This window comes from Diaphorobacter sp. J5-51 (genome assembly GCF_001023515.1).
Classification (GTDB): Bacteria; Pseudomonadota; Gammaproteobacteria; order Burkholderiales; family Burkholderiaceae_C; genus Diaphorobacter; species Diaphorobacter nitroreducens.
In genome coordinates, this window is the sequence record NZ_JSYI01000134.1 from 1 (window position 1) to 57,218 (window position 57,218).

Genomic DNA, 57,218 nt, shown 5'->3' on the forward strand with positions numbered 1-57,218 from the left:
GTGACGGATTCAACAGCCTCACACACAGAAATCCTGACACTCCCGCCCTGGCCGCCCTGCAGCCCGGCACCGTGGTGATCGACTGCTCCACGGCCATTCCCTCGTCCACCGAATCCGTCGCCCGCGCCGTGGCGGCGGCCGGAGGGCGGTTCCTGGATGCGCCGATGACCCGCACCCCCAAGGAGGCCGCCGAGGGCCGGCTGAACCTGCTGGTGGGCGGCGAGGCCGCACTGCTCGACGAAGTGCGCCCGGTGCTGCAGTGCTTTGCCGAGAACATCACGCATACCGGTGCCGTGGGCAGTGGCCACCGCATGAAGCTGCTGCACAACTATGTGTCGCTGGGCAGCGTGGCGCTGATCGCGGAGGCTGCCGCGTGCGCGCTGGCGGCCGACGTGGCGCCGCAGGTGTTCCTGGATGTTCTCGCCAAGGGCGGCGGCGGCGGCGTGGCGCTGGAGCGCCTGCGGCCCTACCTGCTGCAGCAGGACCCCTCTGGGCTGCGCTTCTTCATGTCCAACGCGCTCAAGGACATGGGCTACTACACCGCCATGGCGCACGACGGCGGCGCGGCCGATGGCATTGCCCAGGCCGTGCACGACACCTTTGCCGCCGCCGTTGCCGAGGGTGGGCCGCAGGCGCTGGTGCCGGAGCTGGTAGCGCTGCTGCGCGCCAAGGGGGCGGGTTGATGAAGGTTGGACTTCTGGCGGGATTCCCTTTTCCCGCCTCCAGTCCTCCCGCCTCCCGCCTGTTGATACGTGGCGGGGACACCCGCGCGGCCCGCTAGTCTGCCGCGAGCACCCGCGTGATGAAGGTCCACTCCTGGGACTGCAGCGGCGTGATCGACAACCGGTTGCCTCGCTGCAGTACGCGCATAGACGCCAACTCGGGATGGGCGCGCAGTTCCGCCAGGCCAATGAGCCGTGTCTTGCGCACGGCTTGCACGTCCCGCAGCAGCCACCGGGGTTTCTCAAGGGGTGACTTGGGGTCGTAGTAAGGGGATTCAGGGTCGAACTGTGTGGGATCGGGGCGTACGCCCGAGGCTATGCGTGCAATGCCGGCGATACCGGGTGCAGGGCAGCTTGAGTGGTAGAAGAGCACGCCATCCCCCACCTGCATCTCGTCGCGCATGAAGTTGCGCGCCTGGTAATTGCGCACGCCGGTCCAGGGCACGGTGGCGCCCGGAGCGCCCAATGCATCGTCAATGGAGCACTCGTCGGGCTCCGATTTCATGAGCCAAAAGCGCGTAGTGGGTGTGGTCATGGCTGGAAGGACTCAGGACACCTGTGTGGCTTGCACACCGTCACCCCATGTGCAGGCACTGAAAACGCTGGCCCGGTGCGTAGCTACTTACCGCAATTACTACAGCAGTGCCGGACAGGGTGCCGGCCCCGGTCTCAGTTGGCGGCCGGAGCGCGCGCGGAAATGGCCATGGCGGCAGTGTCTTCGTCCGTGGTCACACGCCGTGCACCGTTGAAGCGCCGCTGCCAGTAGGAAGCGCCCATGTCTTCCACGCGCACCTGCGCACCGGAGCGCGGGGCATGGATGAACTTGCCGTCGCCCACGTAGATGCCTACGTGGCTGAACGCGCGGCGCATGGTGTTGAAGAACACCAGGTCGCCGGGCTGCAGGTCTTTTTTGTCGATGACTTCGGTGGCGGCGGCCTGCTCGTTGGCGCGGCGTGGAAGCACCATGCCCTTGGCCTGCTCATAGATGGCGCGCACGAAGCCGCTGCAGTCAAAACCCGTCTCGGCACTGCTGCCACCCCGGCGGTAGGGCACGCCGATGAAGCCCATGGCGGTGGAAATCAGGGAGGAGGTGCGGTCTGCCACGTTGTGCTGAACGTCCTGTAACTGGACGAGCAGGCTGCGGTCAATGCTGGCTGCAGGGGTGGCGGCTGCCCGCTCTACCTCGGGGGAGGGAGCGGCGTAGGCATTCGAGCAAAGCAGCAGCAGCAGGCACAACCGACGAAACATGGGGCGCGAGGGTACCACGGCATGACGGGAAATCTGCCGACAAGTGATAGTAAATAGTTGATTTACATGGATTTTCATGGACGTGCCCGCGGCGATAGGCAATGTCTTGCTGGGTTTTGCCCGGTGATGGGGTGAAGTGCATTTCGCATGCCGGCCTCTCACCATCTCGGGAAATTGCTTCTACTTTGATAGCGGTTCATGTTTGGTGGACAGGGCCCAACATCGTTTTGACGGATATGACCAGCGCATCAGTCCGCAAACGGGCCCCAATGGCACACTTTGGCCTTCTTTTCTGAGCCCGCCATGGGCGATTTCATGACGCGTGGACCTGTTTCCCCCACTTCGCGCCAGCCGCTGCTGTGGCTGGTCGCCCTGGGCTTCTTCATGCAGACGCTGGACGCCACCATCGTCAACACGGCCTTGCCGGCCATGGCGCGCGACCTGGGCGAAAGCCCGCTGCAGATGCACTCGGTGATCGTGGCGTATTCGCTGGCCATGGCGGTGCTGATTCCGGCGTCGGGCTGGCTGGCGGACCGTTTCGGCACGCGGCGGGTGTTCATGTCGGCGATCGCGTTGTTCGTGCTCGGCTCGGTGTTGTGCGCGCTGTCGTCCACGCTGCCGCTGCTGGTGGGCGCGCGCGTGGTCCAGGGGCTGGGCGGTGCGCTGCTGCTGCCCGTGGGGCGGCTGGCGGTGCTGCGGGCGTTTCCGCGCGACGAGTTCATCCGCGCCATGAGCTTCGTGGCGATTCCCGGGTTGGTGGGGCCGCTGATCGGGCCGACCCTGGGCGGCTGGATGGTGGAGTACGCCTCCTGGCATTGGATCTTCTGGGTCAATGTGCCCGTGGGGCTGGTGGGCTTGATGGCCGCGCGGCGCTTCATGGCGGCGGGAGAGGTGCTGGCCGTGCGTGGATTCGACGCCGTGGGTTATGGCCTGCTGGCCTTTGGCATGGCGGCCGTGTCGCTGGCGGTGGAGGGCATGGCCGGCGGTGGTGCGCGCAGCGCGTCGTCGCTGGTGATGATGATCTTTGGCCTGGCCAGTCTGGCGGCCTACTGGCTGCATGCGCTGCGCAGCGATGCGCCGCTGTTTGTGCCGGGGTTGTTTGCGGTGCGCACGCTGCGTGTGGGGCTGCTGGGCAACCTGTTTTCGCGGCTGGGCAGCTCGTGCATGCCCTTCATGATCCCGCTGGTGCTGCAGGTCAGCCTGGGCTACGCACCCATGCAGGCGGGCATGATGATGCTGCCCACGGTGCTGGGCAGCATGGCCGTGAAACCTGCGGTCACCTTCATGGTGCGGCGCTGGGGCTATCGCGAGGTGCTGGTGGTCAATACCTGCGCGCTGGCGTTGCTCATCGCCAGCTTTTGCCTGATCACGCCCGGCCAGCCCCCGTGGCTGCTGATGGTGCAGCTGGCGGCGTTTGGCGGCGTGAACTCCATGCAGTTCTCGGCCATGAACACGGTCACGCTCAAGGACCTGGACACGGGTCATGCCAGCAGCGGCAACAGCCTGCTGTCCATGGTGCAGATGTTGGCCATGGGCATGGGGGTGGCGGCTGCCGGGGCGGTGCTGGCGAGCTTCCAGGGCTACTTTGGCGCCGCAGATGCGCAGGACACGCTCCACGCGTTTCGCGCCACGTTTGCCTGCATGGGGGTGCTGACGCTGGCGGCCACGGCGCTGTTCCTGCAGTTGCCGCCGCACGAGCCGCCGCGCCCCCATCCCCTGGGCCCCGAGGAGCAGAGCTGAACCGGGACTCTTCAGTCTCTTGTGCTATTGTTATAAGAGCTGTTGGCGCTTGTCAGTATTGCCTTGGAGGCCTATTTCTGTCTTGATTGCCATGATCGTGCGCGGCCGATCCTGTATCAGGCCTCGTCCGGGTCCTGTCCCATGAAGCCGCCGCTCTGGTGCGTCCACAGCCGCGCATAGACACCCCCTTGCGCCAGCAGCTGTGCGTGCGTGCCTTCCTCGACGATGCGGCCGGCGTCCAGCACGATGAGCCGGTCCATGGCGGCGATGGTGGACAGGCGGTGCGCGATGGCGATCACCGTCTTGCCCCGCATCAGTCCGTCCAGGCTCTGCTGGATGGCGGCCTCCACCTCGGAGTCCAGCGCGCTGGTGGCCTCGTCCAGCAGCAGGATCGGGGCGTCCTTGAGCATCACGCGCGCGATCGCCACGCGCTGGCGCTGCCCGCCCGAGAGCTTGACGCCGCGCTCGCCCACCTGGGCGTCGTAGCCGCGGCGGCCCTGCAGGTCGGTCAGCTCGTCGATGAATTGCGCGGCCTCGGCGCGTTCGGCAGCCAGGCGCATGTCTTCCTCGGAGGCATCGGGGCGGCCGTACAGGATGTTGTCGCGCATCGATCGGTGCAGCAGCGAAGTGTCCTGCGTGACCATGCCGATCGCTTGGCGCAGGCTGTCCTGCGTGACGTGGGCGATGTCCTGCCCGTCCACCAGAATGCGTCCGCCCTGCACGTCATGAAAGCGCAGCAGCAGGTTGACCAGCGTGGATTTGCCCGCGCCCGAGCGGCCGATCAGCCCGATGCGCTCGCCTGGGCGGATGGTGAGGTTCAGCCCGTCGATCACTGCCGCGCCGTCGCGGTAGCCGAAGCGCACGTTCTCAAACTGCACCTCGCCACGCGTGACCTGCAGCGGGCGGGCATCGGGCGCATCCACCACCGTGCGCGGGCGGGTGAGGGTGTTGATGCCGTCTTGGATGGTGCCCACGCTCTCGAACAGCGTGGTCATCTCCCACATCACCCAGTGGGCGTGGCCCGAAACGCGCAGTGCCATGGCGGTCACCGCGGCCACCGCGCCGGCGCCTACCTCGCCCCGCGACCACAGCCATAGCGCCGTGCCGCAGGCGCCGAGGATCATGCCCACCACCAGGGCGTGGTTCACGATCTCGAAGCGGCTGACCAGCCGCATCTGTGCGTAGCCCGTGGTCTTGAACGCGTCCATCGCCGCGCGGGCAAACTCGGCCTCGCGCCGCGTGTGCGAGAACAGCTTCACCGTGGCGATGTTGGTGTAAGCGTCCGTCACGCGGCCGGTCATGACGGAGCGCGCGTCGGCCTGGGCCTTGCTCACCTGGCCCAGGCGTGGCACGAAGTACCAGCACGCGGCCGCGTAGCACAGCGCCCACGCAAGAAAGGGCAGCAGCAGCCGCCATTCAAAGCCGCCCGCCAGTGCCAGGATGGTGACCAGGTAGACGCCCATGCCGATCACCACGTCGCAGGTGGTAAAGATCATGTCGCGCACGGCCAGCGCGGTCTGCATGATCTTGGTGGTGATGCGGCCCGCGAACTCGTCCGCATAGAACGCCATGCTTTGGCCCAGCATCAGCCGGTGGAAGTTCCAGCGCAGGCGCAGCGGGAAGTTGATGGCCAGCACCTGGTGGCGCACGGTGGTCTGCAGCGCCACTATGCCAATGCTGGCGACCAGCACCGCAGCCACCCCGGCGAGCAGCGTGCCGCGCTCGGCCCAGAAGCGCTCGGGCGCAGTGGCGGCGATCCAGTCCACCACCCGTCCCAGCACGGCAAACAGCAGCGCCTCGTAGATGGCCACCACGGCAGACAGGGCGGCCATGGCCCCGACATAGCCGCGCAGGCCGCGCGTGCTGGCCCACACAAAGGCGAGGAACCCGGCGGGCGGCACGGTCGGCTCGGCCGCAGGGTACGGGGGGACACGATTTTCGAACAACCGAAACAACACGATGGCGGGCACTCCTGATGCGGCCATGGTACGGGCCGGCGGCTGGCGACGCCGGCGTGGGGAATTGCGCAGGCGCCGCAGCCGCGCGGTCGCAGCAGACGTTGGCGGTGTCTGTTGCCCCCGCACGGGTAAATGCCGCTATGCTCTGCGGCGCGGCGGCTGCCTATCAGCCGTTGTCCTCCTTGTCCATCTGCCCCGCATGCCGACATCCCACGCACAGCGCTCGTTCCCCTGGCACTGGCTCCCCGGAGCGGCCGTGGCGCTGGCCGGTTGCGCGGCAAGCTACGCGCTGTACCACCAGCAGCAGTCCTCCATGCAGGCCATCGCGCGGGTGCGTTTCGAGCAGGAGGCCCGGCTGTTTGCCGAGACGCTGCAGCGGCGCATGGAGTCCCACGCGGTTTTGCTGCAGGGCATGCGCGGCCTGCTGACGGTGAATCCGCAGCTGCGGCGCGCCGACTTCGAGCGCGTGGCGCGTGAGCTGGATCTGCAGCATTACCACCCCGGCGTGAAGAACATCAACTTTACGCGGTACGTGCCCGGCCCCCGGCGGGCGGCCTTCGAAGAGCAGGCGCGCTCCGACCCGCATCTGGACGGCGACCTGCCGCGGGATTTCGCCATCCATCCGCAGGCCGTATTGCCCGACTATTTCGTGGTGGACTGCCTCTGGCCCCAGGGGGGCAACAGCGGCTTGCAAGGGTTGGAGATCCATTCCCAGCCAGCGAACCTCGAAGCCATGCGCCGTGCGCGCGACACCGGCGGGCTGGTCGCCTCCGCGCCGTTCGAGCTGCACCAGGAAACCGAGCACCGCACGGGCGTCATCATCCGCATGCCGGTGTTTGCCGAGCCGGCGGCCGGACAGGCGGGGCCGGCGCGCTTTCTGGGGGCGGTGGGTGTGAGCCTGCGCATCTACGACATCGTGCATGCCGTGCGCACCGCGGGCAACATGCAGGGCTTGGCGCTGCGCATGGCGGACGTGGGCCCCTTCAACAGCGAGGAGCCTGCTCCTCCGCAATCCCTCTTTGAATCGGAGACGCGCGTCGGCACCTCTGCCATGGAATATGAGCAAAGCGTGCGCGTAGGCGGAAGGCGCTGGAGCCTGCAGTTCCAGCCCGTCGTGCCGTTCCTCTCGCCGCAGGAGTCGCGCCTGCCCTGGCTGCTGGGCTCCGGCGGCCTGTTGGTGACCGCACTGCTCACCGCGCTGGTATCGATGCAGGTGCTGCGGAGGTCGCAGGCACTGGACCATGCCAAGGAGACCGATACGGCCTTGCGCGAAAGCGAGGCGCGCCTGCGCGCCGTGTTCAACCAGGCCGCGGTGGGCATCGCCCAGACCGACTCGCGCACCGGCCGCCTGGTGCGCATGAACCAGAAGTTCTGCGGCCTGTTGGGCTACAGCGCGCAGGAACTGCAGCAGATGCGCTTTCAGGACTTCAGCGAGCCCAGCGACCTGGCCGCGGACCTGGAGCAATTGCAGCGGATGCTGGCCGGTGAGCTGAGCGAATACCGCATGGAAAAGCGCTACCGCCGCAAGGACGGCAGCGAGGTGTGGGTGGACCTCATGGTCTCGCCGCTGCGCCTGGAAGGCCAGCCCGAACACCACCTTGCGGTGGTGCAGGACATCAGCAAGCGCAAGCACATGGAGCAGGTGCTGCGTCAGAGTGAGGAGCACCTGCGCAACATCCTGAACCACATGCCCGTGGGCGTGAACCAGGTGCAGGACGGCAAGATCGTGTTCCGCAACGACCGGCACGTCCAGATCTGCGGCTACGACATACGCGAGGCGCCCGACGTGGACACCTGGTGGCGCCTGGTAATGCCCGACGCACACCAACGCGAACATGCGCGCGAGGCATGGCTCGCTGCGTGCACGGCGGCGCTGAAGAACCCCGACGGTGCCATCCGTACCGTGGAATGCGTGATCACCGCCAAGTCGGGCGTGCGCCGCGCGGTCGAGCTGTCCGGCATGATCCTGGGCGATTCGCACATCGTCACCATGGTGGACCAGAGCCAGCGCAAGGCGGCCGAGGAAGAGGTGCGCTACCTGGCCTACAACGATCCGCTCACCGGCCTGCCCAACCGCCGCCTGCTGCTGGACCGCCTGGAGCAGGCGCTGGCCATGAGCGCCCGCCACCAGCTGTGCGGCGCGGTGATGATGCTGGATCTGGACAACTTCAAGACCATCAACGAGACGCAAGGCCCCGATATGGGTGACCGCCTGCTGCGCGAGGTGGCCCGGCGGTTGCGCGACTGCGTGCCCGAGGACGAAACCCTGGCGCGCCACGGCGGCGACGAGTTCGTCGTGGTGCTCAAGGACCTGGGCGCCGACCCGCAGGAGGCAGCCAACCGCGCCGAGGAGATGGGCCAGACGATCCTGGCGGCCATTCGCGCGCCCTTCGACATCGACGGTCAGCAGCACCACACGGCGCTCAGCGTGGGCATCGCCATCTTCCGCGGGGTGCGCGAATCGGCGGACGAGCTGCTCAAGCGCAGCGACCTTGCCATGTACGAGGCCAAGGCCGCCGGGCGCGATACGCTGCGCTTTTTCGATCCACAGATGCAGGCTGCGGTGTCCGAACGCGCGGCGCTGGAGGCGGACCTGCGCGCCGGACTGGATGCGGGACAGTTAGAACTGTTCTACCAGCCCAAGGTGGACCAGGGCCGCATCACGGGCGCCGAGGCGCTGGTACGCTGGCGCCACCCGGACAGGGGCTTCATCTCGCCAGCGGAATTCATTCCCTTGGCGGAAGAAAGCGGACTGATCCTGCGCGTGGGCGAGTGGGTGATGCGCAGCGCCTGCGCACAGCTGGCGCAGTGGAGCGCGCACCCCGTGCTCGGTGAGCTCACCGTCGCGGTGAACGTGAGCCCGCGCCAGTTCCACGAGGGTAGCTTCGTGCCCCAGGTGCTGGAGGCGCTGGCCGCCTCGGGCGCCGACGCGCGCCGCCTGCGGCTGGAACTGACCGAGGGTATGCTGCTGCAGGACGTGGAGGACACCATCGCCAAGATGGTGCAGTTGCGTGGCTACGGCGTGGGCTTCTCGCTGGACGACTTCGGCACGGGCTACTCGTCGCTGGCCTACCTCAAGCGCCTGCCCCTGCACGAGCTGAAGATCGACAAGAGCTTCGTGCGCGACGTGCTCACCGACCCCAACGATGCCGTGATCGCACGCACGATCGTCGCCCTGGGCACCAGCCTGGGCCTGCGGGTGGTGGCCGAGGGCGTTGAGACCGAGGCGCAGCGCGCCTTTTTGGAGCGCAACGGCTGCCACGCCTGGCAGGGCTATCTGCTCAGCCCACCGCTGCAGGCCGCGGCGTTCGAGGCCTTGGTGCTGAAGCGGGCCGGAGTCTGATCGCTGCGGCCTTCTTTTCCATCACGCATTCACGCATGCTGCCCTTCAAGACCCTGGCCCTGTTCCTGCTCACTGCCGTGGCGGAAATCGTCGGTTGCTATCTGCCCTGGTTGTGGTTGCGCCAGGGGCGCAGCGCCTGGCTGCTGGTGCCGGCGGCCGCCAGCCTGGCGCTGTTTGCCTGGCTGCTCACGCTGCATCCGGCGGCCACAGGGCGTGTGTACGCGGCCTACGGCGGCGTGTATGTGGCCGTGGCGCTGGTCTGGCTGTGGACGGTGGACGGCGTGCGCCCCGGCCCATGGGACTGGCTGGGCGTGGCCGTCACGCTGTGCGGCATGGCCATCATTGCCTTTGCCCCGCGTGGGGGCTGAGCTGCCGTAGGATGCTCTCGTAAGAATAGCTGCTGGCGCTTGCTGGGTAAGCGCTAGAGGCCTTTTTTGCTTGCAATCGAAGGATGCCCGGCTGGGCATGGGGCCGACACGAGCGCCACGGTATGATTCCGGTCTTTCCTGCATCTGCGAACCGCCCTGTCCAACGCCTGACCCGTGCGTCTTAACTCGATCAAACTCGCCGGCTTCAAGTCGTTTGCCGAGCCCACCAACTTCATGCTGCCGGGGCAACTCGTGGGCGTGGTGGGCCCCAACGGTTGCGGCAAGTCCAACATCATGGATGCCGTGCGCTGGGTGCTGGGCGAGAGCAAGGCCAGCGAGCTGCGCGGCGAGAGCATGCAGGACGTGATCTTCAACGGCACCACCAGCCGCAAGCCGGCCAGCCGTTCCAGCGTGGAGCTGACGTTCGACAACAGCGACCACCGCGCGGGCGGGCAGTGGAACCAGTTCACCGAGATTGCCGTCAAGCGCGTACTCACGCGCGACGGCACCAGCAGCTACTTCATCAACAACCAGCCGGTGCGTCGCCGCGACGTGCAGGACGTGTTCCTGGGCACGGGCCTGGGCCCGCGCGCCTACGCCATCATCGGCCAAGGCACGATCAGCCGCATCATCGAAAGTCGCCCCGAGGAACTGCGCCTGTTCCTTGAAGAAGCCGCGGGCGTGTCCAAGTACAAGGAGCGCCGGCGCGAGACCGAGAACCGCCTGTCCGACACGCGGGAGAACCTCACGCGGGTGGAGGACATCCTGCGCGAACTCAATGCCAACCTCGACAAGCTGGAAAAGCAGGCCGAGGTGGCAGCCAAGTACAAGGCGCTGCAGCAGGAGGCCACGCTCAAGCAGCACCAGCTGTGGTTCCTGAAGCGCGCCGATGCAGAGGCCGAGCAGGCGCGCGTGCGCGCCGAGGGCCTGCAGGCCGTGAACGACCTGGAGTCGCGCATGGCCGACCTGCGCCGCGTCGAGGCCGATCTTGAAACCATCCGCCAGGCGCACTACGAGGCGGGCGACAAGGTCAATCAGGCACAGGGGCGCCTCTATGAGGCCACGGCCGAGGTCGGCAAGCTGGAAGCCGAGATCCGCTACGTGGTCGAGGGCCGTCAGCGCGTGGAGCAACGCCTGGTGCAACTGGCCGAGCAGATCGCCCAGTGGTCCGCGCGCAAGGAAGAGGCTGAAGCCGAAGTCGAAGGCATCGAAGGCGCCGGCATGAATGCCGAGGAGCAGGCCGAGGTTCTGGCCGCACAGGTCGAGGAGCAGGCGACACGCCTGCCCGAGCTGGAAGACGCCCTGCGCCAGAGCCAGCAGCGCAGCGACGAGCAGCGCGCCGCCGTGGCGCAGGTGCAGCAGCAGATCCAGGTGCTGGCGGCCGAGCAGCGCAGCCTGGACGAGCAAAGCCGCCAGTTGGAGGCGCGCCTGGAGCGCCTGCGCACCGACCGCAATGCCCTGGCTGCGCCCGACGAGGCGCGCCTGGCCAACCTGCGCCAGCAGTTGCAGCAGGCCGAGGAGGGCGCCGAGATGGCCGAGGCGCGCCTGGCCGAGCTGCAGGACAGCGTGCCCCAGCTCGACGAGGACCGCCGCGCGCGCCAGCAGGTCGTGAACCAGGAAACGGCCCGGCAGGCCGACCTGTCCGCGCGGCTGGAGGCACTCAAGGCCTTGCAGGAGAAGGTCAAGGTGGACGGCAAGCTCCAGCCCTGGCTGGCCAAGCACGGGTTGGAAGGGCTGCAGGGACTGTGGAGCCGCATCCACATCGAACCCGGCTGGGAGAACGCGCTGGAGGCCGCGCTGCGCGAGCGCCTGGCCGCGCTGCCCGTGGGCCGGCTGGACCGCGTGCGTGGCTTTCTCGGCGCGGGCGGACAGGACGCGCCGCCCGCGCGCCTGGCGTTCTACAGCACCTCTGCCGCTCCCGCACCCGAAGGGGCCACGAGCCTGCCGCGCCTGTCGGATCTGCTGCGCGTGCACGATGCGGGCCTGCGTGCCGTGCTCGTGGGCTGGCTACACGGCTGCCATACCGCCCAGTCGCTCGATGACGCGCTCGCGCGCCGGGCGCAGCTGCAGCCGGGCGAGGTGATCTACGTGGCCCAGGGTCACGCCGTCGACGCGCACAGCGTGAGCTTTTTTGCGCAGGACTCCGAACAGGCGGGCCTGCTCGCACGGGCGCAAGAAATCGAACACCTGGAAAAGGAGCTGCGTGCCCAGGCGCTGATTGCTGAAGAGGCGCGCACTGCGCTGGTCCGTGCCGAGGCGGCTTATGCCGACGCCTCGCAGCGCCTCGTTGCCGCGCGACGCGAGGCGAGCGAGGCCCAAGGCCGTGCGCATGAACTGCAGGTCGAGACCCTGCGTCTGTCGCAGCTGGCCGATCAGGCGCGGGCGCGCAGCGCGCAGATCGACGCCGATCTGGCCGAGGTCGAGGCGCAGCTGTCCGACCTGCGTGAGCGCCGCGTCACCGCGGAGGCGCGTTTTGAAGAACTGGACATGCAACTGGCCGACAGCCAGGAGCGCCATGCCCAGCTGGGCGACCGCGTGATCGAGGCCGAGCGCCGCCTGTCCGAATGCCGCGAGCAGCAGCGCGCGCTGGAGCGCCAGGCGCAGGAGGCGCAGTTCTCCCAGCGTAGCCTGCAGGCGCGCCGAGCCGAGCTCGCACGCACGATCGACACGGCCGCGAGCCAGCTCCGCTCACTGCAGGACGAGCGCCAGCGCGCGCAGGACGAGCTTGGCCGTCTCAGCGACGCCGCCGCGCAGGGCGGGCTGCAGCAGGCGCTGGACCTGAAGATGGAGCGCGAACGCGTACTCGCCGCCCAGCGCAGTCTGTATGACGACCTGACCGCCAAGCTGCGCGCCAGCGACGAGCTGCGCATGCAGCACGAGCGCGCGCTCGACCCGCTGCGCCAGCGCATCACGGAATTCCAGCTTAAGGAACAGGCCGCACGCCTGGGCCTGGAGCAGTACGGCACGCTGCTGCAAGATGCACAGGCCGACCTGGAGGCCGTGGCCCGCTCCATCGAGGAAGGCGGCGTGCGCGTGCAGGGGCTGCAGGGCGAAATCGACCGGCTGAACCGTGAGATCGCCGCTCTGGGCGCCGTCAACCTCGCCGCGCTGGACGAACTCACGCTCGCGCGCGAGCGCAAGACCTTCCTCGACGCGCAGACCGAAGACCTGACGCTGGCCATGACCACGCTGGAGGACGCCATCCGCAAGATCGACGGCGAAACGCGCACCCTGCTGTCGGGCACCTTCGAGACCGTCAACGGGCACTTCGGCCGCATGTTCCCCGAGCTGTTCGGCGGCGGCCAGGCCAAGCTCATCATGACGGGTGACGAGATCCTCGACTCCGGCGTGCAGGTCATGGCCCAGCCGCCGGGCAAGAAGAACCAGACCATCCACCTGCTGTCGGGCGGCGAGAAAGCACTCACCGCGATCGCGCTGGTGTTCGCCATCTTCCAGCTCAACCCCGCGCCGTTCTGCCTGCTGGACGAAGTGGATGCGCCGCTGGATGATGCCAACACCGAGCGGTATGCCAAGCTGGTGTCCAGCATGTCCAAGGGAACGCAGTTCCTCTTCATCAGCCACAACAAGATCGCCATGGAGATGGCCGAGCAACTGATCGGCGTCACCATGCAGGAGCAGGGCGTGTCGCGCATCGTGGCCGTGGACATGGAGTCCGCGCTGTCCATGGCCGAGGCCTGACCCCGTATTCACCATGAGCAACTTCCAACTTGGTCTCATCATCGCCGGCGCGCTCGTGCTGATCGTCGTTGTCGCCTACAACGCCTGGACAACCCACCGCAACGCGCCCAAGCGCCCGCGACCGGCCGAGGCCGATCCCGCGCAGGAGCCGGTGGCGCGCCATGAGCCCGCCTTTGATGGCGCGGTGCTTACCGGCGCGGGGCTCACCGGCGCGGGGCTTGCCGGGAGCGGCGCCGAAGGCGAGGCCGAGCCCGGCTTTGACGGCCATGCCGTGGATCTGCGTGATGCGCTGGACCTGCCCGTGCCCACGGCCGAGCGCCGCGGCGGGCTGGATCCACTGATCGACGCCATCGCCCCCATCGTTGCCGAGCAGCAGGTTTCGGGCGATGCGGCCCTGGCCGCGCTGCCGCCCACGCGCCGCGCGGGCAGCAAGCCGTTCGCGGTGGAGGGCTTCAACGACGCCGCGCAGCAGTGGGAAACCCCCCAGCCCGGCCAGCGTTACCTGCAGTTCCAGGCGGGCGTGCAACTGGCCAACCGCCTGGGTGCGCTCAACGAGATCGAGTTCTCCGAATTCGTCATGAAGGCCCAGGGCTTCGCCGACGCGATCAATGCCGCGCCCGACTTTCCCGACATGCTGCACGAGGTGGCCCGCGCGCGCGAGCTGGACCAGTTCGCCAGCGAGCACGACGCGCAGCTCACCTTCGTACTGCGCGCGCGCCACGCGGCCTGGAGCCCCGGCTACGTGCAGCAGAACGCCGCACGCCTGGGTCTCGTCGCCGGCGCCATTCCGGGCCGGCTGGTGCTGCCGGCGCAGGGGCCGGGCCTGCCGCCCGTGCTCACGCTGACCTATGACGCGCAGGCCGCCATGTCCGACGACCCCGAGCAGTCCGCCGTGCGCGACATCGTGCTGAGCCTGGACGTGGCCCAGGTCCACCGCTCGCAGCAGCCCTTTGCGCGCCTGCGCGAGGTGGCGGCCGCGCTCGGTGAGGCCATGGACGGCGTGCTGTGCGACCAGAACGGCACGCCGCTGCCTGCCATGACCATGGAGCCCATCGCCGCCGATCTTGAGCAGCTGTACGACAAGCTGGACAGCCGCGAACTCTCGGCCGGCTCCGCGCTGGCGCGGCGCCTGTTCAGCTAGGAACGGGCATGATCGACCTGCGCGCCCATGATGTGCGCTCTTTCCTCCCGGCCCAGGACTTCGCGCTGTCCAAGGCGTTCTACGCGGCCCTGGGCTGCACCCTGGAATGGTCGGACGAAGACTTGGCCCTGTTCCATCTGGGCGGGGTGGGGTTCTACCTGCAGCGCTACTACGTGAAGGAATGGGCGGACAACTGCATGCTGCACATTTCCGTGCAAGACGCGGCCCAGTGTTTTGCAGACGTTTCGCAGCTCATCGGCACGGGCCGCTTTCCTGGGGCCCGCGTGTCCGCGCCGAAGCAGGAACCGTACGGCGCGTGCGTGACCTACGTCTGGGACCCGTCGGGCGTGCTGCTGCACCTCGCCCAATGGGACCGGGCCTGACCCTTCCTGGCATGACTGAACAATCCGACCTTTTTCCGGCTTCTGGGCCCAAGGGGTCTGCGCTGGTAGCTACAAAAATCAAAGCACTGCGCGAGCAACTGAACCGCTGGGCGCACGAGTACTACGTCCAGGACACGCCGAGCGTGCCCGATGCAGAATATGACCGCGCGTTCCAGCAGCTGCAGGCGCTGGAGGGCGCTTACCCAGACCTGGTGACGCCCGACTCCCCCACGCAGCGCGTGCTGGGCGCGGTGCTGGACGGGCTGACACCGGTGCGCCACCGCGTGCCCATGCTCAGCATCCGCACCGAAACCGACACCGAGGCCAGCGGCGCCCAAGCCTTCGACGCGCGCGTGCGCCGTGAACTGAAGCTGCCGCCCGATGCGCCGCCGGTGGAATACGTGGCCGAACCCAAGTTCGACGGCCTGGCGATGAGCCTGCGCTACGAGGGCGGGCGCCTGGTGCAGGCCGCCACGCGCGGTGACGGCGAGGTGGGCGAGGATGTGACGCACAACGTGCGCACCATCCGCCAGATCCCCCTGAGCCTGCCCGCCGGCGTGCCGCCGGTGCTGGAGGTGCGCGGGGAGGTCTACATGCGCCGCGCGGACTTCGACGCACTCAACGAGCGCCAGCGCGAGAAGGGCGACAAGACCTTCGTCAACCCGCGCAACGCCGCCGCCGGCGCGGTGCGCCAGTTGGACTCAGGCATCACCGCGCAGCGGCCGCTGTCCTTCTTCGCCTACGGCCTGGGCGAGGTCACGCCGGCCGCCGAGGGCGGGCCCGACTTCGGCACGCACTTCGGCATGCTGCAGCAGCTCAAGGAATGGGGCTTTCCGGTTGCAGCCCAGGTGCAGATTGCGCAAGGCGCTTCTGAACTCATAGCGTTCCATGAGCGTGTGGGGGCCGAACGGGACGCGCTGCCCTACGACATCGACGGCGTGGTCTACAAGGTCAACAGCCTGGCACTGCAGCGCCAGCTGGGCTTTGTGACGCGCGAGCCGCGCTGGGCCGTGGCCCACAAGTACCCGGCCCAGGAGATGGTCACGCGCGTGGAAGGTATCGACGTGCAGGTGGGCCGCACGGGCAAGCTGACGCCCGTGGCGCGACTCGCGCCGGTGTTCGTGGGCGGCGTCACGGTGACCAATGCCACGCTGCACAACCTGTTCGAGCTGCGCCGCAAGAAAGTGCGCGTGGGCGACCAGGTGATCGTGCGCCGCGCGGGCGACGTGATTCCCGAGGTGGTGGGCGTGGTGCCGGCGGGCGCAGGCCTGGCAGTGCTGGCGGGCTCCGACGCGCTGGTGGACGCCGCCAGCAGCGCGGACGGCACCGCACCCGCGCAGCCGCTGGCGGGGCCGCGCCAGCCCTACGTGCCCAACTTCCGCATGCCGCGCCAGTGCCCCATCTGCGGCAGCGCCGTGGTGCGCGAGCCGGGCGAGGTCAACCACCGCTGCTCCGGCGGGCTGTTCTGCCCCGCGCAGCGCAAACAGGCGGTGCTGCACTTCGCCCAGCGCCGCGCCATGGACATCGAGGGCCTGGGCGAGAAGCTGGTGGACCAGCTCGTCGAGGGCCACGTGATCCGCACGCTGCCCGACCTGTACCGGCTCGGGCTGTCCAGCCTTGCGCAGCTCGACCGCATGGCCGAGAAGTCCGCGCAGAACGTGCTGGATGCGCTCGACAAATCCAAGCGCACCACGCTGGCGCGCTTTCTCTTCGGCCTGGGCATCCGCCATGTGGGCGAGGCCACGGCCAAGGACCTGGCGCGCCACTTCGGCCGGCTCGACGCCATCATGGATGCGGGCGTGGAGCAGTTGCTGCAGGTGAACGACGTGGGGCCCGTGGTGGCCGAGGCCATCCACACCTTCTTCGCGCAACCCCACAACCGCGAGGTGGTCGAGCAGCTGCGGGCCTGCGGCGTCACCTGGGACGAGAGCGAGCCCGCTGCCGCCGCCACGCTGCCCCTGGCGGGCATGACCGTGGTGCTGACCGGCACGCTGCCCACCCTGGGCCGCGACGCGGCCAAGGACCTGCTGGAGTCCGCCGGTGCCAAGGTGGCGGGCTCGGTCAGCAAGAAGACGCACTACGTGGTCGCCGGCGCCGACGCGGGCAGCAAGCTCGCCAAGGCGCAGGAGCTGGGCATCCCCGTGCTGGACGAGGATGGGTTGCATGCGTTGCTGCGGGGCACACCGCCCAACGCAGGTGGGGCCTAGGGCCTGTTCACACTATTTTTGCCAGATGCGTTGCGATCAAAAAGGGCCAGGCGCAAGGCGCCAAACGAAGCTGGGGTGCTACCCCAGCGAGGCTTGGCAACGCCGCGAATGGCCCTTTTTGATCGCAACCCGGAGGGAACGGAGTGAAAACCGCGCCATTCGTCGTTGCCCTCCTAGCCAAGGCCCCGGCCTTGGCGTCGTCACGCGCCTAGATTGGCGCGGTTTTCACGCCATTCGCACTGGCAAAAATAGTGTGAACAGGCCCTAGATGGCACTGACCCGCCGCGCCCCACGGCTGGGCCTTGCGCTGGGCAGCGGCTCGGCGCGCGGCTGGGCGCACATCGGCGTGCTGCAGGCGCTGCGGGAGGAGGGCGTGCGGCTGGACGTGATCTGCGGCTCCTCCATCGGCGCGCTGGTGGGCGCGGCCTACGCGGGGGGCGAACTGGAGCGCTTTGCCGACTGGGTGCAGGGCCTGGGCCTGCGCGATGTGTTCGGCTTCATGGATTTCAATCTGTCGGGCGGCATGCTCAAGGGCGAAAAGCTCATCGCCTTCTGGCGCCGCAACTTCGCCGATTTCGACATCGACGCCTCGCCGCTGCCCTTCGGCGCGGTGGCGACCGACCTGCACTCGGGTGCCGAAGTCTGGCTGCGCCACGGCTCCATCGCCGACGCGGTGCGCGCTTCCATCGCGCTGCCGGGCCTGTTCACCCCCGTGAACCACACCGACGGGCGGCTGCTGGTGGATGGCGGACTCGTCAACCCCGTGCCCGCATCGCTGGCCCGTGCCATGGGTGCGGACATCGTCATCGCCGTGGACCTGAATTCCGACATCCTGCACCGCCACATGCATCCGCTGGCGGTGGTGCGCGAGCCGCAGGCCTCCGTGCCCACGGATGCGGCGCCGGTCCCCGGGCCGGAGCCGGTACCCGAACCGCTGGTCAGCGCCGACTGGATGCGCCGCCTNTGAACATCATGCAGATGCGCATCACCCGCAGCCGCATGGCGGGTGACCCGCCCGAGGTGGTGATCGCCCCGCGCCTGGCGCATTTGGGCCTGCTGGACTTTCACCGTGCCAGCGAAGCCATTGCCGAGGGCCGGCGCGCCGCCCATGCCAGCCTGCCGCAGTTGCGCCAGTTCATGGGCTGAGGTGGTGGCGCGGGCCACCGGGCGGTCAGTGGCATCCGTACAGCGGCCCAGCCTGGCGCGGGATTGGCGGTATAAAGCAGGCCCGGCCCGTCGCCAGGCGCCGCGGCTGGTGCGGCGACCGGCGCGGCGGCGCGTGTTCTGCCTGCCGCGCATGGCCGGGCACCCCTGTCTACGCATTGCTTCTGAATTCATAGCTGCTAGCGCTTGCTGATCAAGCGCTACAGGCCATTTTTGCCCATAAATTACATGGATCTTTCCACGACCCTGCGAGCCCGCTGGGCCCGCCTGCGGCCCGCGCTGGCGCAACTGTTGCATCGGCCCGAGCGCTGGCTGTCCGCGCATGGCCTGGTGTGGCTGCTGGCGGCGCTGGCGCTGGCCGGCGTGCTGTATGTGCTGGCGCTGATCCCGTTCACGCCGGGGATCAGCGACATCCGCAAGGCCAAGAGCGACCAGCCTGCACAACTGGTGTCCGCCGACGGGCGGCTGCTCGCCGAGTACCGGTGGGTGAACCGCGAATGGGTGCCGCTGGAGACCATCGCCAAGCCCGTGGTCGATGCGCTCATCGCCACCGAGGACCACCGTTTCTACGACCACTTCGGCCTGGACTGGCGGCGCACGCTGTCGGCCGTCGTGCGCACCGTGGGCGGTGACAAGCAGGGCGGCTCCACCATCACCCAGCAGCTTGCGCGCAATCTCTACCCCGAGGACATCGGCCGCGCGCCCACGCTCACGCGCAAGATCAAGGAGGCGATCACCGCGCTGAAGATCGAGTGGCTGTATTCCAAGGACGAGATCCTGGAGACCTACCTGAACACGGTGCCCTTCCTCTACAACGCCTACGGCATCGAGATGGCGGCGCGCACGTACTTCGACAAGTCGGCCGACAAGCTCAACGTGCTGGAAAGTGCCACGCTGATCGGCATGCTCAAGGGCACGGCCTACTACAACCCGGTGCTCAACCCCGAGCGCGCGCAGGCCCGGCGCAACACCGTGCTGGCGCAAATGGCCAAGCGGGGCAAGCTCTCGCAGGCGGAATACGAGCGGCTGATCAAGCGCCCGCTGCGCATCCGCTTCGAGCGGCAGGCCGAGGTGGCGGGACTGGCCCCGCACCTGGCGCAGCAACTGCGCCGCCAGCTCATCGACTGGGCCGACCGCAACGGCTACAGCCTGTATTCCGATGGGCTGGTGATCCGCACCACCATCGACGGGCGGCTGCAGGAGATGGCCAACCGGGCCGTGCAGCAGCAGGGCCGGGCGCTGCAGGGCGTGGCCGACGGTGCGTGGGCGCCGCGCAGCGCCTGGGGCCCCAAGAGCGCGCTGGTGCAACAGCTGGTGCGCGAGTCGCCCCAGTACGAAAAGGCGGTGGCCGCGGGTGCCGCACCCGAGGAGGCACTGCGCGAGCTGCTGGACGACGGCAGCTTCCTGCGCACGCTGCGTCAGTCCAAGACCCGCGTTCAGGCCGGTTTTATGGCCATGGACCCGCGCAGCGGCGCCGTGCTGGCCTGGGTGGGCAGCCGCGACTACGCGACCGATCCGTTCGACCACGTGCAGGCTGCGCGCCGCCAGCCGGGCTCCACCTTCAAGCCCTTCGTGTACGGCGCGGCCTTCGCGATGGGACTGCAGCCGACCGACACGCTGCTGGACACCGCGGTGGAGATCCCCCTGGGTGGCAAGCGGGTCTGGCGCCCCACGGACGGCCGCACGCCGCCCAGCGAGGAGCCCATGACGCTGCGCGACGGGCTGGCGTACTCCAAGAACACCATCACCGCACAGCTCATGCAGAAGGTGGGGCCGGCGCGCGTGGTGCAACTGGCCCGCGCCATGGGCGTGCGCGAGTCCGAACTGGAGGCCGTGCCCGCGCTGGCGTTGGGCACGAGCTCGGTCACGCTCAAGGAGATGGTCGCCGCCTACGGCACCATCGCCAACGGCGGGCGTTACCTGGCGCCCCGGGTCATCACGCGCATCGAGGACAAGCACGGCAAGCTGCTGGAGGAATTCAAGCCTGCATCGCCCGAGCGCGCGCTGGACGTCACCGCCGCGCAGCAGCTGCGCGACGCGCTGCGGGGCGTGGTGGACAAAGGCACGGGCGCGGCCATCCGCAGCCGCTACGGCATCACGGCGGACGTGGCGGGCAAGACCGGCACCACGCAGGACAACACCGACGGCTGGTTCATCCTGATGCATCCGCAGCTTGTCGCGGGGGCCTGGGCGGGCTTCAACGACGGGCGCATCACCCTGCGCAGCGACTACTGGGGGCAGGGCGCGCACAGTGCGCTGCCCATGGTGGGCGACGTGTTCCGCCAGGCCCTGCGCGCCAAGGTCATCGACGCGCGCGAGCGCTTCGTGGATGAGGAGGAAAGCTCCTGGATCGGCTCGGCCGCGGGCACGCTGCGCAACTGGGTCTATGACCTATTCGGCCGACCCACGGGTGAGCAGGCCGGCCCGGCGGGCGCTCCGGCGCCGCAGCCCGAACTGCCGCAGACGCCGGCGCCGGCCGCCAGCGCCCCGCCGCCGGAAGAGCGCCCCGAGATCACGGATGCGCCCCTTGTGCCGCTGCAGGAGGTCACGCCCCGCCCCGCGCCGGCCGAGCCGCCGGTGTGGGTGACCGAGCCGGATGCACCGTTGCCGGGTCCGCCAGCCGCTGCTCCGGCGGCGCCCCCGGCGTCACCCGGTGCCGGCCCCGCCGCGCCGCAGGTGGTTCCCGGCGTGGTGGTCGATCCCGTGCAGCGTGGCGTGGTCGTACCCCGGCCGCAGGACAACGCGCCGTTTTTCGTCGAAACCCGCTGACCACGGCCCCTTGGCATGCAGACGCCGCGCCAACCCTCGCCAGCGCGCATCCCCGCCGCTGTATGGGCGCTGGGCCTGGTGAGCATGCTGATGGACATCTCGTCCGAGATGATCCACAGCCTGTTGCCGATGTTCATGGTGGGCGCGCTGGGCATGTCGGCCTTCGCGGTGGGCCTCATCGAAGGTCTGGCAGAAGCCACGGCGCTGATCGTCAAGGTGTTCTCGGGCACGCTTAGCGACTATCTTGGCAGGCGCAAGGGGCTGGCGTTGCTGGGCTATGGGCTGGGGGCGGTCACCAAGCCGCTCTTCGCGCTGGCTTCGGGCGCCGGCTTGATCGTGACGGCGCGCCTGATCGATCGTGTGGGCAAAGGCATCCGCGGCGCACCGCGCGATGCGCTGGTGGCCGACGTGACCCCGCCGGAGATTCTCGGTGCCGCGTTCGGCCTGCGCCAGTCACTGGACACGGTGGGCGCCTTCGTCGGGCCGCTGCTGGCCGTGGGCCTGATGCTGTTGTGGGCCAACGACTTTCGCGCCGTGTTCTGGGTGGCGGTGGTGCCAGGCGTGCTGTCGGTGGCCGTGCTGGCCTGGGGCGTGCGCGAGCCTGCGTCCCAAGGGGGCGTGCGCCGCACCAACCCCATCCGGCGCGAGAACATCCGCCGCCTGGGGCCCGCCTATTGGTGGGTGGTGGCCGTGGGTGCGGTGTTCACGCTGGCACGTTTCAGCGAAGCCTTCCTGGTGCTGCGCGCCCAGAACATCGGCATACCCATGGCACTCGTGCCCCTGGTGATGGTGGCCATGAACCTGGTGTATGCGGCGGCGGCCTATCCATTTGGCAAGCTGTCGGACCGCGTGAGCCACACGCGGCTGCTGGCCTGGGGCCTGGTGGTGCTGATTCTGTCGGACGTGCTGCTCGCAACGGCCCAGCACTGGACCCTGGTGATTGCCGGCGTGGCCGTATGGGGCATTCACATGGGCATGACGCAGGGCCTGCTATCGGCCATGGTGGCGGATGCGACTCCGGCCGACCTGCGCGGCACGGCCTACGGCGTGTTCCACCTGGCCAGCGGCTTGGCCATGCTGGTGGCCAGCGCGGTCGCCGGGTTGCTGTGGGATGCCGTGGGGCCGGCGGCCACGTTCTGGGCCGGCGGTGCGTTTGCGGCGCTGTGCCTTGCGGGTCTCGGTTGGCGCAGCGCAGGGGCTGGTCGGTTGCTCAGGTGATGTCGATGCAGTGCATGCCGAAGCGCCCCGCGCGACGGTCGGCAAAGAACTGCTCCAGCGTGTGCTTGACGGTGCGAAACGCGATCTCGTCCCAGGGGATCTCGTCCTCGGTGAACAGGCGTGCCTCGATGGTCTCGTGGCCGGGATCGAAGCGGTCGCTGAGCAGCGTGGCCAGGTAAAAGAGGTGCACCTGACCCGCCTGCGGCACATTCAGCAGCGAAAACAGCGGGCCCATCTGGATTTGCGCGCCCGCTTCCTCGTCGGTCTCGCGCGCGGCGCCCTCGACGGTGGTCTCGTCCAGTTCCATGAAGCCGGCCGGCAGGGTCCACTTGCCGCGGCGCGGCTCGATGTTGCGCTTGCACAGCAGCACATGGTCCCCCAGTACCGGCACCGTTCCCACCACCATCAGCGGGTTTTCGTAGTGGATTACGTTGCAACTGGGGCAGACGGCGCGCTCGCGCATGTCACCGTCGTCGGGCACGCGGTAGGCCACGGCCGTGCCGCAGGCGCGGCAATGCTTGATGGGGCGGCGGAAGTTCATTCGTTGTATGAATAAAAAACGGCTGCAGCGCTTATGGGGAAAGCGCTAGCAGCTATTTTTATGATAGTGAATCAGGCCACGGCCACGCGCAGCGTGCCCAGGCCGTCGATGCCGCCTTCCAGCACGTCGCCGCGCACCACCGCGCCCACCCCCTCGGGGGTGCCGGTGAAGATCAGGTCGCCGGGCTGCAGCTCCCACGCGGCGGACAGATGTTCGATGGTCTCGGCGATGTTCCAGATCAGCTGGCCCACGCTGCTGCGCTGGCGGTCCGTGCCGTTGACCTGCAGCCAGATGGCTGCCTGCTGCACGTCGCCCGCCTGCGCCGCGGGCGTGATCGGGCCGATGGGCGCGCTGGCCTCGAAGCCCTTGCCGATGCACCAGGGGCGGCCCTGCTTCTTCATCTCGCCCTGCAGGTCGCGACGCGTCATGTCCAGGCCCACGGCGTAACCCCAGATGTGCGACAGCGCGTCGGCCGCGGCGATGTGCTTGCCGCCCTTGCCGATGGCCACCACCAGCTCGATCTCGTGGTGCAAGTCCTTGGTCAGCGTGGGGTAGGGCATCTGGCCGGTCTCGCCCGGGTTCACGGGCAGCACGGCGTCGGCCGGCTTCATGAAGAAGAAGGGCGGCTCGCGGCCGGTGAAGCCCATTTCCTTGGCATGCTCGGCGTAGTTGCGGCCCACGCAGTAGATGCGGTGCACGGGAAAGCGATCGGCCGATCCCAGCACGGGAACGCTGGCCTGGACGGGGGCGGGAATCACATAGCTCATGGTTTTTTGACGCTTTTTAGGGACGGGTGGAGGACGGATGCAGTGTGCCACGGCGCGGGCCTTCCCATGGGCGGCTGGGCGCATTTCGCCCTGCTGGCTTATGCTGCGGCAGCATGAAGCTCTACAACTACTTCCGCTCCTCGGCATCGTTTCGCGTGCGCATCGCGCTGGAGCTCAAGGGCCTGCCCTATGACTATGTGCCCGTGCACCTGCAGAAGGGCGAGCAGCGGGCCCCGGCCTATGCCAGCCGCCTGGGCGACGCGCTGGTGCCGGCGCTGCAGACCGATGACGGGCACCTGCTCGCGCAGTCCATGGCCATCATCGAATACCTGGATGAAACCCACCCCGAGCCGCCGCTGCTGCCCGGCGGTGCCCTGGCGCGTGCCCACGTGCGGGCGCTGGCGCAGATGGTGGCCTGCGAGATCCACCCGCTGAACAACCTGCGCGTGCTCAAGTACCTCAAGCACCAGCTGCAGGTGGGCGACGCCGCCCGGGACGACTGGTACCGCCACTGGGTGCGCCACGGCCTGGAGGCGTTCGAGCGCCAGCTGGCGCTGCTGGCGCAGGAGCGCGCCGCCGCCGGGCTGGCGCCCTCGCGCCTGTGCTGGGGCGAGCAGCCCACGCTGGCCGACTGCTGCCTGGTGCCGCAAATCTTCAACGGCCAGCGCGTGAACGTGGACCTGGGCGGCCTGCCGCTCACCATGGCCGCGTTCGACGCCTGCATGGCGCTGCCTGCATTCCAGCGCGCCCAGCCCTCGGCCTGCCCGGACAGCGAGGGCTGAAGCCGTGGCCCCGCACATGCCCTGCCACCTTCCCCGCCACCTTCCCCATGATTGGCTGCAGCCCGACTGGCCCGCCCCGGCCCATGTGCACGCGCTGTGCACCACGCGCAGCGGCGGCGTGAGCGCGCCGCCCTGGGACAGCTTCAACCTGGGCCGCCTGGTGGGCGACGACCCCGCAGCCGTGCAGGCCAACTGGGCCGCGCTGCAGGCGGCGCTGAACGCCGACGGCCGCAGCGCACGCCCGGTGCGCCCCGTCTATCTGCGCCAGGTGCACGGCACGGCCGTGCAGACCCTGGCCGCCGACACGCCCGACGGCCTGGACGCCGACGCCTGCACCACCCAGGCGCCGGGCGTGGCCTGCACCGTCATGGCGGCGGACTGCCTGCCCGTGCTGTTCACCAACCGCGCGGGCACGCGCGTGGCGGCGGCGCATGCGGGCTGGCGCGGGCTGGCGGCGGGGGTGCTGGAGGCGGCTTTGGAGTCTTTTTCGGCGCTAGCCCAGGTAGATCAAGGGCGGTCAGCTATCAATACAGAAGCAACCACGCCTGCCGATGAGGTCATCGCCTGGCTTGGCCCCTGCATAGGCCCGCAGGCCTTCGAGGTCGGCCCCGAGGTGCGCCACGCCTTCTGCGCCCACGACCCGCAGGCTGGCCGCTACTTCACGCCGCACGGCGGCGCGGGCAAGCTGCTGGCCGACCTGGCGGGACTGGCGCGCCACCGCCTGCGCGCCCGGGGCGTGACCGCGCTCCACGGCAACGACGGCTCGCCCGCCTGGTGCACCGTGGGCAACCCCTCACGGTTCTTTTCGCACCGGCGCGACGCCCCCGTCCTCGGCACCAGCGGGCGCATGGCGGCCTGCGTCTGGATCGGCGGCTGATTCAGCGGCGGCGGCCTCGGCCTGCTGCCGCGCGCGGATCGCCCGCTTGCGCCCCGGCGTGCCCAGGATGTAGAGCACGATGGACATGGGCAGCAGCCCGTACAGCACGAAGGTGACGATGGCGCCCAGCACCGAGCCATTGGCGGCCGTGGCCTCGGCCACGGCCATCAGCACAGTGACATACAGCCATGCGATAATCACCAGATACATGATCGACATCCGCCCTCGAAACCCGCCCGCCAAATCAGTGATTGTGTCTCGCTGCAGCCCCGCCGCGCCCACAATGCCCCACGAAGCTGCTACGTTTTTTGAAGAGCCCGGCGCTTGGGCAACAATCCTCACCAGAACCACCCAGGCCATTCCCACGGGCCAACCGCAAAACCACAAAGGAGTCGGGATGACAAATCAACCAGATTGGGCCGAGAACGCCCGGCAATTCCAGCAGATGATGACCGAGGGCTGGAGCGCGATGCTGCACACCATGCAGCAGCCCGCCGCTGCAGGCGCCGCCGCCGCGCCGCTGCAGCCGCCAGCGCCGGTGCGCCTGGTTCCCGAGAAGCTGGCCGCCCTGCAGCAGCAATACCTGCAGGACGCGCGCGACCTGTGGAGCCAGGGCATGCAGCCCGGCGCAGGCATTGCCGCAGACAAGCGCTTTGCCGGGGAAGGCTGGGCGCAAAACCCCTTGTCGGCGTTCTCGGCGGCCGTCTATCAGCTGCAGGCGCGCACCCTGATGGGCCTGGCCGATGCCGTGGAGGGCGACGAGAAAACCCGCGCGCGCATTCGCTTCGGCCTGGAGCAGTGGCTGGCCGCCGCAGCCCCCAGCAACTTCCTGGCCTTCAATGCCGAGGCCCAGAAGCTGGCGCTGGAAACCCAGGGCGAGAGCATTGCCAAGGGCATCGCCAACCTGCTGCGCGACATGCGCCAGGGCCACATCTCCATGACCGACGAGAGCCGCTTCGAGGTGGGCCGCAACGTGGCCACGACCGAAGGCGCGGTGGTGTTCGAGAACGAGCTGTTCCAGCTCATCGAATACAAGCCGCTGACGCCCAAGGTCTATGAGCGCCCCCTGCTGATGGTGCCGCCGTGCATCAACAAGTACTACATCCTCGACCTGCAGCCCGACAACTCCCTGATCCGCTACGCCGTGGCCCAGGGCCACCGCACCTTCGTGGTCAGCTGGTGCAACCCGGATGCGTCGCTGTCGCAGAAAACCTGGGACGACTACATCGAAGACGCCGTGCTCACGGCCATCGGCACGGTGCAGAAAATCTCCGGCGCCGACCAGATCAACGCCCTGGGCTTTTGCGTGGGCGGGACCATGCTCGCCAATGCCCTGGCGGTACTGGCTGCTCGGGGGGAGTCCCCTGTGGCCAGCGCCACCTTCCTCACCACACTCATCGACTTCGGCGACACCGGCATCCTCGACGTGTTCATCGACGAGTCCTTTGTGCGCCTGCGCGAGATGCAGATGGGGCAGGGCGGGCTCATGAAGGGGCAGGACCTCGCCTCCACCTTCAGCTTCCTGCGCCCCAACGAGCTGGTGTGGAACTACGTGGTGGGCAACTACCTCAAGGGCGAGACGCCGCCGCCCTTCGACCTGCTGTACTGGAACAGCGACAGCACCAACCTGCCCGGGCCGTACTACGCCTGGTACCTGCGCAACTTCTACCTGGAGAACAGGCTCATCGAGCCGGGCGCCCTCACCGTGTGCGGCGAGAAGCTGGACCTCTCCAAGGTCAAGCTGCCCGTGTACATCTACGGCTCGCGCGAAGACCACATCGTGCCCGCCGCCGCGGCCTACGCTTCGACCCAGGTGCTGCCCGGCAAGAAACGCTTCGTCATGGGCGCCTCGGGCCACATCGCGGGCGTGATCAACCCGCCGGCGAAGAAAAAGCGCAGCCACTGGGTGCGCGAGGACGGCAAGCTGCCCCCCACGCTGGACGAATGGCTGGCCGGCGCGACCGAGTTGCCCGGCAGCTGGTGGGACGATTGGTGCGCCTGGCTCGCGGGCCACGCGGGCAAGCAGGTCGCCGCGCCCAAGAGCTACGGCAAGGCGCCGCACTTCAAGGACATAGAGCCGGCGCCGGGGCGCTACGTCAAGCAGAAGGCCTGAAGGCGGCTCCCCCCACTCCGATAAGATTCATTCGCCTGCGGCATGGCGCCGGCAGGCATCACAGCAAAGAGGATTCACCATGGAAGACATCGTCATCGTTTCCGCCGTGCGCACGCCCGTGGGCAAGTTTGGCGGCGCACTCGCCAAGACCCCGGCCACGGACCTGGGCGCCCTTGTGATCCGCGAGGCCCTGGCGCGCGCGCGCGTCGCGCCGGACCAGGTGGGCGAGGTCATCATGGGCCAGGTGCTCGCAGCCGGCTGTGGCCAGAACCCCGCGCGCCAGGCCATGATGAAGGCCGGCGTGGCCAAGGAAACCCCCGCGCTCACGATCAACGCCGTGTGCGGCTCGGGCCTGAAGGCTGTCATGCTCGCCGCGCAGGCCGTCGCCACGGGCGACAGCGAGATCGTGGTGGCCGGCGGCCAGGAGAACATGAGCCTGGCGCCCCACGTGCTCAATGGCTCGCGCGAGGGCCAGCGCATGGGCGACTGGAAGCTGGTCGACACCATGATCGTGGACGGCCTGTGGGACGTCTACAACCAGTACCACATGGGCATCACGGCCGAGAACGTGGCCAAGGAATACGGCATCACCCGCGAGATGCAGGACGCCCTGGCCGCCGCCAGCCAGCAGAAAGCCGCCGCCGCGCAGGACGCGGGCCGCTTCGTCGATGAAATCGTGCCCGTCACGCTGCCGCAGAAAAAGGGCGATCCCATCGTTTTTGCGGCCGACGAATACCTGAACCGCAAGACCAACCTGGAAGCGCTGTCCGGCCTGCGCCCGGCCTTCGACAAGGCGGGCACGGTCACGGCGGGCAATGCCTCGGGCATCAACGACGGCGCCGCCGCCGTGGTGGTGATGAGCGCCAAGAAGGCGGCCGCCCTGGGCCTGACGCCGCTGGCGCGCATTGCGGCCTTCGGCACCTCCGGCCTTGACCCCGCCACCATGGGCATGGGCCCGGTGCCCGCATCGCGCAAGGCCCTGCAGCGCGCGGGCTGGAGCGTGGGCGACGTGGAGCTGTTCGAGCTCAACGAAGCCTTTGCCGCCCAGGCGTGCGCCGTGAACCAGGAGCTGGGCGTGGACCCGGCCCGTGTCAACGTCAACGGCGGCGCCATCGCCATCGGCCACCCCATTGGCGCGTCCGGCTGCCGCGTGCTGGTCACGCTGCTGCACCAGATGCAGCGCCAGGGCGCCAAGAAGGGCCTGGCCGCGCTGTGCATTGGCGGCGGCATGGGCGTTTCGATGGCTCTGGAGCGCTGATGCGCTGAGTTTGCAGGCACGGCGGCGCAAGCCATGCCCCTTGCGGTCGTGGTGCAGTAGGGTTGCAGTCAGCTGCCGTGCTTATGTTGAATGCCTGCGTGGCAATCACTTGTCATGCGGGTTTTCTAGCCCTGAACGGGCGTGTTTTTTAGTTAGAGTCAAACCGGTTTATCCAAGAATCAGGAGCACACAATGAACCAGAAAGTAGCGTATGTCACAGGAGGCATGGGTGGAATCGGTACTGCCATTTGCCAACGTCTGCACAAGGAAGGCTTCAAGGTCATCGCGGGTTGCGGCCCGACCCGTGACTTTGACAAATGGATCAACGAGCAAAAGGAGCTGGGCTTCACGTTTCACGCCTCGGTGGGCAACGTGAGCGACTGGGACTCCACGGTCGCCGCCTTCGCCCAGGCCAAGGCCGAACACGGCAACATCGACGTGCTGGTCAACAACGCAGGCATCACGCGCGACCGCATGTTCGTGAAGATGTCGCGCGAGGACTGGGACGCGGTCATCGAAACCAACCTCAACAGCATGTTCAACGTCACCAAGCAGGTGGTGGGCGACATGGTTGAAAAGGGCTGGGGCCGCATCATCAACATCAGCAGCGTGAACGGCGCCAAGGGCCAGGCAGGCCAGACCAACTACTCTGCCGCCAAGGCCGGCATGCACGGTTTCTCGATGGCGCTGGCGCAAGAGCTGGCCACCAAGGGCGTGACGGTGAACACCGTGAGCCCTGGCTACATCGGCACCGACATGGTCAAGGCCATCCGCCCCGACGTGCTGGAGAAGATCGTCGCCACCGTCCCCGTCAAGCGCCTGGGCGAGCCCAGCGAGATCGCATCCATGGTGGCCTGGCTGGCCTCCGAAGAAGGCGGCTACGCCACCGGCGCGGACTTCTCCGTGAACGGCGGCCTGCACATGCATTGAGCTTGAAAAGCGTGCCTCGGATCGTCAACACGCTCTAGAGGCAAAGCCCAGGCAAAAGCCAAGCAAAAGCCAGGCGAACGCCAGGCGAAAAAAAGGAACGTATGCATACGTTCCTTTTTTTTGGCCCCCGGTTCAAAAGCCTGAACCGGGGGCCGGGTGGATGGCCAGCGGCTTGGCTGGCATGTGCCTGCAGGAAGATGAGTTTCCGCAGGTCAAGAAGGGTTGAAGAGGGCTGGCGGCTGGGCCCTTTGCGGGCCGTGGCCCCGCTCAGAAACGGGCTGGGGCGCGCTTGCGGTCGCGTTCGTCTTCAGGCCAGGCGGAGAAAATTACAGCGGTTGTCATGAGTGGAACTCCTTAGATGTATCCACAACGCCGACCCTTGGCGTGGCGTTGACAGCGCGGTGCAAAAAAATGCAACCCTCCCGATGCCCCTGAATTCACTTTGTTTTTAATAGCAACAAACCCGCCTGTATCAACGGCTTCAGCGGTATTTTGCATCAAACCCTGGAGAGGCGGCGGCGCTCAGCGGCCCAGCTCTTCCAGTGCCGTGGAAACATCCAGCCACCTTTCTTCCAGCCGTTCCGTTTCCTCGGTGCAGGTTTTCAGGCGACGGCCGCAGTCGGCGATTTCGGCCGGGGGCAGGGCCTGCATCAGGCGCTCTTCCAGTTCGGCCTTTTCCCTTCCCAGGGCCTCCAGGCGCTGGTCGATCTGTTCCAGCTCGCGCTTGAGCGGGCGGGTTTTCTCGGCCAGCTGTTGGCGGGCCTGGGCTTCCAGGCGGCGCTGCTCGCGGGCGTCGCGCACGGGCGCAGCGGGTGCGGCCGAAGGGGATGCCGCTGCTTCCTCGGGGGCGCCAGCCGTTTGCTCTGCGGCGCGGGCCTGTTCGCGCAGGCGCTTGGACTCATCAAGCAGATAGCGCTGGTAATCGTCCAGATCGCCGTCGAAGGGCGCCACGGCGCCTCGGCCGACCAGCCAGAACTCGTCGCACACGGCGCGCAGCAGGGCGCGGTCGTGGCTGACCAGCATCACCGTGCCCTCGAACTCGTTGAGCGCCATGGACAGCGCCTCGCGCGTGGCCAGATCCAGGTGGTTGGTGGGCTCGTCCAGCAGCAACAGGTTGGGGCGCTGCCAGACGATCATGGCCAGCACCAGGCGGGCCTTCTCCCCGCCGCTCATGGTGCCCACGGCCTGGTGCACCATGTCGCCGCTGAAGTTGAAGCTGCCCAGGAAGTTGCGCAGGTCCTGCTCGCGGCTGGGTTCCTGGGCCTGGGCACCCAGTTCGCGCGCCAGGCGCACCATGTGCTCCAGCGGGTTATCGCCGGGGCGCAGCACGTCCAGCTCCTGCTGCGCGAAGTAGCCGATCGACAGGCCCTTGCCCTCGGTCAGGGTGCCGGAGAGCGGCGCCATGGTGCGGGCGATGGTCTTGACCAGCGTGGACTTGCCCTGGCCGTTGGCGCCCAAAATGCCGATGCGCTGGCCGGCCAGTACCGAGCGGTTCACGTGGCGCAGGATGGTGGTCTCGCTGCCATCCTCGGCGCGATAACCGAAGGACGCGTCGGTGATGGCCAGCATCGGGTTGGGCAGGTTGGCCGGCTCCTTGAACTCGAAGGTGAAGTCGGCCGAGGCCAGCACGGGGGCGATCTTCTCCATGCGCTCCAGCGCCTTCACGCGGCTTTGTGCCTGTTTGGCCTTGGTGGCCTTGGCCTTGAACCGATCGATGAATTTCTGCAGGTGCGCGATCTTGTCCTGCTGGCGCTCGTAGGCCGACTGCTGCAGTTCCAGCTGCTGGGCGCGCAGCTCCTCGAACTTGCTGTAGTTGCCGCCGTAGCGGGTCAGGCGCGCGTTATCGATGTGCAGCGTGACCTGGGTCACGGCGTCGAGGAATTCGCGGTCGTGGCTGATGACGACCAAGGTACCGTTGTAGCGCTGCAGCCACGCTTCCAGCCATACCAGCGCGTCCAGGTCCAAGTGGTTGGTGGGCTCGTCCAGCAGCAGCAGGTCGCTGGGGCACATCAGCGCGCGCGCCAGTTGCAGGCGCATGCGCCAACCGCCGGAGAAGCTGTTGACCGGGCGCTCCAGCTCCGCCACCTGAAAGCCCAGACCCAGGATGAGCGCCTGCGCGCGCGCGGTGGCGTCGTGCGCACCGGCGTCTGCCAGGTCGGAATGCGCCTGGGCGATGGCCATGCCATCACCCGCCTGCTCTGCCGTGTGCAGCGCCTGGCGCAGCTCCGACAGACGGGTGTCGCCCTCCAGTACGAAGGCGGTGGCAGAGTCGTCCGTCTCTGGCATGTTTTGCGCCACCTGGGCCATGCGCCAGGCTGCGGGCAGGAAGAAGTCACCGCCGTCTTCGTGCAGCGAACCATTGAGCAGCGCAAACAGCGTGGACTTGCCAGCGCCGTTACGCCCGACCAGGCCGACATGCTCCCCGGGGTTGATGGTGACGGAAACGCCGTCGAGCAATACCTTGGCGCTGCGGCGCAGCGTGACGTTCTTCAGGGTGATCATGGGTCAAAACCAATGGACGGGGCGGGGGCCGGATGGGCCGGCGCCGTCACTTTGCGGGAGCGAGTGGGAGCAGGGCCTGGCGCGTGAGCAGCAGCACCTGGTCGCTGCCGGCGCTGGTCTCCAGCCAGAACACGGGCAGGTCGGGAAAGGCGGCCTCGAAGTGTTCGCGTTCGTTGCCGATCTCCAGCACCAGCACGGCGTCTTCGCTCATGCGCGCCGGGGCGTCGGCCAACAGCTGGCGAATGAAGTCCATGCCGTCCCGGCCGCCCCGCATATTGCCGGACAGGGCCAGCTCGGGCTCGGCCCGGTACTCGGGCGGCAGCTGGGCCATGCTGGCGGCGTTGACGTAGGGCGGGTTGCACAGGATCAGGTCCCAGGGGCCGGGCAGGGCGGCCAGGCCGTCGGACTCGACCAGCGTGATGCGCTCCTGCAGCCCGTGCCGCTCCACGTTGATGCGGGCCACGGCCAGCGCGTCGGGCGAGAGGTCGGCGCCCGTCACCTGCACGTCGGGATACGCCATGGCGGCCAGCACGGCCAGGCTGCCGTTGCCGGTGCACAGGTCGAGCACGTGGCGCGTCTGGTCGCTGAGCCAGTCGTCGATGCTACCGTCGGCCAGCAGTTCGGCAATGAAGCTGCGCGGCACGATGGCGCGCTCGTCCACGTAGAACGGCACGCCCTGCAACCAGGCCTCGCGCGTGAGGTAGGCAGCCGGCTTGCGCGTGGCGATGCGTTCTTCAAAAAGTGTAGCTACCAGCGCTTGATGGGCGGGCGTTACGGGCCGATTTGCCACTGAACCTTCAGCACCCTCGTCGAGCACGCTGTCCAGCGGCAGCCCCAGGCGCCACAGCACCAGCCAGGCGGCCTCGTCCTGTGCGTTGGCGGTGCCGTGGCCGAAGGCCACGCCGGCCTGTGTGAGGCGCGCGGCGCCGCTGGCGACCAGCGCACCGACGGTGTCACCGTGCACTTGCGCGGTCATGCGCCCGCCAGTGCGTTGAGATGCTCGAGCGTGCGGCGGTAGATGTTCTTGAGCGGCTCGATGTCGACCAAGCGCACGTTCTCGTCGATCTTGTGGATGCTGGCGTTGGGCGGGCCCAGCTCGATCACCTGGGGGCAAATCTGTGCAATGAAGCGCCCGTCGCTGGTGCCGCCGGTGGTGGACAGCTCGGTTTCCAGACCGGTCTCGGCGCGGATGGCTTGCTGCACCGCCTGCACCAGTTCGCCCGGCGTGGTCAGGAAGGGCTGGCCGCCCAGCGTCCAGGTCAGGTCGTATTCCAGTCCGTGGCGGTCCAATACCGCATGCACGCGCTGCTGCAGCCCTTCGGCGGTCGATTCGGTGCTGAAGCGGAAGTTGAAGTCGATCACCACCTGGCCGGGGATCACGTTGGTCGCGCCGGTGCCGCCGTGGATGTTGCTCATCTGCCAGCTGGTCGGCGGAAAGAAGGCGTTGCCCTCATCCCACACGGTGGCGGCGAGCTCGGTGAGCGCGGGCACGGCCTGATGGATGGGGTTGCGCGCCAGCTGCGGGTAGGCGATGTGGCCCTGCACCCCCCGCACGGTGAGCCGCCCGGACAGCGTGCCGCGGCGGCCGTTCTTGATCATGTCGCCGGTCTGCTCGACCGAGGTGGGTTCGCCCACGATGCACCAGTCCAGCCGCTCCCCGCGCGCGCGCAGCTGCTCAATGACCACCTTGGTGCCGTCCACCGAGGGGCCTTCCTCGTCGCTGGTCAGCAGCAGCGCGATATCCAGGCGCGGGTCGGGCGTGGCGGCCAGGAACTCCTCGACCGCGACAACGAATGCGGCGATCGAGGCCTTCATGTCACTCGCGCCGCGGCCGTACAGGCGGCCGTCCCGGTGTGTGGGGGTGAACGGCGGGCTGCTCCACTGCTCCACGGGGCCCGTGGGCACCACGTCGGTGTGGCCGGCGAATACTACTGTTTTGGTAGCTGCTTGCGCTTGTCCAGAGAGCGCTGCACTGCGTTTTGACCACAAATTGCTGACGCGGAAGTTCTCGGGCCCGCTGTCCAGTCGTTCGCAGGCAAAGCCCAAGGGAGCGAGGCGCCGGGCCAGCAGGTCCAGGCAGCCCGCGTCGTCGGGCGTGACGGAGGGGTGGGCGATGAGCTGTTCGGTCAGTAGCAGGGTGGGGGACATGGGTACAGGCGGCGCACTGCCGTGCAGCGGCCGCGAAACGGGCTCAGGCGGGCTTGACGTCCAGCACGATCTCGGTGAACGAGGGGGCATCGTCCTCGGACTGCTGGCCGGCATCGTTGACGGCGCGCGCCGACTTCGCGGCAGCCGAGAAGTCGTTTTGCAGGCGCCACATGAGGTTGGTGGGGGAATCGGCGTAGGCCAGGCCTTCCTTGCGGTCGATCTTGCCCTCCAGGATCAGGTGGGCCAGCGCTTCCTCGAAGGTCTGCGAGCCTTCGGCCATGGATTTTTCCATGGCCTCGCGGATCCCCGAGAAGTCGCCCTTTTCCACCAGCTCGGCCACCAGCTTGGTGTTGAGCATGACCTCCGCCGCGGGCACGCGCTCGCCGGTCGTGGTGCGCACCAGGCGCTGCGAGATGATGGCCTTGAGCGCGGACGCCAGGTCGCCCAGCATCGTGGGGCGCACCTCCACGGGGTAGAACGACAGGATGCGGTTGAGGGCGTGGTAGCTGTTGTTGCCGTGCAGCGTGGCCAGGCACAGGTGGCCCGACTGGGCGTAGGCGATGGCGGCGGACATGGTCTCGCGGTCACGGATTTCGCCGATCAGGATCACGTCGGGCGCCTGTCGCAGCGCGTTCTTGAGCGCGGTCTGCAGCGACTGGGTGTCGCTGCCGATCTCCCGCTGGTTGACGATGGACTTCTTGTTCTTGAACTGGTATTCGACCGGGTCCTCCACCGTGAGGATGTGGCCGGTCATGGACTCGTTGCGCGCGTCCAGCATCGCCGCCAGCGTCGTGCTCTTGCCCGAGCCCGTGGCGCCCACGAGCAGGATCAGGCCGCGCTTTTCCATGATCAGCTCGCTGAGCACCGGCGGCAGGTGCAGCGTGGACAACTGCGGGATGTTCTGCGTGATGAAGCGGATCACCACCGCATAGGTGCCGCGCTGGCGCATCGCGCTGACGCGAAAGCGCCCTACGCCGGTGAGCGGCACACCCATGTTGAGCTCACCGGTCTCTTCCAGCTCTTCGATGCGGTCGGGGGGGACGATCTCGGACAGCAGGTTCTTGGGCGCGTCGGGCGGCAGGATCTGGCTGTTGATCGGCACGCATTCGCCGTTGATCTTGATCAGCGCCGGTGCGTTGGCCGACAGGTAGACATCGGATGCCTTCTTGTCGGCCATCAGGCGCAGAATCCGCTCCATCGTGCTCATGCTGGTTCCCTCTCAGTGCTGGTTATGTATGCGTGCAGTGCCGGTGCGGCGTAGCTTCAGTCGCGCAGCAGGTCGTTCAGGCTGGTGGTGGAGCGGGTCTTGGCGTCCACCTTCTTGACGATGATGGCCGCGTACATGCTGTAGCGGCCGCCGTCCTTGGGCAGGTTGCCGCTGACCACCACGGAGCCTGCGGGCACGCGGCCGTAGGTGGTCTCGCCCGTGGTGCGGTCGTAGATCGGCGTGCTCTGACCGATGTACACGCCCATGCTGATGACCGAGTTCTCTTCGACGATCACGCCCTCGACGACTTCGGAGCGCGCGCCGATGAAGCAGTTGTCCTCGATGATGGTCGGGTTGGCCTGCAGGGGCTCGAGCACGCCGCCCAGCCCCACGCCGCCGGACAGGTGCACGTTCTTTCCGACCTGCGCGCACGAGCCCACGGTGGCCCAGGTGTCCACCATGGTGCCTTCGTCCACATAGGCGCCGATGTTCACGTAGCTGGGCATCAGGATCGCGCCCTTGGCGATGAAGCTGCCGCGGCGCGCCACGGCCGGCGGCACCACGCGCACGCCGGTGGCGGCCATCTCGTCGGCGGACAGGTGGGCGAACTTGGTGGGCACCTTGTCGAAGAAGCCCAGGTCGCCGGCCTTCATGAGCTCGTTGTCCTTCAGGCGGAACGACAGCAGCACGGCCTTCTTGATCCACTGGTGCACGGTCCACTGGCCCACGCCCTCGCGCGTGGCCACGCGCAGCCTGCCGTTGTTGAGTTCGGCGATCACATGCTCGACGGCATCCACCACTTCCTTGGGCGCGGCGGAGGGCGAGAGGCTGGCGCGGTTGTCCCAGGCGTTGTCGATCAGGGTCTGCAATTGTTGGGTCATGGATGGAATCACGTACGGGATTGGATGAATTGCACGATGCGCGAGGCCGCTTCGGCGCATTCCGCGGTCTCGGCCACAAGGGCCATGCGCAAGCGCTGGGCGCCGGGATTGGCGCCACCGGAATCGCGGGCGAGATAGCTGCCCGGCAATACCGTGACATTGTATTGAGCCAGCAGGGCCTGGGCGAACTCCGCATCGCTCATGCCCAGGGCGTCGGGCACCTTGGCCCAGAGGTAGAAACCCGCGTCGGGCAGGCGCACGTCCATCACCTCGGCGAGCATGGGCGTGACCTGGGCAAACTTCTGGCGGTAGAGGGCGCGGTTTTCTTCCACGTGCACCTCATCGTTCCAGGCAGCCACGCTGGCGGCCTGCACGGCGGGCCCCATGGCACTGCCGTGGTAGGTGCGGTACAGCAAAAACGCCTTGATGAGTGCCGCGTCGCCCGCCACGAAGCCGCTGCGCAGGCCCGGCACGTTGCTGCGCTTGGACAGGCTGGTGAAGGCGATCAGGTTGCGGTAGTCGCTGCGTCCGAGCTTGGCTGCAGCCTCCATGCCGCCCAATGGTGGCTCGTCGCGGAAGTAGATTTCGCTGTAGCACTCATCCGAGGCGATCACGAAACCGTAACGGTCGCTCAGCGCGAAGAGCTTCTCCCACTCGGGCAGGGGCATCACGGCGCCCGTGGGGTTGCCGGGCGAGCACACGAAGAGCAGTTGCGTGCGCTGCCATACCTCCTCGGGCACGCTGTCCCAGTCCACGGCAAAGTTGCGCGCTGGATCGCTCGGGGCGTAGTACGGCGTGGCGCCGGCCAGCAGCGTGGCACCTTCATAGATTTGGTAGAACGGGTTGGGGCACACCACGGTGGCGCCTGCGCGGGTGGGGTCCACCACGGTTTGCGCGAATGCGAACAACGCCTCGCGCGAACCGTTCACCGGCAGCACCTGCGTGGCGGGGTTGACGGGAATATGGTAGCGCCGCTGCATCCAGCCGGCACAGGCTTCGCGCAGGCTGGGGTCACCGGCGGTGGAGGGGTAGCTGGCCAGGCCTGCCAGGTTGGCGGCCAGGGCCTCCTGGATGAACGGCGGCGTTGCATGGCGTGGCTCGCCGATGCCCAGGCTGATGGCGCGGTGTGCGGCCGAGGGCGTCACCCCCGCAAAAAGCTGTCGCAGCCGCTCGAACGGATAGGGCTGCAGTAGGGAGAGCAGGGGATTCATAGGGGGGCGATTATCAGGGATGCGGCCGGGCGCCACAGGGCGCGGCCCCGCCACCCGTTCCCAAAAACAACTACAGGGTTTGATCGCTCTACACAGCCGTCAAATTTGGTTACAAACGGCATCAATTCATCAGTGCGACGCGCCAGGGCGCACATTTCAGCCATCGAGGGGGACAAAAGCGATGACGGTTTCATTCATTCTGCGACCTGGCGTAGGGCTCATGCGGCGCCTGCGTTTCTCGGCCAAGCTGGCCCTGTTGGGAGGCGTGGCCGTGTTGGCACTGCTGGCCGTGGCGGGGGTGCAGGGGTGGGGGCCGCGCGCCACGTGGGCCGTGTGTGGCGTGGCGGTGCTGGCCACCGCCTATCTGGCCACGGCTTTCCAGGCCAGTGTGGCGGGCGACCTGCGGCGGCTGGGCGGCGTCATGGAGCGCACGGCGCAGGGCGACCTGTGCAGCCGGGCCGAAGTGCGCGGCCGCGATGAACTGGCGCACATGGGCGAGCAACTCAACCGCATGGTGTACACGCTCTCGTCGATGGTGGCCGACATCCGCAGCAACGCGGCGCTGGTGGCGCATGCGGGTCAAAGCCTGGCGGCGGACAACCGCGAACTGGCCGACCGCACCGAGCAACAGGCCGCCAGCCTGGAGCAAACCGCGGCCAGCGTGGAGGAGCTGTCTTCCGCCGTGAACAACAACGCGCAGGCGGCTAGCGTGGCCGATCAGCGCGCCGGCGAGGTGCGCCAAGCCGCTGAGGCGGGCACCCAGGCGATGGCGCGGGCGGTGGAGGCGGTGCAGGGCATCCAGAACGATGCCCGTCGCATGGGCGAGATCATCCAGGTGATCGACGGCATCGCCTTCCAAACCAACATCCTGGCGCTGAATGCCGCCGTGGAAGCGGCACGCGCGGGCGAGCAGGGCCGGGGTTTTGCGGTGGTGGCGGCCGAGGTGCGCACGCTGGCGGGCCGCTCGGCCGAGGCGGCGCGCGAGATCCGCGACCTCATTGGCACGTCCGTGCGGCAGGTGGAGGGCAGCGCGGGGCTGATCCGCACCGCCGGTGAGGGCATTGCGGCCATGGCGCAAGGCATCCGTGGCGTGGCCGGGCATGTGAGCGAAATCTCCCACTCGGTCAATGAACAGGGCACGGGTCTGCGCGAGATCAGCACCGCGGTGCAGCAACTGGACCAGATCACGCAGCGCAAATGCCCAGATGGTGAGCGATGCCCTGCGCGAGGCGCAGGCGCTGGAGAGCCGGGCGTCTACCCTGTCCCGGGCGGTGCTGGCGTTTCGCCTGCAGCAGGGTACGGCCGAGGAGGCCGTGGCCCTGGTGCAGCGCGCCGCGGCCGTGCAGCGCGGCCTGCCGCGCGACGCCTTTCTTCGCACGTTGACCGACCCCGCACAGCCCTACCACGACCGCGACATGTACGTGTTCGCGCTCGATGCGGGCGGCACCTACCTGGCCTTTGGCGGCAATCCCGCCAAGGTGGGAACGCGGGTGCAGGACATTCCCGGTATTGCCGGGGATGCGCTGGTCAGCGCCATCGTGGCCCAGGCCGAACGCGCGCCGGGCTGGGTGGAATACGACATCACCAATCCGGCTACGGGCGCGGTGCAAACCAAGATGTCCTACGTGCAGCGCGCGGGAGATGTCTATCTGGGCTGCGGCGTCTACAAGTCGCTCGCGGCCTGATGCGGCAGGCCTGTCGCCGGTTCGCGCCGTATTGCCATAGCCCGCTGCGGTCGTGAGCGGTAGGGCTGCCGGCGCAGCGGCGTCAGCCCCGGTCGGCGCGCTGCGCGCGGGCGCGCGCCAGGGCCGCGGCAATGGCTGCGCGCTTGGGATCGGGCGCGTTGTCCGGCGCCGGAGGAACGGGTTCGGGGGCGGTGGCCTGCGCCTCCTCGCGCTGCAGCCGCTCTTGCCGCGCCTGGTAGCGCACGCGCGCCTGCTCGGCCTGCGGGGCGGACCATGCGGCCCAGCCAGTGGCCTGGCCGCTGGCATTTTCCATGCGGATGCAATCCACCGGGCACGCGGGCAGGCACAGTTCGCAGCCCGTGCAGTGCGGCGCGATCACGGTGTGCATGCGCTTGTTGATGCCCAGGATGGCGTCTGTGGGGCAGGCCTTGAGGCACAGCGTGCAGCCGATGCACCAGTTCTCGTCGATCACCGCCACGGCGCGCGGGACCTCCGTTCCATGGGCCGCGCTCAGCGGCAGCTCGGGCCGGCCAGTGATGGCGGCCAGGCGTGCAACGCCCTGGGCCCCACCGGGCGGGCACTGGTTGATCTCGGCCTCGCCCCGTGCGATGGCAAGGGCATAGGACTGGCAGTCAGGGTAGCCGCAGCGCGTGCACTGGGTCTGGGGCAGGGCCGCGTCAATGCGCTCGACGAGCGCCTGCTGCGCTGCGGGGGAGGTCATGGCCGGCGTCAGGCGGCGCTGCGTGCGCGGCGGGGGCGTGACGTGGGCTGGGCGGACTGGTTGGCACGGATGAAGTCGCGCACCTGCGGGTAGACCAGCTCGCGCCAGCGGCGGCCGCTGAAAATGCCGTAGTGGCCCGCGCCCTTCACCTCAAGGTGGTTGCGCCGGTCCGCGGCGATGCCGGTGCACAGATCCTGCGCCGCCTCGGTCTGGCCGGAGCCGGAGATGTCGTCGAGCTCGCCTTCGATGGTCAGCAGCGCGGTCTGGGTGATGTCCTGGGGGCGCACGCGCTCCACCGCGCCGTCCGGCGAGCGCACGTCCCAGGTGCCGTTGACCAGGCTGTAGTCCTGGAAGACGGTCTTGATGGTCTCCAGGTAATAGTCGGCATCCATGTCGAGCACCGCGTTGTACTCGTCGTAGAACTTGCGGTGGGCCTCGGCGCTGGCGTCATCGCCCTTGATGAGGTTCTTGAAGTAATCGTAGTGGCTGCTGGCGTGCCGGTCCGGGTTCATGGCCACGAAGCCCGCGTACTGCAGAAAGCCTGGGTATACGCGTCGGCCGGCGCCCGGGAAGTTCTCGGGCACGCGGTAGATGACGTTGTTCTCGAACCACTCGAAGCTGCGTTGGGTGGCCAGGTTGTTCACCGCCGTGGGTGAGCGGCGCGCATCGATGGGGCCGCCCATCATGGTCATGGACAGTGGCGTGGTCTCACCGCGGCTGGCCATCAGCGAGACGGCGGCCAGTACCGGCACGGTGGGCTGGCAGACGCTCATCACATGGCAGTTGCCGTATTGGCCCTGCAGGTAGCGGATGAACTCCTGCACGTAGTTCACATAGTCGTCCAGGTGGAACTCGCCCTCCTGCAGCGGCACCATGCGCGCGTTCTTCCAGTCGGTGATGTAGACCTTGTGGCTCTCCAGCATGGTGCGCACCGTTTCGCGCAGCAGCGTCGCGTAGTGCCCCGACAACGGCGCCACGATCAGCACCACGGGCTGGTCCTTGAGCTTGAGCAAGGTGGCCGGGTCGTCCGAAAACCGCTTGAAGCGGCGCAGTTCGCAGAACGGCTTGTCGACGTCCACGCGCTCATGGATGGCCACGCTCACGCCATCCACGTCCACGGTGCTGATGCCGAACTCGGGTTTCTCGTAGTCCTTGCCCAGGCGGTACAGCAGTTCATAGCCCGCCGAAATGCGATGGGCCAGTTGCGTCTCGCTGAACGGCGACAGCGGGTTGCTGTAGAACTTGGCGGCGGCCTGCGCCAGGTCGGCGAAGGGCTCCATGAGGGAGCGATGGGTCTCGTAGAGGGTGTACAGCATGGGGCAGGACTAAGTTATGTTGCAGTGCAATATATCAGCAGTTGCATTTGCTTGCGTGTCGTGCAACTACGCATTCAGTGTCCCGCGCGCGACATTGATGGGCGGGCTTGATGCAATGCTTTTGATAGCTGTCAGCGCTTGATGGACAAGCGCTGGAGGTCGATTTGACTTATATCAGGGTGGGATTTTCCTGCAGCCACGCTTCGAAGGCTTCGCGCGAGCTGTTGCGCAGCGCGCGGCGAAACGCCTGCCGGTCGCCCAGGTACAGGCAGTGGCGGATCACGGTGAAGGGGTTGAAGCTGCCCTCGGGGTTCTGCGCCTCGTAGAACTGCTTGTAGCGCTTGACGGTGGCAATCGTTTCGCGCATCAGGGTGTTGAAGCGGGCACGCGTGATGCCCGGTGACCATGCGCGCATGTCGTCCACGAACAGGTCCACCTTCTGCGCGTCGAACTCCACGTCTTTGAAGAAATGGCGGGCAATCTTCAGGAACGTGAAGGCGTTGAGCTCGCTGCCGGGCGCCGACGTTCGGCTGGCTTCGGTCTCGGCCTCGGTGGTCTCGTCGGGTGCGTAGAGCAGTTCGGCATCGGTGGCATCGCGGATCTGGCGGAACTCGCGGTCCGCCAGTTCGAACAGGGCGGACAGCACGTTGATGCGGCGCTTGAGTTCGGCCGGAATCGACTTCTTGTACTTGATCTTGTGGTCCAGCACGCTCCACGCGTCCTGGATGATGGTGCGCAACTGCAGCTCGAACGGCTGCGCCGCGTAGGCGGCGTTCTCGGGTAGGGCGGCTTGCACGGCGTTGAGCCGCAGGTCCAGGTGCAGGCCCTTGTAGCCGAAAGAGGCCTCGGTGCCCTCCAGGGCGCTGACCTTGTCGGTCACGTCGATCACGTCGAAGTGCGACTGGACGATCTGCGCCACCTTCTCCAACTCGTCCTCGTACAGGCAGACCACGCGCACGCCGATCAGGTCGGTGATGTAGGGGCGGATTTCATAGGGGGCCCCGCTTTCCTCCAGCGCCGCCCGGTACTTGCGCGAAAACTTGCGCAGGCATTCATCGCGGTCCTTCACGCGCCCTTCGATCTTGGCAATGTCGATGTGGCGCGCCTGCGACAGCAGCGACTGCAGCAGCGCCATGTAAAACGCGCAGGCGTGGTCCAGCGCCGGGCGCTCCTGCGCATAGAACGCGTGGAACGCGGACTCCTCAGGGGTGAGATGGGTCGCGGGTGAGGGGAGGGGCACGGCAGGCGCAGGGGTCAAGGGACAGCCACGGATGGTAAGGCAGGGAAAGGCCTGCGGCGGCCCTCGGCGGGGTAGGACAAGGCCGCGTCCCACAGACGGGCCGCGCTGCGCACGGCAATCTGGCGCTTCCCTATTGTGTTGCGGCGGTCGCTATGCGACGCTTGGAAACGCATGAATAAAGAGGTGGCTGCCCCGAGGGGGTTCGCACAGCACTGGGCCCCATGGCATCCGGGCATGATTGCAGCAGTGGTGCTTTCACTGCTGCTGCTCGCCGTCACCTATCTGGTCTGGCAGGGTGTGGAGCGCGCACGGGACGAGCGCCGGCTGCAGGCTTTCGCCTTGTCCGTGGACCGCGTGGTTTCCAACCTGTCGGACCGCATCGCCGCCTACGAAATGGTGTTGCGTGGCGTCAAGGGCTACTACGAAGGCTCCGACAGCATCGACCAGCAGGAATTCCAGGCCTATGTGGAGGCCTTGCACCTGCCGCAGACGCGCCCGGGCCTGCAGGGCGTGGCGCTGCTGTCACGCGTGGCGGAATCCACCGGGGCGCGCACGGGGCAGGCGTTGATCACGCACATCGCACCCCAAACGCCGGAAAACCAGCAGGAATTGGGACAGGATGCCATGCTGCAGCCGGCGCGGCGCGAGGCGCTGCTGCGCGCGCGCGACTCCGGGACGCTGGCGCTGTCGGGCCCGCTGGGCAGCCGCGAAGGGAATGCCGGCAGCTCCCTGGTCATGTACCTGCCGCTGTATGCCAGACACGCTGCCGTGGACACTCTGGCCCAGCGCCGCCAGAACATTGCAGGCTGGGTGGCCGCGCCATTTCGCATGGACGACGTAATCCAGGGCCTGGCGCGCGAGCTGGACAGCGACCTTGCGCTGGCCATCCACGACGGCCCCTCGGTGGCAGGTGGGGTGCTCGTGTTTGCGTCGCGCACGGACTATGCACCCCACGCGGTCAATGGCGGGCTGGAGGCCGTGCGCAGCTACGACGTAGGCGGCAGGCGCTGGACGCTGGTGCTGTACCCGCTGCCCTCATTCGAGCAGCGCTTCGAAGGATCCACACACCATCTGGTTGCCCTGCTGGGCGCCGCCTTCAGCCTGCTGGCGGGATGGTTCGTGGGGCAGCAGGTGAACGCCCGGCAGCGGGCCATGGCGCTGGCCCGCGAGATGACGCGCGAGTTGCGCCGCACGCGCGATGAGCTGGAAGCCACGCTCAATGCCGTGCCCGATCTACTGTTCGAGGTGGACGCACAGGGAGGCATCCACCACTACCGGTCCGCCCGCGCGGACCTGATCGGCACGCGCGCCCAGGCGCTGGTGGGGCGCACGCTGGGGGATGTGTTGCCGCCCGCTGCCGCCGCCGAATGCATGGCTGCGCTGGACGAGGCGGCCGAGTACGGTTATTCCGAAGGGCGGCAGTACAGCCTGGACATCGGGGGCAGCCAGCATTGGTTCGAGCTGTCCGTGGCCTGCAAGCAGGGGGGGGCGCCGCAGACCGGGGGCGGCCCGGGCCAGCGCCACTTCATCGCGCTGTCGCGCGACGTCACGCGGCGCCACGAAGCCGAGGCCGCCATGTACCGGCTCGCGTATTTCGACGCGCTCACCGGCCTGCCCAACCGCCGCCTGCTGCTGCAGCGCCTGCAGGATGCACTGGTCACGGCCCAGCAGCAGGGGGGCATGGGCGCGCTGTTCTACATCGACCTGGACAACTTCAAGGAGATCAACGACGCGCGCGGCCACGGTGTAGGCGACGGGCTGCTGGTGCAGGTCGCCGCGCGCCTGCAGGACGCGGCCGGGCCGCAGGAGACCGTGGCACGGCTGGGGAGCGACGAATTCGTCCTGCTGGTGCCGCGGCTGGGCGACACCCCCTCCGTTGCGCGTGAGCAGGCCTGCCGGCGCGCCCAGCAGCTGCGCGAATGCCTGGATGCGCCCTATGACCTGGGCGGGGTGCACTACGGCAGTACCGGCAGCATCGGCGTGACGCTGTTTCCCAAGAACGGTGAGGCCGTGGAAGACCTGCTGCGCGAGGCCGACACGGCCATGTTCTGTGCCAAGGACCGGGGGCGCAACCAGGTGTGCTTCTTTGAGCAGGACATGCACGCCGCAGCGCAGGAGCGCCTGGCGCTGCTGCAGGACCTCAAGAGCGCGGTCGACAACGACGCGCTGCTGACCTATGCGCAGCCGCAGGTGGATGCCGCCGGCCAGCTCATCGGCGCGGAGCTGCTGCTGCGCTGGCCGCATCCGCAGCGCGGCTTCGTGCCGCCGGCGCAGTTCATCCCGGTGGCGGAACAGGCGGGGTTGATCGTGCGCATGGGTGCGCGTGTCATCCAGCAGGCCTGCGCCACGCTGGCCGAACTGCACCAGCAGGGCCGGGCGCTGTCGATCTCGGTCAATGTCAGCCCCCGCCAGTTCCGTCAGGCGGACTTCGTGGAGCAGGTGCGCGCGGCGCTGCACAGCACGGGCGCGCCCGCGGCGCTGCTCACGCTGGAGGTTACGGAAAGCCTGCTGGTGGAGAACTGGCAGGACACCGCCCGGCGCATGCACGAGCTGGTGGCGCTGGGCGTGCGCTTTTCCATCGATGACTTCGGCACCGGCTACTCTAGCCTGGCGTATCTGAAGCGCCTGCCGCTGTACGAGCTCAAGATCGACCGCAGCTTCGTGCAGGACGCGCCCTCCGACGCGAACGACGCGGCGATCGTGCAGGCCATTCTTTCCGTCGCACGCCACTTGCGCCTGCGCGTGGTGGCCGAGGGGGTGGAGACGCGGCAGCAGGCGGACTTCCTCATCGCCCACCACTGCCATGGCCTGCAGGGCTATCTGTTCGGGCTGCCGCAGCCACTGCGGGACTGGCTGGCGGGCCTCAAAGGCTGAGCGGCTCCGTTGGCAGGGCGCCGGCTTGCACGGCGCTTGCGCGCAGTGCATCGGGCGCGGTGGCGCCCGGCTTGGTGCGCGCCAGGGCCATCACTTCGCGCGCGGCCAGGTGTTTCAAGCGGTGGTCGCTCCACACCTGGCGCCAGCGTCGCGCGCCGGGCAGGCCGTTGCGCAGGCCCAGCATGTGGCGCGCCACCGCATACCAGTGCGTGCCGTGCGCGGTGGCTTCGCGCTCCATGTAGGCCACCATGTCTTCCTCGACCTGCTCGCGCGTGAGCGCGGCGGGCGCGGCGCCAAAGAACTGCTCGTCCCAGCGCGCCAGCCACCAGGGGTTGTGGTAGGCCTCGCGGCCCACCATCACGCCATCCACCCGAGCCAATTCCTGCAGCACCGCGGCGTCGGTCTGAAAGCCCCCGTTGATGGCGATGGTCAGTTGCGGGAAGTCGGCTTTCAGCCGGGCCGCGACGTCGTAGCGCAGCGGGGGAATCTCGCGGTTCTCTTTGGGCGACAGGCCCTTCAGCCACGCATTGCGCGCATGCACGATGAACACGCGGCAGCCCGCGTCGGCCACCACGCCCACGAAGTCGCGCACGAAACCGTAGTCTTCGTTCTGGTCGATCCCGATGCGGTGCTTGACGGTGACCGGGACCTGAACCACGTCCACCATGGCTTTCACGCAGTCGGCGACCAGTTGCGGCTCGTTCATCAGGCAGGCGCCGAAAGCGCCGCGCTGCACACGCTCGCTGGGGCAGCCGCAGTTGAGATTGATCTCGTCATAGCCCCACTGCTCGCCCAGACGGGCGCAGTGCGCCAGGTCGGCCGGCTCGCTGCCGCCCAACTGCAGCGCCACGGGGTGCTCGGCCGCGTCAAAGCGCAGATGGCGCTGCACGTCGCCGTGCGCCAGCGCACCGGTGGTCACCATCTCGGTGTAGAGCAGCGTGTGGCGCGACAGCAGGCGGTGCAGGTAGCGGCAGTGCCTGTCGGTCCAGTCCATCATCGGCGCAACGGACATACGCCAGGGACTGTGGGCGATGGAGGAGGGCATAGCGTGCACGGTGAAGGACGGGGCGGTCTGGGGGACAAGGGAGCGGGGCGGGGGCCAGTATTGTCCCAGGTCCGGCGCTGCGCCACAGTTGCAAGGGATTTAGGGCGTTTTCGGCCTCCAGCGCTTGTCCATCAAGCGCTGGCAGCTATTAATTCATGAGTGCAAGCGCGCCGCATCCCCAGGCCCTACACTTGCCGCCCGGCGCCGCGCCGGCACTTCGACCCTCTGCCCACCTTGCTGTCCTCGATCCTCGTTCCCCTGGTTCCCGTCATTCTGTGCATCGGCATCGGCTACCTCACCGCCCGCGTGGGCTGGGTGCGCGCCACGGCGGTGCCAGATCTGTCCAATATCGTGTTCCTGGTGCTCACGCCCGCGCTGCTGTTTCGCACCATGGGCAATGTGCGGCTCCAAGAGCTGGACTTTCAGCCCGTGCTGCTGTACTTCAGCGCGGCGGCGCTGCTGTTCGGGCTGACGCTGGCGTTCAGCCGGTTCTCCACGGCCGCGGCGGCGCGGGCGCTGGCGCACACCTTCAGCAACCTGGTGATGATCGGCGCGCCGCTCATGGGTCTGGTGTATGGGCCGCAGGGCCTGGTGACGCTGTTCACGCTGGTGTCCCTGCATTCGCTGGTGCTGCTGACGGCGGCCACCATGGTGTTCGAGCTGGCCGAGGCGCGCGAGCAGCAGCGCACCTGCATTTCCGCGCCGCGCCCCGTGGCGCACACCGTGTGGCAGGCCGTGCGCAACAGCATCGTGCACCCGGTGCCGCTACCGATCCTGGCGGGCCTGCTGTTCGCGCAGACAGGCTGGAAGCTGCCCGAGATGCTGGACCGCCCGCTGCAGGTGCTGGCGGCGGCGCTGGGGCCCATGGCGCTGCTGCTGGTGGGTATTGCGCTGGCGCACACACGCATTGGCAACCACTGGCGCGGCGCGTTGCGGGTGGCGGTGATCAAGAACCTGGCGCTGCCCGCCACGCTGGGGACGCTGGCGTGGGCGCTGGGGCTGTCAGGCCCGGCGATCGCGGTGATGTTCACCGCCGCGGCCATGCCGGTGGGCGCGAATGTGCTGTTGTTCACGCAGCGCTATGGCGTGATGCAGGAGGAGGTGTCCTCGGCCATCGCGCTGTCCACCGCGCTGGCGCTGATCACGCTGCCGGTGGTGCTGGTGTTGGCGCAGTTCTTCATGCATTGAACATGCGTTGAAGACGCGCGTGGAGCAGGGCGTCTTCCGGGCGCTTACGGCGCCAGCCGCTCGCGCTCCCACGCGCCGCCCTCCAGGCGGTAGCGCAACCGGTCGTGCAGGCGGCTCTTGCGGCCCTGCCAGAACTCCCACTGATCCGGCCGCAGGCGAAAGCCCCCCCAGTGCGGCGGGCGGGGCGGCTTGAGCAGGAACTGCGCGCCGTACTTGGCCGCGTTGGCCACCAGCACACCCCGGCTGGGGATGACCTGGCTTTGCGGACTGGCCCAGGCGCCGATGCGCGAGTCCAGCGGGCGGCTGTGGAAGTAGGCGTCGCTCTCGGCCTCGCTCACCTTTTCCACCACGCCCTCGATGCGCACCACGCGCTCTAGTTCCACCCAATGGAACTGCAGCGCGGCATACGGGTTGCCCGCGATCTGGCGGCCCTTGCGGCTGTCGTAGTTGGTGTACCAGACGATGCCCTGCGCGTCATACCCCTTGATGAGCACCACGCGGGTGCTGGGACGCAGGTCGCTGCCCACGGTGGCCACGGTCATGGCGTTGGGCTCGGGCACCTGGGCAGCTATGGCTTCGCGCAGCCATTGGTCGAACTGCTGCAAGGGATCGGCGTGGGAGGCGTCCTCGCTGAGCTCGGCGCGTTCGTAGCTCTTGCGCAGGTCGGCGATGGAGGAGGAGAGAGGGCTGTGGCTCATGCGGGGATTGTGCCCGCAGGGCGCCCAGCCCTGCACGATCAGCGACCGGCAATTACCGCGCACGCCAGGCGCGCGCCCGCGTTGCCGGTAGGTTGGGTGACGTAGTCGTCGGGGTTGGCATGCACGATCAGGCCGCGACCCACGATGTCGGTGGCGCCGGAGCCCACGCGAATGCTGCGCGACTCGAAGTTGAAGGTGGCCACGCCGTTGCCGTCCGCGCGCAGGCTGGGCAGGTCGCCGGTGTGGTGCGGTCCCTTGCCGTGTTGGCCATGCGGTGTGCCCGTGGGATTGAAGTGGCCGCCCGCGCTGTTGCCGTCCCCGCTGGAGCAGTCGCCTTTCTCATGAATGTGAAACCCGTGCTCCGCCCCCGGCTTGAGCCCGCTGACCGTGCCGCTGACGCGCACCGCATCACCGCTCTGCACGAAGCGCACCGTGCCCTGGGTGCTGTTGCCGCGCGTAGGCTCCAGCCGGGCGGTGGCCGAGGGCGCGCTGGACAGGGATGCGCAGCCGGCGAGTGCGACAGCAGCCGCCAGGGCCGCGCCCGTGGGGAGGTAGCGAAGGGACATGCGATTTCTCCAGGAGGGTTGAAAACCGCCAAACTAACGCGGTTCGCGCGCCAACGCAATCAGACGCGAGAGCGCTCGGTCGTGGATGCCCATGCGTTGCAGCTCGGCGTGCGTGGCCTCGGCGTAGTCGCGCGTGGTGCCGTAGATGCCGCTGGCCTGCGCGAAGATGCGGCGGTATTCCTCGTCCGCCAGCACGCCCGTGTGGCTGGGGCTCTTGCGCGACAGCGTGAACGCCAGCGCGCGCACCGCACCTTGGGGCGTGCGGCAGTTGAGCCAGCGCGGGTCGTATACGCCCAGGACCATCTCGCGCTGCCACAGGTTGACCATGACCTGGCGCGCGTGGCTGTGGCCCACGCGGAACACCATGCCGCGGCAGCTGCCGCCCGACAGCATGCCGAACACCAGGCCCGGACATTCGGGCGTGCCGCGGTTCACGCGGCTCCACATCTTCAAAGCCCGGTGCCAGCCGTGCACCGTGGCCGCGCGTCGCTCGGCGTAGCCAAAGTCGGGCCGCCAGATCAGCGAGCCATAGCCAAAGATCCACAGGTCGTCCCGCCCGCCCCATTCATGCAGCGCGCGGTCGAGCATGGGGGCGGGGTCACGCAGGGGAGCGGCAAGCGGCGGCATGGCGAGACTCTACAATCGATGGGTTTTGTCCAACGCACCGATTATTCACGGGAGTTCTCAACATGTCCTTCAACAGCTCCGACGACGACAGCCAGCAACGCTTCGCACTCGGGTTCCTCTTTGCGCTGATCGCGCTGGTGGTCTCCACCGTCGTGGGCGTGGTGGTCTACAAGCGTGGCATTGCCCACGCCCCCAAGGCGCCGGCCGCCGCTGTGGCCCCTGCGGCTGAGGCAGCCGCGCCCGGCGTGGTGATCATGATCACCGAGGACGCCGCCAGCGTGGTGGTGGAGGGCGGTGTGGTGAAGTTCTTCTTCGCCACCGGCAAGGCCGAGCTGGCCCCGGGCGCCAACGAAGCGCTGGGCGACGTGGTCAAGGGCGTGGTGGACGGCGGCAAGACCGCGGTGGTGTCGGGCTTCCATGACGCCACGGGCGACGCGGCCGTGAACGCCGAGCTGGCCAAGCAGCGCGCGCTGGCCGTGCGCGACGCCCTGAAGGCCCTGGGTGTGGCCGAAGAGAAGGTGGAGCTGAAGAAGCCCGAAGCCACGCAGGGCAGCGGCAGCAATGCCGAGGCGCGCCGCGTGGAGGTGATTCTGGCTCCCTGAGCCTGGATGCGCCAAGCCTGCGAAAGCCCGGTAATGCCGGGCTTTTTTGTGTCTGGCGTGCTACATGTTCAATAGCTGGTCGCGCTTGTTTGAAGAAGGATTCAGGTACTTTTTTGCCTCGAGTGCTTGATTTGCAAGCGCGAACAGCTACCAAAGCTGTAGCGCACTGCGCTGTATCCTTGTTCACGTACTCTCGCGCACGATCAGCTCGTAGTCCAACTGCACGCACTGCGGCTGCGCCAGCGTGCCGCGCATCAGGCCCAGCAGCATGTCGGCGCCGGCGCGGCCGACTTCGCTGCGCGGGGTGCGGATGGTGGTCAGCGGCGGCACCATCTGCGCGCTGCCGGCCAAGTCGTTGAATCCCGCGACGGCGATGCGCCCCGGCACGTCGATGCGCATGCGGTTGGCCGCCAGCAGCCCGCCCTGGGCAATGTCGTCGTTGCAAAAGAAAATGGCGTCCACGTCGGGCATGCGTTGCACCAGGTCCTCGAACAGCCGAGCGCCCAGGGCGATGGAAGAGCGCTCGGGGCTTAGCAACTCCAGGCGCGGGTCGTACAGGCCCGCTTCGCGCAGAGTGCGCCGGTACCCTTCGGCGCGCTGCAGCACGCGCGGGTCCAGTTGCGCGGCGCAAAAGGCGATGCGCTTGCGCCCGCGTTCCAGCAGGTGGCGCGTGATGGTGGCGCCCGCGTCCTGCTGCGAAAAGCCCACGCAGGCCACACCAGGCGCGGCGCTGGTCTCCATGAGGTGCACGCAGGGCACGCCGCTGTGCACGATGAGCTGGCGTGCGGCCTCGCTGCGGTCGAACCCTGTCACCAGCAGGCCGGCGGGGCGGTGGGGCAGGTAGGTGCGCAGCAGCAACTCTTCCTCGGCGCTGTCGTAGTGGGTCACGCCGATGAGCGGCTGAAAGCCCTTGGGGAACAGCGTGCGGTGCACCGCCTCCAGCAGATCCACGAACAGCGCGTTGGACAGCAGCGGCACCAGCACCAGCACCTGCGTGCTGCGCTGCGACGCCAGCGCGCGCGCGGCCGGGTCGGGTACGTAGCCCAGCCGATCGGCCGCCTCGCGCACGCGTTCGGCCAACGCAGGGTCCACGGTGCGTTCGCCGCGCAGGGCACGCGACACGGTGATGGGACTCACGCCGGCGGCGCCTGCCACGTCGTTCAGGGTGATGCGGCCGCTGGAGCGGCGCGGTCGTCGGTTGGCGGTCAAGGGTTATTCCTAGGAATTCTGGCCAAAATTGTCCCTTAAGATAGCGCTATCTTTCATGGGGTTTTCGCGGGTTTGTGGGGAGGAGTAGCTTCTCCCCATGCGATGCAGCGAAATTTCTCCATGAGAAGCCGCGGCGTGAAGCCGTGAACTTCGGGTGAACGGCTTGCGTCCTGGGATGCAGCCGTTTTTTTGAATCTTTAAAGATAGCGCTATCTTGACCTGTGACATCGATGCCATCGTGGTGATGGGCGTTTCCGGCTGCGGCAAGTCCAGCGTGGGCGAGGCCTGCGCAAAAACGCTGGGCTGGGTGCTGCATGAGGGCGATGCCCACCATGCTCCCGAGAGCATTGCCAAAATGCGCGCCGGCGTGCCCTTGACCGATGCCGACCGCGCGGGCTGGCTGGACCGGTTGGCCGCATTGCTGGCGGCGCCTGCGGGCACGGCGGGCGTAGTGCTGACCTGCTCGGCGCTGCGCCGCAAATACCGCGATCGCCTGCGTGCGGGCAACCCGCGCGTGGGATTCGTGTTTCTGGCGCTGGACTATGAGCAGGCATTGCAGCGCGTGCAGACGCGCGCGGGGCATTTCTTTTCGCCCGCTCTGGTGGCCGATCAGTTCGCCACGCTGGAGTCGCCCGAGGGCGAGCCGCGCGTGTTGACGCTGGATGCCACACGCCCCGTGGACGAGCTGGCCCGGTCCGTCGTCCAATGGCTGCGCGGCAACGCAGCTGCTTCTCTTTCGTCGTCTTCCGGAGACAGTGCATGAGCGCTTCTTCCCCCTCCCCGCAACAACGGCCGCGCAAGCCCCTGGTGCAGCGCCTGGCCGAGCATTTCATGGTGCTCGCACTGGCCGGCATGGTCTTGGCCGTGTTCGTCAACGTGGTGTTGCGCTACGTGTTCTCCACGAGCATCGTCTCGTACGAGGAGATCTCGCGCCTGCTGTTCGTGTGGCTGGTGGCGGTGGGCACCATCGTCGCGGCCTTTGAGGGCAAGCACCTGGGCTTCGACATGCTCACTTCGCGCCTGAAGGGCCGCTCGCGCAAGCTGCTGTTCTGGGCCAGCCAGGCTCTGGTGGCGGGCGGCATGCTGCTGCTGCTCAAGGGTTCGTGGGAGCAGGTGATCGCCGGCATGGACAGCTACAGCACCGTGCTGGGTTATCCGCTGGCGCTGGGCGCCGCGGCGACGCTGGTACTGGCCGTGGGCCTGCTGGTGGGCGTCGTGGTGGATCTGCGCCGCGGCGAGCCGCTGCCGCATGGCAGCGACGCGGAAACGTCGGTGGAGTAGGGCGCACCATGATCGTTACCGCCATCTTTCTTCTGGTGCTCATCGGCGGCATGGTGATCGGCATGCCCATCGCCCACGCCCTGGTGCTGACGGGTGTCGCCCTGATGTGGCACCTGGATTTCTTCGATTCGCAGCTGCTGGCGCAAAACCTGCAGGCCGGCTTTGACAACTTTCCGCTGCTGGCCGTGCCGTTCTTCATCCTGGCGGGCGAGCTGATGAACGCGGGCGGCCTGTCGCGGCGCATCATCGACCTGGCGCGCGCCTTCGTGGGGCATATCCGCGGCGGGCTGGGCTTCGTGGTGATTGGCGCGGCCGTGCTGTTGGCGTCCATGAGCGGCTCGGCCATTGCAGACACGGCGGCGCTGGCCACCATCCTGCTGCCGATGATGCGCGAGCAGAAATACCCGATGAGCTACAGCGCGGGCCTGCTGGCGTCCGGCGGCATCATCGCGCCGATCATCCCGCCGTCCATGCCGTTCGTGATCTACGGGGTGACGACGAATACCTCGATCAGCAAGCTGTTCCTCTCGGGCGTGGCTCCGGGCCTGATGATGGGCATCTTCCTGATCGGCGCCTGGGCCTGGATTGCGCGCCGCCACGACCTGCCCTCGATGGAGCGCGTGGCGTGGGGCCCGCGCATGAAGGCGCTGACCAAGAGCTTCTGGGCCATGATGATGCCGGTCATCATCCTGGGCGGCCTGCGCGGCGGCATTTTCACGCCCACCGAGGCCGCCGTGGTCGCCGCCGTGTATGCGCTGCTGGTGTCCATGTTCGTGTACCGCGAACTGAACCGGTCGCAGCTGTACGACGTATTCCTGGCCGCGGGCAAGACCACGGCGGTGGTCATGTTCCTGTGCGGCGCCGCCACCGTCACGGCCTACATGATCACCCTGGCCGACCTGCCCAACATGCTGGCCGACAGCTTCGCCGGCGTGATGGGCAACCCCGTGCTGTTCATGGCGCTGATGATGACCTTCCTGTTGGTGGTGGGCACGGCCATGGACCTCACGCCCACCATCCTGATCTTCGGCCCCGTCTGCGCGCCGCTGGCCGCCAAGGCAGGCATCGACCCCGTGTACTTCGGCTTCATGTTCATCTACGTGGGCTGTATTGGCCTCATCACCCCACCCGTGGGCACGGTGCAGAACGTGGTGGCGGGCGTGGGCCGGCTGCGCATGGAAACCGTGATCCGCGGCACCACGCCGTTCCTGGCCGTGTATGTGCTGCTGGCGGTCCTGTTCACGCTGTTCCCGGCCCTCATCACCGCGCCGCTGCGCTGGATGCACTGAGCTTTTCATCCCTTTTCACCCTGACTGTCCAAAGGAGACTTCCCATGCGTATACGCTTTGCTCTTGCCGGCCTCGTGGCCGCACTCGTTGCCACCGGCGCTGCACAGGCGCAGGACTTCAAGCCGCGCATCGTGCGTTTCGGCTATGGCCTGGTGGACAACTCCAACCAGGGCCGCGCGGCCCGCATGTTTGCGCAAGAAGTGGAAAAGGCCACCGGCGGCAAGATGAAGGTGCGTGCCATTGGCAACGCCTCGCTGGGCTCCGACACGCAGATGCAGCAGGCGCTGATCGGCGGCGCGCAGGAGATGATGGTGGGCTCCACCGCCACGCTGGTGGGCCTGGTGCCGGAGATGGCCGTGTGGGACACGCCGTTCCTCTTCAGCAACGCCAAGGAAGCCGATGTGGTGCTGGACGGCCCCGTGGGCGACAAGATCAAGGCCAAGCTGGAAGCCAAGGGCATGGTGGGCCTGGTGTACTGGGAGAACGGTTTCCGTAACCTCACCAACAGCAAGCGCCCCGTCGCCAAGCTGGAAGACCTGAACGACATCAAGCTGCGCGTGATGCAGAACAACGTGTTCCTCGACAGCTTCAAGGCCCTGGGCGCCAACGCCGTGCCGCTGCCGTTCTCCGAGCTGTTCACCGCGTTGGAAACGCGCGCCGTGGACGGCCAGGAGAACCCCTACAACACCATCGTCTCCAGCAAGTTCTACGAGGTGCAGAAGTACCTCACGGTGACCAACCACGTGTACAGCCCCTGGATCGTCACGGTGAGCAAGAAATGGTGGGACGGCCTGTCCGCCGCCGAGAAGAAGGTGCTGCAGGACGCCGCCATCAAGAGCCGCGATTTCGAGCGCAAGGACACGCGCGAAGAGGCCGCCAAGGCCCTGGCCGACCTGAAGGGCAAGGGCATGCAGGTCAACGAGTTGTCGGCCGCCGAGGCCAACCGCATGCGCGAGAAGCTGGTCAGCGTGAACGCAGGCATCGCCAAGTCGGTGGGCCAGCAGACCTGGGACGAGGTGAACGCCGCCGTCCAGCAGGCGCGCAACGCCAAGTAAGCGCAGGGCGGGGCAGGCGGCGGCGCCTGCCCTCGGTTCCCTGCCATGTGCCCTCGGCCTACACCTGTGTCGCCCACTGGCGCGTAGGATTCCGGGGGCAATGCTTGCCCGCAGTCGTTTTCTGCAACCTTCCCACAGCCGCCCTCGCGCCACCCAGCATGCCCCTGCACGACACCGTCCACACCGTCACCGAGCGCATCCGCCAGCGCAGCGCCCCTACGCGCGGCGCCTATCTGCAACAGCTTGAGTTCCACGCGCGCCGCGACCGCGGTGCAGACCGCCTGGGTTGCGCCAATGTGGCCCACGCCTTCGCCGGCATGCCTGGCAACGACAAGCTGCGTGTGGTGGTCCAGAAGGCACCCAACATCGGCATCGTCACGGCGTACAACGACATGCTGTCAGCCCATGCGCCGCTGCAGCATTACCCGGACCTGATCAAGGACGAGGTGCGCAAGCACGGGGCCACGGCCCAGGTGGCCGGCGGCGTACCCGCCATGTGCGATGGCGTGACGCAGGGCACACCCGGCATGGAGTTGAGCCTGTTCAGCCGCGACGTGATCGCCATGGCCACGGCCGTGGCGCTGAGCCACGACGTGTTCGATGGCGCGCTCATGCTCGGCGTGTGCGACAAGATCGTGCCTGGTCTGCTGGTGGGTGCGCTGCAGTTCGGCCATCTGCCCACGGTGTTCGTGCCGGCGGGGCCGATGACTTCGGGCCTGTCCAACAGCGCCAAGGCCAAGGTGCGCGAGCAGGCCGCGCAAGGTCTGGTGGGCCGCGGTGAACTGCTGGAGGCCGAGATGGCCGCTTACCACTCGCCGGGCACCTGCACCTTCTACGGCACGGCCAACAGCAACCAGATGATGCTGGAGGCCATGGGCCTGCATGTGCCGGGCACGGCCTTCGTGAACCCGGGCCAGGCGCTGCGCCAGGAACTCACGCGCGAGGCCGCACGCACGGTGCTGGGCGACAAGGGGGCGTCATGCCCACCTATCGGGCGCGTGGTAGACGAGCGCGCTATCGTCAACGCCATGGTGACGCTGCTGGCCACGGGAGGATCCACCAACCACCTGATCCACTGGGTGGCCGTGGCGCGCGCGGCGGGCCTCGTGATCGACTGGGACGACTTTTCCGCCCTGTCCGCCGTCGTGCCGTTGCTGGCGCGCGTGTACCCCAACGGCAGCGCGGACGTGAACCAATTCCAGGCCGCCGGCGGCCCCGGCTATGTGATCCGCGAGTTGCTCGATGCCGGGCTGATGCATGAGGACGTGCTCACCGTTCGCCCTGGAGGTATCCGCGAATACACGCGCGAGCCGCAGGGAACCGCCGATCAGCGACTGCACTGGGCCGACATCGGCGCCTCGCGTGACGACAGCGTGCTGCGCCCTGCGGCCGACCCTTTCAGCGCCACGGGCGGCCTCAAGCTGCTGTCGGGCAACCTGGGGCGCAGCGTGATCAAGGTCTCCGCCGTGCCGCCCGACCGGCATGTTGTGCAGGCGCCCGCACGCGTGTTTGCCTCGCAGGGCGAACTGCAGCAGGCCTTCCAGGCCGGCGAACTGGACCGGGACGTGGTCTGCGTGGTGCGCTGGCAGGGTCCCCAGGCCAATGGCATGCCAGAACTGCACAAGCTCACCCCGCCGCTGGCCGTGCTGCAGGGCAAGGGCTACAAGGTGGCGCTGGTCACCGACGGCCGCATGAGCGGCGCCTCGGGCAAGGTGCCTGCGGCCATCCACGCATCGCCCGAGGCGCATGCCGGCGGCCCGCTGGCGCTGGTGCGCGACGGTGACGTCATCCGGCTGGATGCCGTGGCGGGCACGCTCGATGTGCTGGTCGATGCGGCCGAATGGCAGGCGCGCACGCCTGCCACCGTGCCGCCCGGCTTGCTGCAGGACAATGCACGCGGTTGGGGGCGCGAACTGTTCGCCGGCATGCGGCGCAATGCGCTCAGCGCGGAAGAGGGAGCCTGCACATGGCTGTGACGCAACCCACCCTCACGGCGCTCGATGTGATGCGCGATGCGCCCGTGATCCCGGTCATCGTTCTGCACGACGTGCGGCATGCCGTGCCGATGGCGCGCGCGCTGGTCGCCGGTGGTATCCGCATGCTGGAGGTGACGTTGCGCACGCCGCAAGCCCTCGAATGCATGCGGGCCATCGCCGCGGAAGTGCCCGACGCCGTGGTCGGCGCAGGCACCGTACGCACCAGTGCTGATGCGGCTGCTGCCGCGCGCGCCGGGGCGCGGTTTGCCGTCAGTCCGGGTTTTACGCCCGCCGTAGGCCGCGCCTGCCGCGATGCGGGCTTGCCGCTGCTGCCGGGCGTGGCCACGGGCAGCGAGATCATGACGGCGCAGGAAGAGGGCTTGTCTGCGCTCAAGTTCTTCCCTGCGGTGCAGGCGGGCGGTACGGCCATGCTGAAAGCGTGGCAGGGGCCGTTTGGCGACGTGGCGTTCTGTCCGACGGGTGGAATCCAGCCCGGCAATGCGGCGGAGTTTCTGGCGCTCAAGAACGTGGCCTGCGTGGGCGGGTCGTGGCTGGTGCCCGCGGATGCGCTGGAGCAGGGCGACTGGTCCCGCATCACCCGTCTAGCGCGCGAAGCCAGCGCGTTGCAGCGGGTTTGATGAATACAAGTAAAAATGGGCTGTAGCGCTT

The 57,218-nt window shown here is 68.0% G+C and carries 45 protein-coding genes and 2 pseudogenes; 27 read left to right on the forward strand and 20 right to left on the reverse strand.

Annotation, left to right across the window (positions count from 1 at the left end; genetic code table 11):
• Window positions 1-683: NAD(P)-dependent oxidoreductase (locus tag OX89_RS16680; RefSeq protein WP_047351459.1), on the forward strand; the 683-nt coding region annotated here is incomplete at its 5' end.
• Window positions 684-777: 94 nt separating this feature from the next.
• Here the strand turns inward: OX89_RS16680 and OX89_RS16685 are convergent.
• Entirely contained in the window at window positions 778-1,257 is a 480-nt protein-coding gene (locus OX89_RS16685) for an EVE domain-containing protein (protein WP_011805335.1), read from the reverse strand.
• Between the two features lie 134 nt (window positions 1,258-1,391).
• On the reverse strand, window positions 1,392-1,970 hold the full coding sequence (locus OX89_RS16690) for a C40 family peptidase (RefSeq protein WP_047351460.1): 579 nt from the start codon (window positions 1,968-1,970) through the stop codon (window positions 1,392-1,394).
• A 303-nt stretch (window positions 1,971-2,273) separates the two neighbouring features.
• On the opposite strand from OX89_RS16690, the gene mdtD reads away from it, so the two are divergent.
• Complete coding sequence (gene mdtD / locus OX89_RS16695) at window positions 2,274-3,710, forward strand: multidrug transporter subunit MdtD (RefSeq protein ID WP_084002087.1); 1,437 nt, start codon at window positions 2,274-2,276, stop codon at window positions 3,708-3,710.
• 116 nt (window positions 3,711-3,826) lie between these two features.
• Here the strand turns inward: mdtD and OX89_RS16700 are convergent, their stop codons facing one another.
• Complete coding sequence (locus OX89_RS16700) at window positions 3,827-5,695, reverse strand: ABC transporter ATP-binding protein (RefSeq protein WP_270173696.1); 1,869 nt, start codon at window positions 5,693-5,695, stop codon at window positions 3,827-3,829.
• A gap of 172 nt (window positions 5,696-5,867) precedes the next feature.
• Here OX89_RS16700 and OX89_RS16705 point away from each other — a divergent pair, with 172 nt between their 5' ends.
• From OX89_RS16705 to OX89_RS16745, 10 genes and pseudogenes are all read left to right on the forward strand, one after another.
• Window positions 5,868-9,011, forward strand: coding sequence for an EAL domain-containing protein (locus OX89_RS16705; RefSeq protein ID WP_047351461.1), 3,144 nt, complete (start codon window positions 5,868-5,870; stop codon window positions 9,009-9,011).
• Between the two features lie 35 nt (window positions 9,012-9,046).
• Window positions 9,047-9,379: a YnfA family protein gene (locus tag OX89_RS16710; protein ID WP_011805330.1), complete on the forward strand. Its 333-nt coding sequence runs from the start codon at window positions 9,047-9,049 to the stop codon at window positions 9,377-9,379.
• Between the two features lie 174 nt (window positions 9,380-9,553).
• Window positions 9,554-13,078, forward strand: coding sequence for a chromosome segregation protein SMC (gene smc / locus OX89_RS16715; protein WP_047351462.1), 3,525 nt, complete (start codon window positions 9,554-9,556; stop codon window positions 13,076-13,078).
• 13 nt (window positions 13,079-13,091) lie between these two features.
• Window positions 13,092-14,219: a cell division protein FtsZ gene (locus OX89_RS16720; protein ID WP_047351463.1), complete on the forward strand. Its 1,128-nt coding sequence runs from the start codon at window positions 13,092-13,094 to the stop codon at window positions 14,217-14,219.
• 8 nt (window positions 14,220-14,227) lie between these two features.
• The gene (locus OX89_RS16725; protein ID WP_047351464.1) at window positions 14,228-14,602 is read left to right on the forward strand and encodes a hypothetical protein; all 375 of its coding nucleotides are present in this window, start codon (window positions 14,228-14,230) and stop codon (window positions 14,600-14,602) included.
• 11 nt (window positions 14,603-14,613) lie between these two features.
• A complete protein-coding gene (ligA, locus tag OX89_RS16730; RefSeq protein ID WP_047351465.1) occupies window positions 14,614-16,809 on the forward strand; it encodes an NAD-dependent DNA ligase LigA in 2,196 nt (731 codons plus the stop codon).
• Between the two features lie 268 nt (window positions 16,810-17,077).
• Window positions 17,078-17,772, forward strand: a 695-nt coding sequence (locus OX89_RS16735) for a patatin-like phospholipase family protein (protein WP_234305593.1), incomplete at its 3' end; no start/stop codon positions are given.
• Between the two features lies 1 nt (window position 17,773).
• Window positions 17,774-17,955: pseudogene (locus OX89_RS19240) on the forward strand (patatin); the annotation flags it as partial.
• Window positions 17,956-18,201: 246 nt separating this feature from the next.
• The gene (locus OX89_RS16740) at window positions 18,202-20,742 is read left to right on the forward strand and encodes a penicillin-binding protein 1A (protein WP_047351466.1); all 2,541 of its coding nucleotides are present in this window, start codon (window positions 18,202-18,204) and stop codon (window positions 20,740-20,742) included.
• A 15-nt stretch (window positions 20,743-20,757) separates the two neighbouring features.
• A complete protein-coding gene (locus tag OX89_RS16745; RefSeq protein ID WP_047351467.1) occupies window positions 20,758-21,960 on the forward strand; it encodes an MFS transporter in 1,203 nt (400 codons plus the stop codon).
• Here OX89_RS16745 and OX89_RS16750 read toward each other — a convergent pair.
• Together OX89_RS16750 and OX89_RS16755 are read right to left on the reverse strand one after the other, a co-directional pair.
• A complete protein-coding gene (locus OX89_RS16750; protein ID WP_047351468.1) occupies window positions 21,953-22,501 on the reverse strand; it encodes an NUDIX hydrolase in 549 nt (182 codons plus the stop codon). The two genes, OX89_RS16745 and OX89_RS16750, sit on opposite strands and share 8 nt — an antisense overlap.
• Window positions 22,502-22,572: 71 nt before the next feature.
• Window positions 22,573-23,268 (reverse strand): fumarylacetoacetate hydrolase family protein, encoded by a 696-nt coding sequence (locus OX89_RS16755; RefSeq protein WP_047351469.1) that lies wholly within the window; start codon window positions 23,266-23,268, stop codon window positions 22,573-22,575.
• A 113-nt stretch (window positions 23,269-23,381) separates the two neighbouring features.
• Between OX89_RS16755 and maiA the strand changes: the two genes are divergently transcribed.
• Window positions 23,382-24,050 carry a maleylacetoacetate isomerase gene (maiA, locus tag OX89_RS16760; RefSeq protein ID WP_047351470.1) on the forward strand — a complete coding sequence of 223 codons (669 nt, stop codon included), beginning with the start codon at window positions 23,382-23,384 and terminating at the stop codon, window positions 24,048-24,050.
• A 16-nt stretch (window positions 24,051-24,066) separates the two neighbouring features.
• On the forward strand, window positions 24,067-24,927 hold the full coding sequence (gene pgeF / locus OX89_RS16765; RefSeq protein ID WP_047351471.1) for a peptidoglycan editing factor PgeF: 861 nt from the start codon (window positions 24,067-24,069) through the stop codon (window positions 24,925-24,927).
• On the opposite strand, the gene OX89_RS16770 is transcribed toward pgeF, so the two are convergent.
• A complete protein-coding gene (locus OX89_RS16770; protein WP_047351508.1) occupies window positions 24,844-25,137 on the reverse strand; it encodes a hypothetical protein in 294 nt (97 codons plus the stop codon). The two genes, pgeF and OX89_RS16770, sit on opposite strands and share 84 nt — an antisense overlap.
• 187 nt (window positions 25,138-25,324) lie before the next feature.
• Between OX89_RS16770 and OX89_RS16775 the strand changes: the two genes are divergently transcribed.
• The 3 genes from OX89_RS16775 to phbB all read left to right on the forward strand — a co-directional run bounded on the left by OX89_RS16775 (window position 25,325) and on the right by phbB (window position 29,228).
• Window positions 25,325-27,040 carry an alpha/beta hydrolase gene (locus tag OX89_RS16775; protein WP_047351472.1) on the forward strand — a complete coding sequence of 572 codons (1,716 nt, stop codon included), beginning with the start codon at window positions 25,325-25,327 and terminating at the stop codon, window positions 27,038-27,040.
• A 79-nt stretch (window positions 27,041-27,119) separates the two neighbouring features.
• On the forward strand, window positions 27,120-28,298 hold the full coding sequence (locus OX89_RS16780) for an acetyl-CoA C-acetyltransferase (RefSeq protein ID WP_047351473.1): 1,179 nt from the start codon (window positions 27,120-27,122) through the stop codon (window positions 28,296-28,298).
• Between the two features lie 192 nt (window positions 28,299-28,490).
• Window positions 28,491-29,228: an acetoacetyl-CoA reductase gene (phbB, locus tag OX89_RS16785; RefSeq protein WP_047351474.1), complete on the forward strand. Its 738-nt coding sequence runs from the start codon at window positions 28,491-28,493 to the stop codon at window positions 29,226-29,228.
• 522 nt (window positions 29,229-29,750) lie between these two features.
• Here phbB and OX89_RS16790 read toward each other — a convergent pair.
• Genes OX89_RS16790 through dapC form a run of 6 tightly spaced genes read right to left on the reverse strand, consistent with a single transcriptional unit; the run spans window position 29,751 to window position 37,177 of the window.
• A complete protein-coding gene (locus OX89_RS16790; RefSeq protein ID WP_047351475.1) occupies window positions 29,751-31,730 on the reverse strand; it encodes an ABC-F family ATP-binding cassette domain-containing protein in 1,980 nt (659 codons plus the stop codon).
• 46 nt (window positions 31,731-31,776) lie between these two features.
• Window positions 31,777-32,706: a 50S ribosomal protein L3 N(5)-glutamine methyltransferase gene (gene prmB / locus OX89_RS16795; protein WP_047351476.1), complete on the reverse strand. Its 930-nt coding sequence runs from the start codon at window positions 32,704-32,706 to the stop codon at window positions 31,777-31,779.
• A complete protein-coding gene (gene dapE, locus OX89_RS16800) occupies window positions 32,703-33,878 on the reverse strand; it encodes a succinyl-diaminopimelate desuccinylase (protein WP_047351477.1) in 1,176 nt (391 codons plus the stop codon). The genes prmB and dapE overlap by 4 nt, the downstream gene beginning before the upstream one ends.
• 43 nt (window positions 33,879-33,921) lie before the next feature.
• A complete protein-coding gene (locus OX89_RS16805) occupies window positions 33,922-35,085 on the reverse strand; it encodes a PilT/PilU family type 4a pilus ATPase (protein WP_011805311.1) in 1,164 nt (387 codons plus the stop codon).
• A gap of 56 nt (window positions 35,086-35,141) precedes the next feature.
• The gene (gene dapD, locus OX89_RS16810; protein WP_015913412.1) at window positions 35,142-35,966 is read right to left on the reverse strand and encodes a 2,3,4,5-tetrahydropyridine-2,6-dicarboxylate N-succinyltransferase; all 825 of its coding nucleotides are present in this window, start codon (window positions 35,964-35,966) and stop codon (window positions 35,142-35,144) included.
• An 8-nt stretch (window positions 35,967-35,974) separates the two neighbouring features.
• On the reverse strand, window positions 35,975-37,177 hold the full coding sequence (dapC, locus tag OX89_RS16815) for a succinyldiaminopimelate transaminase (protein ID WP_047351478.1): 1,203 nt from the start codon (window positions 37,175-37,177) through the stop codon (window positions 35,975-35,977).
• A 181-nt stretch (window positions 37,178-37,358) separates the two neighbouring features.
• On the opposite strand from dapC, the pseudogene OX89_RS16820 reads away from it, so the two are divergent.
• Window positions 37,359-38,862: pseudogene (locus OX89_RS16820) on the forward strand (methyl-accepting chemotaxis protein).
• 82 nt (window positions 38,863-38,944) lie between these two features.
• Here the strand turns inward: OX89_RS16820 and OX89_RS16825 are convergent.
• From OX89_RS16825 to OX89_RS16835, 3 genes are all read right to left on the reverse strand, one after another.
• On the reverse strand, window positions 38,945-39,583 hold the full coding sequence (locus OX89_RS16825; RefSeq protein WP_047351479.1) for an RnfABCDGE type electron transport complex subunit B: 639 nt from the start codon (window positions 39,581-39,583) through the stop codon (window positions 38,945-38,947).
• 8 nt (window positions 39,584-39,591) lie between these two features.
• Complete coding sequence (locus tag OX89_RS16830; RefSeq protein ID WP_047351480.1) at window positions 39,592-40,899, reverse strand: polyhydroxyalkanoate depolymerase; 1,308 nt, start codon at window positions 40,897-40,899, stop codon at window positions 39,592-39,594.
• A 169-nt stretch (window positions 40,900-41,068) separates the two neighbouring features.
• Window positions 41,069-42,139 (reverse strand): GTP pyrophosphokinase family protein, encoded by a 1,071-nt coding sequence (locus OX89_RS16835; protein ID WP_047351509.1) that lies wholly within the window; start codon window positions 42,137-42,139, stop codon window positions 41,069-41,071.
• 234 nt (window positions 42,140-42,373) lie between these two features.
• Here OX89_RS16835 and OX89_RS16840 point away from each other — a divergent pair, with 234 nt between their 5' ends.
• Window positions 42,374-45,013: an EAL domain-containing protein gene (locus OX89_RS16840; RefSeq protein WP_234305592.1), complete on the forward strand. Its 2,640-nt coding sequence runs from the start codon at window positions 42,374-42,376 to the stop codon at window positions 45,011-45,013.
• Here the strand turns inward: OX89_RS16840 and dusA are convergent.
• On the reverse strand, window positions 45,003-46,058 hold the full coding sequence (gene dusA, locus OX89_RS16845) for a tRNA dihydrouridine(20/20a) synthase DusA (protein WP_047351482.1): 1,056 nt from the start codon (window positions 46,056-46,058) through the stop codon (window positions 45,003-45,005). The two genes, OX89_RS16840 and dusA, sit on opposite strands and share 11 nt — an antisense overlap.
• A 234-nt stretch (window positions 46,059-46,292) precedes the next feature.
• On the opposite strand from dusA, the gene OX89_RS16850 reads away from it, so the two are divergent.
• Window positions 46,293-47,246: an AEC family transporter gene (locus OX89_RS16850; protein ID WP_047351510.1), complete on the forward strand. Its 954-nt coding sequence runs from the start codon at window positions 46,293-46,295 to the stop codon at window positions 47,244-47,246.
• A 44-nt stretch (window positions 47,247-47,290) separates the two neighbouring features.
• Here OX89_RS16850 and pdxH read toward each other — a convergent pair whose 3' ends face one another.
• From pdxH to OX89_RS16865, 3 genes are read right to left on the reverse strand one after another with little or no spacing between them, the layout of a single operon-like run.
• A complete protein-coding gene (pdxH, locus tag OX89_RS16855; RefSeq protein WP_047351511.1) occupies window positions 47,291-47,944 on the reverse strand; it encodes a pyridoxamine 5'-phosphate oxidase in 654 nt (217 codons plus the stop codon).
• A 38-nt stretch (window positions 47,945-47,982) separates the two neighbouring features.
• Window positions 47,983-48,510 (reverse strand): superoxide dismutase family protein, encoded by a 528-nt coding sequence (locus tag OX89_RS16860; RefSeq protein ID WP_047351483.1) that lies wholly within the window; start codon window positions 48,508-48,510, stop codon window positions 47,983-47,985.
• A 33-nt stretch (window positions 48,511-48,543) separates the two neighbouring features.
• Window positions 48,544-49,137: a gamma-glutamylcyclotransferase gene (locus OX89_RS16865; RefSeq protein ID WP_011805299.1), complete on the reverse strand. Its 594-nt coding sequence runs from the start codon at window positions 49,135-49,137 to the stop codon at window positions 48,544-48,546.
• 62 nt (window positions 49,138-49,199) lie between these two features.
• Between OX89_RS16865 and OX89_RS16870 the strand changes: the two genes are divergently transcribed.
• The gene (locus OX89_RS16870) at window positions 49,200-49,739 is read left to right on the forward strand and encodes an OmpA family protein (RefSeq protein ID WP_015913400.1); all 540 of its coding nucleotides are present in this window, start codon (window positions 49,200-49,202) and stop codon (window positions 49,737-49,739) included.
• Window positions 49,740-49,922: 183 nt separating this feature from the next.
• On the opposite strand, the gene OX89_RS16875 is transcribed toward OX89_RS16870, so the two are convergent.
• Complete coding sequence (locus OX89_RS16875; protein WP_015913399.1) at window positions 49,923-50,948, reverse strand: LacI family DNA-binding transcriptional regulator; 1,026 nt, start codon at window positions 50,946-50,948, stop codon at window positions 49,923-49,925.
• A gap of 244 nt (window positions 50,949-51,192) precedes the next feature.
• Here OX89_RS16875 and OX89_RS16880 point away from each other — a divergent pair, with 244 nt between their 5' ends.
• The 6 genes from OX89_RS16880 (at window position 51,193) to eda (ending at window position 57,187) form a co-directional block, all read left to right on the forward strand.
• Complete coding sequence (locus OX89_RS16880; protein ID WP_047351512.1) at window positions 51,193-51,711, forward strand: gluconokinase; 519 nt, start codon at window positions 51,193-51,195, stop codon at window positions 51,709-51,711.
• The gene (locus OX89_RS16885; RefSeq protein WP_047351484.1) at window positions 51,708-52,229 is read left to right on the forward strand and encodes a TRAP transporter small permease; all 522 of its coding nucleotides are present in this window, start codon (window positions 51,708-51,710) and stop codon (window positions 52,227-52,229) included. The genes OX89_RS16880 and OX89_RS16885 overlap by 4 nt, the downstream gene beginning before the upstream one ends.
• Window positions 52,230-52,237: 8 nt before the next feature.
• Window positions 52,238-53,518, forward strand: coding sequence for a TRAP transporter large permease (locus OX89_RS16890; protein ID WP_047351485.1), 1,281 nt, complete (start codon window positions 52,238-52,240; stop codon window positions 53,516-53,518).
• Window positions 53,519-53,562: 44 nt separating this feature from the next.
• A complete protein-coding gene (locus tag OX89_RS16895; RefSeq protein ID WP_047351486.1) occupies window positions 53,563-54,573 on the forward strand; it encodes a TRAP transporter substrate-binding protein in 1,011 nt (336 codons plus the stop codon).
• 158 nt (window positions 54,574-54,731) lie between these two features.
• Window positions 54,732-56,549: a phosphogluconate dehydratase gene (gene edd / locus OX89_RS16900; protein WP_047351487.1), complete on the forward strand. Its 1,818-nt coding sequence runs from the start codon at window positions 54,732-54,734 to the stop codon at window positions 56,547-56,549.
• Entirely contained in the window at window positions 56,540-57,187 is a 648-nt protein-coding gene (eda, locus tag OX89_RS16905; protein WP_047351488.1) for a bifunctional 4-hydroxy-2-oxoglutarate aldolase/2-dehydro-3-deoxy-phosphogluconate aldolase, read from the forward strand. The genes edd and eda overlap by 10 nt, the downstream gene beginning before the upstream one ends.
• Window positions 57,188-57,218: the final 31 nt, after the last annotated feature.

What these genes read in the sequence shown, in the direction of transcription:
- ligA (WP_047351465.1), top strand. Translation starts at nt 14,614, where the DNA reads ATGACTGAACAATCCGACCTTTTTCCGGCTTCTGGGCCCAAGGGGTCT.
- OX89_RS16860 (WP_047351483.1), bottom strand. Translation starts at nt 48,510, where the DNA reads ATGTCCCTTCGCTACCTCCCCACGGGCGCGGCCCTGGCGGCTGCTGTC.
- OX89_RS16865 (WP_011805299.1), bottom strand. Translation starts at nt 49,137, where the DNA reads ATGCCGCCGCTTGCCGCTCCCCTGCGTGACCCCGCCCCCATGCTCGAC.
- phbB (WP_047351474.1), top strand. Translation starts at nt 28,491, where the DNA reads ATGAACCAGAAAGTAGCGTATGTCACAGGAGGCATGGGTGGAATCGGT.
- OX89_RS16770 (WP_047351508.1), bottom strand. Translation starts at nt 25,137, where the DNA reads ATGTATCTGGTGATTATCGCATGGCTGTATGTCACTGTGCTGATGGCC.
- OX89_RS16790 (WP_047351475.1), bottom strand. Translation starts at nt 31,730, where the DNA reads ATGATCACCCTGAAGAACGTCACGCTGCGCCGCAGCGCCAAGGTATTG.
- OX89_RS16700 (WP_270173696.1), bottom strand. Translation starts at nt 5,695, where the DNA reads ATGGCCGCATCAGGAGTGCCCGCCATCGTGTTGTTTCGGTTGTTCGAA.
- dapD (WP_015913412.1), bottom strand. Translation starts at nt 35,966, where the DNA reads ATGACCCAACAATTGCAGACCCTGATCGACAACGCCTGGGACAACCGC.
- OX89_RS16805 (WP_011805311.1), bottom strand. Translation starts at nt 35,085, where the DNA reads ATGAGCACGATGGAGCGGATTCTGCGCCTGATGGCCGACAAGAAGGCA.
- OX89_RS16890 (WP_047351485.1), top strand. Translation starts at nt 52,238, where the DNA reads ATGATCGTTACCGCCATCTTTCTTCTGGTGCTCATCGGCGGCATGGTG.
- OX89_RS16895 (WP_047351486.1), top strand. Translation starts at nt 53,563, where the DNA reads ATGCGTATACGCTTTGCTCTTGCCGGCCTCGTGGCCGCACTCGTTGCC.
- OX89_RS16830 (WP_047351480.1), bottom strand. Translation starts at nt 40,899, where the DNA reads ATGCTGTACACCCTCTACGAGACCCATCGCTCCCTCATGGAGCCCTTC.
- OX89_RS16755 (WP_047351469.1), bottom strand. Translation starts at nt 23,268, where the DNA reads ATGAGCTATGTGATTCCCGCCCCCGTCCAGGCCAGCGTTCCCGTGCTG.
- OX89_RS16775 (WP_047351472.1), top strand. Translation starts at nt 25,325, where the DNA reads ATGACAAATCAACCAGATTGGGCCGAGAACGCCCGGCAATTCCAGCAG.
- OX89_RS16880 (WP_047351512.1), top strand. Translation starts at nt 51,193, where the DNA reads ATGGGCGTTTCCGGCTGCGGCAAGTCCAGCGTGGGCGAGGCCTGCGCA.
- OX89_RS16840 (WP_234305592.1), top strand. Translation starts at nt 42,374, where the DNA reads ATGATTGCAGCAGTGGTGCTTTCACTGCTGCTGCTCGCCGTCACCTAT.
- dapE (WP_047351477.1), bottom strand. Translation starts at nt 33,878, where the DNA reads ATGTCCCCCACCCTGCTACTGACCGAACAGCTCATCGCCCACCCCTCC.
- OX89_RS16780 (WP_047351473.1), top strand. Translation starts at nt 27,120, where the DNA reads ATGGAAGACATCGTCATCGTTTCCGCCGTGCGCACGCCCGTGGGCAAG.
- maiA (WP_047351470.1), top strand. Translation starts at nt 23,382, where the DNA reads ATGAAGCTCTACAACTACTTCCGCTCCTCGGCATCGTTTCGCGTGCGC.
- OX89_RS16720 (WP_047351463.1), top strand. Translation starts at nt 13,092, where the DNA reads ATGAGCAACTTCCAACTTGGTCTCATCATCGCCGGCGCGCTCGTGCTG.
- pgeF (WP_047351471.1), top strand. Translation starts at nt 24,067, where the DNA reads ATGCCCTGCCACCTTCCCCGCCACCTTCCCCATGATTGGCTGCAGCCC.
- pdxH (WP_047351511.1), bottom strand. Translation starts at nt 47,944, where the DNA reads ATGAGCCACAGCCCTCTCTCCTCCTCCATCGCCGACCTGCGCAAGAGC.
- mdtD (WP_084002087.1), top strand. Translation starts at nt 2,274, where the DNA reads ATGGGCGATTTCATGACGCGTGGACCTGTTTCCCCCACTTCGCGCCAG.
- dapC (WP_047351478.1), bottom strand. Translation starts at nt 37,177, where the DNA reads ATGAATCCCCTGCTCTCCCTACTGCAGCCCTATCCGTTCGAGCGGCTG.
- OX89_RS16690 (WP_047351460.1), bottom strand. Translation starts at nt 1,970, where the DNA reads ATGTTTCGTCGGTTGTGCCTGCTGCTGCTGCTTTGCTCGAATGCCTAC.
- OX89_RS16725 (WP_047351464.1), top strand. Translation starts at nt 14,228, where the DNA reads ATGATCGACCTGCGCGCCCATGATGTGCGCTCTTTCCTCCCGGCCCAG.
- edd (WP_047351487.1), top strand. Translation starts at nt 54,732, where the DNA reads ATGCCCCTGCACGACACCGTCCACACCGTCACCGAGCGCATCCGCCAG.
- OX89_RS16825 (WP_047351479.1), bottom strand. Translation starts at nt 39,583, where the DNA reads ATGACCTCCCCCGCAGCGCAGCAGGCGCTCGTCGAGCGCATTGACGCG.
- OX89_RS16705 (WP_047351461.1), top strand. Translation starts at nt 5,868, where the DNA reads ATGCCGACATCCCACGCACAGCGCTCGTTCCCCTGGCACTGGCTCCCC.
- OX89_RS16885 (WP_047351484.1), top strand. Translation starts at nt 51,708, where the DNA reads ATGAGCGCTTCTTCCCCCTCCCCGCAACAACGGCCGCGCAAGCCCCTG.
- OX89_RS16750 (WP_047351468.1), bottom strand. Translation starts at nt 22,501, where the DNA reads ATGAACTTCCGCCGCCCCATCAAGCATTGCCGCGCCTGCGGCACGGCC.
- prmB (WP_047351476.1), bottom strand. Translation starts at nt 32,706, where the DNA reads ATGACCGCGCAAGTGCACGGTGACACCGTCGGTGCGCTGGTCGCCAGC.
- dusA (WP_047351482.1), bottom strand. Translation starts at nt 46,058, where the DNA reads ATGCCCTCCTCCATCGCCCACAGTCCCTGGCGTATGTCCGTTGCGCCG.
- OX89_RS16745 (WP_047351467.1), top strand. Translation starts at nt 20,758, where the DNA reads ATGCAGACGCCGCGCCAACCCTCGCCAGCGCGCATCCCCGCCGCTGTA.
- eda (WP_047351488.1), top strand. Translation starts at nt 56,540, where the DNA reads ATGGCTGTGACGCAACCCACCCTCACGGCGCTCGATGTGATGCGCGAT.
- OX89_RS16710 (WP_011805330.1), top strand. Translation starts at nt 9,047, where the DNA reads ATGCTGCCCTTCAAGACCCTGGCCCTGTTCCTGCTCACTGCCGTGGCG.
- OX89_RS16870 (WP_015913400.1), top strand. Translation starts at nt 49,200, where the DNA reads ATGTCCTTCAACAGCTCCGACGACGACAGCCAGCAACGCTTCGCACTC.
- OX89_RS16740 (WP_047351466.1), top strand. Translation starts at nt 18,202, where the DNA reads ATGGATCTTTCCACGACCCTGCGAGCCCGCTGGGCCCGCCTGCGGCCC.
- OX89_RS16685 (WP_011805335.1), bottom strand. Translation starts at nt 1,257, where the DNA reads ATGACCACACCCACTACGCGCTTTTGGCTCATGAAATCGGAGCCCGAC.